General features: G+C 40.1%; 42 protein-coding genes and 2 tRNA genes (1 of these 44 running past the window's edge). 30 read left to right on the top strand and 14 right to left on the bottom strand.

The window, feature by feature from the left end; translation table 11 throughout:
* Positions 1 to 327: 327 nt before the first annotated feature.
* From HMPREF1535_RS17455 to HMPREF1535_RS17445, 3 genes are all read right to left on the bottom strand, one after another.
* The gene (locus HMPREF1535_RS17455; protein ID WP_007657217.1) at positions 328 to 1,224 is read right to left on the bottom strand and encodes a helix-turn-helix domain-containing protein; all 897 of its coding nucleotides are present in this window, start codon (positions 1,222 to 1,224) and stop codon (positions 328 to 330) included.
* Positions 1,225 to 1,289: 65 nt separating this feature from the next.
* Complete coding sequence (locus tag HMPREF1535_RS17450; RefSeq protein ID WP_082207561.1) at positions 1,290 to 1,802, bottom strand: cupin domain-containing protein; 513 nt, start codon at positions 1,800 to 1,802, stop codon at positions 1,290 to 1,292.
* Between the two features lie 145 nt (positions 1,803 to 1,947).
* Positions 1,948 to 2,865 (bottom strand): cation diffusion facilitator family transporter, encoded by a 918-nt coding sequence (locus tag HMPREF1535_RS17445; protein WP_007657222.1) that lies wholly within the window; start codon positions 2,863 to 2,865, stop codon positions 1,948 to 1,950.
* 560 nt (positions 2,866 to 3,425) lie between these two features.
* Here HMPREF1535_RS17445 and HMPREF1535_RS17440 point away from each other — a divergent pair.
* The 11 genes from HMPREF1535_RS17440 to HMPREF1535_RS17390 all read left to right on the top strand — a co-directional run bounded on the left by HMPREF1535_RS17440 (position 3,426) and on the right by HMPREF1535_RS17390 (position 14,993).
* Positions 3,426 to 4,547, top strand: a complete 1,122-nt coding sequence (locus tag HMPREF1535_RS17440; RefSeq protein WP_046146987.1) for an MraY family glycosyltransferase — start codon at positions 3,426 to 3,428, stop codon at positions 4,545 to 4,547.
* 11 nt (positions 4,548 to 4,558) lie between these two features.
* Entirely contained in the window at positions 4,559 to 5,836 is a 1,278-nt protein-coding gene (locus tag HMPREF1535_RS17435) for an oligosaccharide flippase family protein (protein ID WP_046146986.1), read from the top strand.
* On the top strand, positions 5,833 to 7,026 hold the full coding sequence (locus HMPREF1535_RS17430; protein WP_046146985.1) for an EpsG family protein: 1,194 nt from the start codon (positions 5,833 to 5,835) through the stop codon (positions 7,024 to 7,026). The genes HMPREF1535_RS17435 and HMPREF1535_RS17430 overlap by 4 nt, the downstream gene beginning before the upstream one ends.
* A 29-nt stretch (positions 7,027 to 7,055) precedes the next feature.
* Entirely contained in the window at positions 7,056 to 7,898 is an 843-nt protein-coding gene (locus HMPREF1535_RS17425) for a hypothetical protein (RefSeq protein ID WP_082207560.1), read from the top strand.
* 31 nt (positions 7,899 to 7,929) lie between these two features.
* Positions 7,930 to 8,625, top strand: coding sequence for an IspD/TarI family cytidylyltransferase (locus HMPREF1535_RS17420; RefSeq protein ID WP_046146983.1), 696 nt, complete (start codon positions 7,930 to 7,932; stop codon positions 8,623 to 8,625).
* Positions 8,626 to 8,628: 3 nt separating this feature from the next.
* Positions 8,629 to 9,669 (top strand): NAD-dependent epimerase/dehydratase family protein, encoded by a 1,041-nt coding sequence (locus HMPREF1535_RS17415; RefSeq protein WP_046146982.1) that lies wholly within the window; start codon positions 8,629 to 8,631, stop codon positions 9,667 to 9,669.
* Positions 9,666 to 10,331: a ribulose-phosphate 3-epimerase gene (locus tag HMPREF1535_RS17410; protein ID WP_046146981.1), complete on the top strand. Its 666-nt coding sequence runs from the start codon at positions 9,666 to 9,668 to the stop codon at positions 10,329 to 10,331. The genes HMPREF1535_RS17415 and HMPREF1535_RS17410 overlap by 4 nt, the downstream gene beginning before the upstream one ends.
* A 13-nt stretch (positions 10,332 to 10,344) precedes the next feature.
* Positions 10,345 to 11,637 (top strand): CDP-glycerol glycerophosphotransferase family protein, encoded by a 1,293-nt coding sequence (locus tag HMPREF1535_RS17405; RefSeq protein ID WP_046146980.1) that lies wholly within the window; start codon positions 10,345 to 10,347, stop codon positions 11,635 to 11,637.
* A gap of 80 nt (positions 11,638 to 11,717) precedes the next feature.
* On the top strand, positions 11,718 to 12,884 hold the full coding sequence (locus HMPREF1535_RS25165) for a CDP-glycerol glycerophosphotransferase family protein (protein WP_052716742.1): 1,167 nt from the start codon (positions 11,718 to 11,720) through the stop codon (positions 12,882 to 12,884).
* 14 nt (positions 12,885 to 12,898) lie between these two features.
* Positions 12,899 to 13,726, top strand: a complete 828-nt coding sequence (locus tag HMPREF1535_RS17395; RefSeq protein ID WP_046146979.1) for a glycosyltransferase family 2 protein — start codon at positions 12,899 to 12,901, stop codon at positions 13,724 to 13,726.
* 10 nt (positions 13,727 to 13,736) lie between these two features.
* A complete protein-coding gene (locus tag HMPREF1535_RS17390) occupies positions 13,737 to 14,993 on the top strand; it encodes a glycosyltransferase family protein (RefSeq protein WP_046146978.1) in 1,257 nt (418 codons plus the stop codon).
* A gap of 100 nt (positions 14,994 to 15,093) precedes the next feature.
* Here the strand turns inward: HMPREF1535_RS17390 and HMPREF1535_RS17385 are convergent, their stop codons facing one another.
* From HMPREF1535_RS17385 to HMPREF1535_RS17375, 3 genes are all read right to left on the bottom strand, one after another.
* A complete protein-coding gene (locus HMPREF1535_RS17385) occupies positions 15,094 to 15,408 on the bottom strand; it encodes a hypothetical protein (RefSeq protein ID WP_046146977.1) in 315 nt (104 codons plus the stop codon).
* 12 nt (positions 15,409 to 15,420) lie between these two features.
* Positions 15,421 to 15,885, bottom strand: a complete 465-nt coding sequence (locus HMPREF1535_RS17380; RefSeq protein WP_046146976.1) for a glucosaminidase domain-containing protein — start codon at positions 15,883 to 15,885, stop codon at positions 15,421 to 15,423.
* A gap of 105 nt (positions 15,886 to 15,990) precedes the next feature.
* A complete protein-coding gene (locus HMPREF1535_RS17375) occupies positions 15,991 to 16,434 on the bottom strand; it encodes an HU family DNA-binding protein (protein ID WP_010803308.1) in 444 nt (147 codons plus the stop codon).
* A gap of 260 nt (positions 16,435 to 16,694) precedes the next feature.
* Here HMPREF1535_RS17375 and HMPREF1535_RS17370 point away from each other — a divergent pair, with 260 nt between their 5' ends.
* From HMPREF1535_RS17370 to HMPREF1535_RS17315, 11 genes are all read left to right on the top strand, one after another.
* Positions 16,695 to 16,919 (top strand): DUF4248 domain-containing protein, encoded by a 225-nt coding sequence (locus HMPREF1535_RS17370; RefSeq protein WP_046146975.1) that lies wholly within the window; start codon positions 16,695 to 16,697, stop codon positions 16,917 to 16,919.
* A 761-nt stretch (positions 16,920 to 17,680) separates the two neighbouring features.
* Positions 17,681 to 18,205 (top strand): hypothetical protein, encoded by a 525-nt coding sequence (locus HMPREF1535_RS17360; RefSeq protein WP_046146973.1) that lies wholly within the window; start codon positions 17,681 to 17,683, stop codon positions 18,203 to 18,205.
* Between the two features lie 8 nt (positions 18,206 to 18,213).
* A complete protein-coding gene (locus HMPREF1535_RS17355; RefSeq protein WP_046147602.1) occupies positions 18,214 to 19,569 on the top strand; it encodes a replicative DNA helicase in 1,356 nt (451 codons plus the stop codon).
* A complete protein-coding gene (locus HMPREF1535_RS26285; protein ID WP_244275650.1) occupies positions 19,566 to 19,913 on the top strand; it encodes a CHC2 zinc finger domain-containing protein in 348 nt (115 codons plus the stop codon). The genes HMPREF1535_RS17355 and HMPREF1535_RS26285 overlap by 4 nt, the downstream gene beginning before the upstream one ends.
* Positions 19,914 to 20,010: 97 nt before the next feature.
* Positions 20,011 to 21,054: a toprim domain-containing protein gene (locus HMPREF1535_RS17350; protein ID WP_244275648.1), complete on the top strand. Its 1,044-nt coding sequence runs from the start codon at positions 20,011 to 20,013 to the stop codon at positions 21,052 to 21,054.
* A 35-nt stretch (positions 21,055 to 21,089) separates the two neighbouring features.
* Positions 21,090 to 22,553, top strand: a complete 1,464-nt coding sequence (locus HMPREF1535_RS17345; RefSeq protein ID WP_046146972.1) for a capsule assembly Wzi family protein — start codon at positions 21,090 to 21,092, stop codon at positions 22,551 to 22,553.
* Complete coding sequence (locus HMPREF1535_RS17340) at positions 22,541 to 22,948, top strand: lipocalin-like domain-containing protein (RefSeq protein ID WP_052716741.1); 408 nt, start codon at positions 22,541 to 22,543, stop codon at positions 22,946 to 22,948. Before HMPREF1535_RS17345 ends, HMPREF1535_RS17340 begins: the two co-directional genes overlap by 13 nt.
* A gap of 428 nt (positions 22,949 to 23,376) precedes the next feature.
* The gene (locus HMPREF1535_RS17330) at positions 23,377 to 25,773 is read left to right on the top strand and encodes an SLBB domain-containing protein (RefSeq protein WP_046146970.1); all 2,397 of its coding nucleotides are present in this window, start codon (positions 23,377 to 23,379) and stop codon (positions 25,771 to 25,773) included.
* A gap of 28 nt (positions 25,774 to 25,801) precedes the next feature.
* On the top strand, positions 25,802 to 26,911 hold the full coding sequence (locus HMPREF1535_RS17325) for a Wzz/FepE/Etk N-terminal domain-containing protein (protein WP_082207558.1): 1,110 nt from the start codon (positions 25,802 to 25,804) through the stop codon (positions 26,909 to 26,911).
* Positions 26,912 to 26,937: 26 nt separating this feature from the next.
* Positions 26,938 to 29,199 (top strand): Helicase associated domain protein, encoded by a 2,262-nt coding sequence (locus HMPREF1535_RS17320; protein WP_046146969.1) that lies wholly within the window; start codon positions 26,938 to 26,940, stop codon positions 29,197 to 29,199.
* 57 nt (positions 29,200 to 29,256) lie between these two features.
* Positions 29,257 to 29,991, top strand: a complete 735-nt coding sequence (locus HMPREF1535_RS17315; RefSeq protein ID WP_046146968.1) for an AlkZ-related protein — start codon at positions 29,257 to 29,259, stop codon at positions 29,989 to 29,991.
* Between the two features lie 74 nt (positions 29,992 to 30,065).
* On the opposite strand, the gene HMPREF1535_RS17310 is transcribed toward HMPREF1535_RS17315, so the two are convergent.
* On the bottom strand, positions 30,066 to 30,725 hold the full coding sequence (locus HMPREF1535_RS17310) for an energy transducer TonB (RefSeq protein ID WP_082207557.1): 660 nt from the start codon (positions 30,723 to 30,725) through the stop codon (positions 30,066 to 30,068).
* A gap of 226 nt (positions 30,726 to 30,951) precedes the next feature.
* On the opposite strand from HMPREF1535_RS17310, the gene HMPREF1535_RS17305 reads away from it, so the two are divergent.
* Entirely contained in the window at positions 30,952 to 31,470 is a 519-nt protein-coding gene (locus HMPREF1535_RS17305; protein ID WP_046146967.1) for a GNAT family N-acetyltransferase, read from the top strand.
* A 42-nt stretch (positions 31,471 to 31,512) separates the two neighbouring features.
* Here the strand turns inward: HMPREF1535_RS17305 and HMPREF1535_RS17300 are convergent, their stop codons facing one another.
* A complete protein-coding gene (locus tag HMPREF1535_RS17300; protein WP_046146966.1) occupies positions 31,513 to 32,076 on the bottom strand; it encodes a DapH/DapD/GlmU-related protein in 564 nt (187 codons plus the stop codon).
* Positions 32,077 to 32,104: 28 nt separating this feature from the next.
* A complete protein-coding gene (locus tag HMPREF1535_RS17295) occupies positions 32,105 to 33,175 on the bottom strand; it encodes an alpha/beta hydrolase (protein ID WP_046146965.1) in 1,071 nt (356 codons plus the stop codon).
* Between the two features lie 504 nt (positions 33,176 to 33,679).
* Between HMPREF1535_RS17295 and HMPREF1535_RS17290 the strand changes: the two genes are divergently transcribed.
* Genes HMPREF1535_RS17290 through HMPREF1535_RS17280 form a run of 3 tightly spaced genes read left to right on the top strand, consistent with a single transcriptional unit; the run spans position 33,680 to position 39,611 of the window.
* Positions 33,680 to 34,774 carry a Fic family protein gene (locus HMPREF1535_RS17290; protein WP_046146964.1) on the top strand — a complete coding sequence of 365 codons (1,095 nt, stop codon included), beginning with the start codon at positions 33,680 to 33,682 and terminating at the stop codon, positions 34,772 to 34,774.
* A gap of 17 nt (positions 34,775 to 34,791) precedes the next feature.
* Complete coding sequence (locus HMPREF1535_RS17285; protein ID WP_167769559.1) at positions 34,792 to 38,475, top strand: AAA domain-containing protein; 3,684 nt, start codon at positions 34,792 to 34,794, stop codon at positions 38,473 to 38,475.
* On the top strand, positions 38,472 to 39,611 hold the full coding sequence (locus tag HMPREF1535_RS17280) for an AcrVA2 family anti-CRISPR protein (RefSeq protein ID WP_046146962.1): 1,140 nt from the start codon (positions 38,472 to 38,474) through the stop codon (positions 39,609 to 39,611). The genes HMPREF1535_RS17285 and HMPREF1535_RS17280 overlap by 4 nt, the downstream gene beginning before the upstream one ends.
* A 279-nt stretch (positions 39,612 to 39,890) precedes the next feature.
* On the opposite strand, the gene HMPREF1535_RS17270 is transcribed toward HMPREF1535_RS17280, so the two are convergent.
* Both HMPREF1535_RS17270 and HMPREF1535_RS17265 read right to left on the bottom strand, forming a co-directional pair.
* Positions 39,891 to 39,964, bottom strand: a tRNA-Asp gene (locus HMPREF1535_RS17270).
* Between the two features lie 37 nt (positions 39,965 to 40,001).
* Positions 40,002 to 40,075 (bottom strand) — tRNA-Asp (locus tag HMPREF1535_RS17265).
* A gap of 137 nt (positions 40,076 to 40,212) precedes the next feature.
* Between HMPREF1535_RS17265 and HMPREF1535_RS17260 the strand changes: the two genes are divergently transcribed.
* Positions 40,213 to 41,526 carry an aminotransferase class I/II-fold pyridoxal phosphate-dependent enzyme gene (locus HMPREF1535_RS17260; protein ID WP_046146960.1) on the top strand — a complete coding sequence of 438 codons (1,314 nt, stop codon included), beginning with the start codon at positions 40,213 to 40,215 and terminating at the stop codon, positions 41,524 to 41,526.
* A 119-nt stretch (positions 41,527 to 41,645) separates the two neighbouring features.
* Complete coding sequence (locus HMPREF1535_RS17255; protein ID WP_007659374.1) at positions 41,646 to 42,242, top strand: YqgE/AlgH family protein; 597 nt, start codon at positions 41,646 to 41,648, stop codon at positions 42,240 to 42,242.
* A gap of 4 nt (positions 42,243 to 42,246) precedes the next feature.
* Here the strand turns inward: HMPREF1535_RS17255 and HMPREF1535_RS17250 are convergent, their stop codons facing one another.
* Genes HMPREF1535_RS17250 through recR form a run of 3 tightly spaced genes read right to left on the bottom strand, consistent with a single transcriptional unit; the run spans position 42,247 to position 44,591 of the window.
* Entirely contained in the window at positions 42,247 to 42,780 is a 534-nt protein-coding gene (locus HMPREF1535_RS17250) for a GNAT family N-acetyltransferase (RefSeq protein WP_046146959.1), read from the bottom strand.
* 1 nt (position 42,781) lies between these two features.
* The gene (locus HMPREF1535_RS17245) at positions 42,782 to 43,957 is read right to left on the bottom strand and encodes a glycosyltransferase family 2 protein (protein WP_046146958.1); all 1,176 of its coding nucleotides are present in this window, start codon (positions 43,955 to 43,957) and stop codon (positions 42,782 to 42,784) included.
* A 10-nt stretch (positions 43,958 to 43,967) separates the two neighbouring features.
* A complete protein-coding gene (recR, locus tag HMPREF1535_RS17240) occupies positions 43,968 to 44,591 on the bottom strand; it encodes a recombination mediator RecR (RefSeq protein WP_046146957.1) in 624 nt (207 codons plus the stop codon).
* Between the two features lie 365 nt (positions 44,592 to 44,956).
* Here recR and HMPREF1535_RS25475 point away from each other — a divergent pair, with 365 nt between their 5' ends.
* Positions 44,957 to 45,178 carry a DUF6132 family protein gene (locus HMPREF1535_RS25475; RefSeq protein ID WP_082207556.1) on the top strand — a complete coding sequence of 74 codons (222 nt, stop codon included), beginning with the start codon at positions 44,957 to 44,959 and terminating at the stop codon, positions 45,176 to 45,178.
* Between the two features lie 9 nt (positions 45,179 to 45,187).
* On the top strand, positions 45,188 to 45,475 hold the beginning of the coding sequence (locus tag HMPREF1535_RS17235) for a TQO small subunit DoxD (RefSeq protein WP_046146956.1). The gene runs 747 nt beyond the window's last position; the window shows 288 of its 1,035 coding nt (coding positions 1–288); its start codon is at positions 45,188 to 45,190; its stop codon lies beyond the right edge, outside the window.

The raw sequence follows: 45,475 nt of genomic DNA, 5'->3' as shown, positions 1-45,475 counted from the left end.
ACTGGATAATAACCATTCTTTTAATTCTGTCAAAGAACTACTGAAGGTCTTGTAACTGCGGGTTTCAGTTTTGAGACCTTCGCCACTTATCGTAGCAACTACCATGTCCTTGTGGACATCTATTCCACAACCCCGGAGGATGACTTGTTCAAAAGGTACTGTTTTCATTGCATTCGTTTTTTCGAGTGAATGACACTAAAGTAAACAATACCCCCCTATTTACATTCTCTTGGACGAAATTTATTTCATGGATGTTTCATAATAACAAATGGCATGCAAATTAAAATTATTTATTCAATCTGCATGCCATTCATTATTTCTCATACTTTAGTTCTGCGCCCGGTACTCGTTCGGAGAAGTTCCTACGCACTTCTTGAAAAGACGGGTGAAATGCTGCGGATACTTAAATCCCATTTCATAAGCTATTTCGCTGATAGAACGGCTGGTGTCAAGCACCTTTTCCTTCGCCATGTCAATCAACATCAACTGTATATGTTCCTGAGCCGATTTGCCTGTTTCCTTTTTAATCAAGTCGCCCAGGTAATTTGCGGAAAGATGTAACTGGTCTGCACAATATTGCACAGACGGCAACCCAATCTCTTGTGGCTTATCCGACAGGAAATAGTCGTTCAATATCTTCTCAAACTTCGACAATGTATCTTTATTTACATTCTCGCGGGTAATAAACTGACGGTCATAGAAGCGCAAGCAGTAGTTGAGCAACAGTTCGATATTGGAAACAATCAGCATCCGGCTGTGTTTATCGATCCCCCTGGACAGTTCCAGTTCTATATTCTTCAGGCAATCGATTACGATTTGCCGCTCCTGTTCCGACAAGTGGAGAGCCTCATATACTTCATAGGAGAAGAAATTATAATTCTTTATATTGCGTCCGAGTGTCGTCCCCCGAATCAAATCCGGATGAAACAGCAACGCCCACCCTTTCGGCTTTATCACCTCTCCGTCATTCGACACACCGACCACCTGGCCCGGACCCGTGAAAACCATCGTGCCTTCCTGGTAATCATAATAATTACGTCCATATTGCAAGTCGCCGCATTTTACCTCTTTCAGGAAGACTGCATAAAAGCCGTAACTCATCCGGGCACGTTTTATGCCCGCTACTTTCGAGAAGTCGATCACGCTAACCAGCGGGTGCAACGTTTCCTGCCCTATCCGGTCATTATACTGGCAGATATGATCCATTTTTTCTATTTCAGCCATAGTCTTTCCTTTTAAATGTTTCAGTACAAAGTTAATAGATTTTTGTTATATCAGTCAAACTTCGACTATTTTACAGCTTCCGTATATTCCTCATCAGTCACTTCGCCAAGCCATTCCGCACTGTTTTCGCTTACCTTCGGAGTGATTCCGATATGTGTAAAACGGCTGTCGGGTGCAGCACCATGCCAGTGGACAGTATTGGCCGGAATATTTACCACATCGCCCGGTTGCAAGCGTTGGGCCGGTTTGCCTCTTTCCTGGTAATAGCCGACTCCTTCAGTACAAAGCAGGATTTGTCCTACTGCGTGGGAATGCCAGTTGTTGCGGGTGCCGGGGGCGAAAGTTACATTATAAATGTTACAATCATATTCCGGTTGTGTGGAAAGCATCTTCAGCCAGGCATCGCCGCTGAAGTTAGCAGTAATAGGATTGCCCAGTCCCAATACCGGTTCTTTTACTTGAGTTTTATCTTCCATTATTTCTACTGTTTGATTATTTCCGTTATTGTTCTTACTGTTGCACACATTCACTGCAAAGAGTGCCATGCAAATCAGGATAATTACTGAATTATTTTTCATACGCTTCCTTATTTAATGGTATTTTATCATCTTCCTTTCGATGCTGCAAAAATAAGGAAACAGTGACAACCAGACTGTAGACGGATTACAGATATTTATACCCAAATTACGGATTACCATTGGGATAGTAACACACGTCGACAGATTATTCTACCATCCCCTTGTCGATACCAAACTTCTCATCCGTCTGACATTTTCCGGCAGGTTCCACATGCACCAGAATATCATATACATTGTCTATCGAGTTTTCAATACTTTTCTCTACGGCATCGGCAATTTCATGGGCTTGCATAAGTGTCATCTGTGGGTCCACTTCTATGTCGAGGGTAATATTATACAGGTTTCCTATCATCCTCGACCTAACCCGGTGTGGATTACCTGCACCTGGCACTTTCTCTACAGCTTCAAATATCTTATTATATACATTGACATCTTTCACACCATCCATCAGTTCGACATTGGAGTCCATGAAGATACCGATAGATGATTTTATAATGAACAGGCTTATTATCAATCCGGTAACCGAGTCGAGTATCGGCAATTTAAATATAAACGTGAATATCAATCCCAGCAGAACACCGGATGAGATAACCACGTCATTACGCATATTGACAGCATTTGCCGTCAGCATGGAACTATTGATTTTCTTTCCTTGCTTATACTGATATAACGCCAGCAGAAGTTTGCCGGCAATAGAAAAGACAGTAACATATATAGCAATAGCAGACGGTATCTCTTTTGCCTCATCCGAAAAAATACTTTCAACAGACGACAACAGCATCTGCACACCGGCATAAAATATTACAAGCGACAGGATCTTCGTTGCAATACTCTCCGCTTTCTCATAGCCGAACACATACTTTTTAGAAGGTGGCCGGCTCATAATACGCGCCGTAAAAATCATCACAACAGAAATAATTACATCTGTCGCCGAATCGATACCGTCCCCCAATACGGCTAAACTGCCAGCCAATAAACCTACAATAATTTTCGATACGGAAAGTACAGCGTTACCAATCGTGCTTATCCATGAAGTCCTTATCAATATTTTCTCCCGTGACATATCTTTGCCTTATTAAGTAAATAGATTTTACAAACAGGGGATAAATATAAGCATAATATATCTGCCCACACAGCCAAACGATACAACTATTTTCCCTTATTGGTTTCAATTTACCTCAATTTTTCAACATATCCTGTTTCCCAGTTACTTATCAGATATAAAACCTTATGAAAGCCCATTCCAACATTCTTTACTTTTACATAGTTATTGTATTTTTTTATATCATTGTATAAGATAAAAGATTTAAACAAAATCAGCCATAAAATAAATCGAAATATAGAATATAAATAAATAGCTATCAATATATTACAACAAAAACAAATGACTAAAATAATCGATCGTTTATTTTAGTCATCATAATGGGTTTATTTACTTTAATTTAAAAAATATATAAAACTTTGAAAATCAATTTTTATAAAAAGTTTTATATCTTGTGTAACTTGAAGTAATACATCCCTTTACGCTGACTAGAAAAAACGATCGTTTTTTCTAGTCATTTTTCGTTAGCACACACATGTGACTGACGAACTTTGTTATGTCCAATAACTAGTATTAATGTAATGGCTTACCTACTTATTACTTTATCGTTATTCATATCAATAATCCTTTCAAGGCTTATTATTCCGCGTATTCTGGTAGTTGCACACCGAAAAAAACTGTTCGATATACCTGATGAACGAAAAGTCCATAGTGGAGTAATTCCCCGATTGGGTGGTGTTTCATTTGTTCCCACCATCCTGTTTTCGTTAGCCTTTGTCACCGGATTAAGGTATATTGTCGGGCTTGAAATAGCCATTGACAAGCTTAATTTCATAATTCCCGAATTTTACTTCATGGTCTGTGGTCTGATGTTATTGTATTTATCAGGTATAAAAGACGATTTGGTAGAACTACGCTATCGAAGCAAATTCATCATACAGACCATAGTCGCCTGCTTCATTCCTCTGTCAGGCCTGTGGATCAACAACCTGTACGGCCTTTTCGGTATCCACGAACTTACACCCTGGCTAGGCATCCCCTTCACTATCTTCCTAACCGTATTCATTGTCAATGCCATTAATCTGATAGACGGTATTGACGGTCTGGCATCAGGGCTAAGTAGCATATCGTTGCTCGCACTCGGTAGCCTGTACATCTATTACGAACAATGGGTCTATGCCATGTTTGCTTTTTCCACATTGGGGGTGTTACTTCCTTTCTTCTATTATAATGTATTCGGACAGGCCGACCGTTGCAAAAAAATATTCATGGGCGATACCGGTAGTCTGACATTAGGCTACATACTTGCCTTTTTAGCTATCGCTTATACCAACAACAATTCCGAAAGAGCTCCTTATACCGAAGGAGCCATCGTTGTTGCCTTTTCAACATTGATTGTTCCCATATTCGATGTGTTCCGGGTCATATTGGTACGTGCCCGAAATCATAAAGGGTTATTCAATGCAGACAGAAACCATATACATCATAAATTTTTGGATATGGGCTTCAGTCCGCGCAAAGCAATGATCAGCATATTGGCGATGGCATTAGCTTTCAGTGTCATCAATATGACATTAATATCCTATGTAAATAACAATGTTTTGTTTATAATGGATATTGTTGTTTGGGTTGGGTTGAATTTGTGGTTTGATCGGATCAGGGATAAAAATAATTTATCGGGAAAGTTAAAGGATATAATCTGATTTTCATTGGAATGATACGCTTCTTTATAGAGACATTAAAGAATAAGTTACGTAATAACAGGATCATCGCTAAGAACACGGGGTATTTGACTATCATAGAATGTGTACGTATCTTTATGCCTTTCGTAGCCCTTCCTTACATTATAAGGACGGTTGGTATGGAAAAGTATGGAATGGTAGCTTTAGCACAAACTATTATTCAATATTTTAGTGTGGTCATCAATTTTGGTTTGGACATCTCTGCGGTAAAAGATGTTTCAGTCCATCGTAACGACAAGCTAGCATTGAACAGACTTGTTTCTACTGTACTATTTATCAAATTATTGCTGTTTTTGCTCTGTTCGTTTGTGTTACTGATCGGAATGTTGATCGTTCCGTTTATGGAACAGAATAAACCTCTGATTTTTTTTGCATTTCTAACTTGCTTGTCGGAGCTATTATTTCCTGTGTGGTATTACCAAGGGATTGAAAAGATGAAATACATCACCCTTGTCCGCTCCAGTTCCATATTGTTTTATACGATTTCCGTATTCATATTTATACATAGCGAGGGGGATTATCCGCAGGTTGCACTTCTACAGTCCATGGGAAATGTACTGGCGGGGATAATTTCTTTTTATTGTCTGTTGAAACTGGAAGGTATACGTTTAGCAGTGCCTGGCTGTGCGATGATACGGCAGATGTTCTTTGAGAGCGTACCTTTCTGGTTCTCACGCATATCGGTCATCTTCAATACCAACTTAGCAAAGACCGTGAGCGGCATATTTTTCACAATGGAGAGCGTGGCGGCTTTCGAATTGGCGCAAAAGGTTTCCAATGCAGTCCGTATCCCTACCAGTATGCTCAATCAAGCCGTGTACCCCCATATTACTCGCACACAAGATAAACGTTTCGTGGTTCACTTCCTTTGGTTCAATATTCTGTTGGCCTTTGGACTGAGTACTATCATATTTGTGGCATCTCCGCTATTGGTATCTCTACTCACGGGGACCAAGGTTCCGGAAACTATTTCTTTGATGCGCATATTCTGTCTATACACGTTTTGCACAAGTATTACGATATGTCTTGGAACCACGACATTAGTTGCGTTCGGGTATCCTAGACCTTTCAATAATAGTGTTATATATAGCACTTTTGTACTAGTATTCATCTATTCTTTACTCTATTGGATGAATTTGTTTACTATATACAATTTTGCATTAGCATTGGTTTTAACAGATATTTTTGTTCTGTTTTATCGTCTCTATTACTGCCGTTTATACAGAATCTTGACCTTTGGAAAATTATGATATATATCCTTTTATTCACATATTATGTATGCTTGGCACTAGTGTACGATGTTGGTCAGTATCAAAGGCATAGACAGCTACATTTTTTTATTTCGCTAGCCTTAATGATCCTTGTCAGTGGGCTGCGATATAGGATAGGTAGCGATACAGTGGTGTATATGGATGATTTCAAATACTATCCGGATTTATTTCATTTACAATGGAACGATTTTTCAGATGTTCGTTACGATCCTTTTTGGGTACTGCTTAACGTTTGTTGTAAAACCCTTTGTAATGATTTCTTTTTGGTGCAGTGTGTCGTAAGCATGATCCACATAGTCATTTGGGGTAAGTTCGTCAAGAAAGTTTGTCCTACACTTTGTTTTTCTATGGTCTTGTTTTATTATATGTTTGAATATACCAAGCAGAATATGGAAGTGATGCGTGAAGCTGTGGCTTTGGCTTTTTTCTTGCTTGCCATATTAGCCTTGAATGAACGTAAAACATGGAAAGTCGTGCTATATGTTATCACAGCTTTTTTGTTCCACAAATTTTCGCTGGTGGTCTTTGGGCTTTTCTATGGATTTTATCTAGTCTATTCTTTGAAGAAGATATACGTTATACCTATTATTACTTTTTTTATTGTAATGCCTATTATCCAAAGGGATTGGATTTATATGGTTATAGGAAATATACTTTCGTTAGATACGGTTTATACTAAAGAAATTATGTTTTATGCTACTTCAGATACATATACTATGACAGAATATAATTGGAAAGGAATACTCAGTATCTTTTTACTAATGTTCATCTATATATTTATGAACCTAAAGTGTAGACGAGAATATGGTTCTTATGTTCAATTAAATGAAAAGATATTTGAGAGTGCAATTTTTTTCTCTATACTGTTGATAAGTCTGAAATACTCTTTTATGATTGTTTTCAGATTATATGACTATTTTCAAACATTTACCAGCCTTTTGATTATTATCATGTTCATAAAATCAGTTCGCTGTTATTCTCTAAATAAAAGATTCTTATTATATTTTCTCTTTCTTTCGGTACCTTCTTTTTTTACCATTAAGAGATATCAAGCTGAATTTGATCTCAATCCCAATGTAGCTAGCTATCTCAGATATTATCCATATAATTCGGTGCTCAACCCGAAAAAAGATCGTGATAGGGAACTATTTATTTTTAATTATAAATAAAACTCAATATAGTCATTATATAAAAGACAATGAAACAGTCTATTTTCCTCTTTTTATGGTTAACATGCGTCAGTTGTGTTCAGCCTCATTTTACAAATATTTATAGTATAACAGGAACCTATGAAAAACACTCAGCTCAAGGTATGGCTGTGTGGGATAATTATGCCGTATTACTTAATGACCAAGGTCTCTGTCGCATATATAGCTTAGATCGGAAAGAGTTGGCTGGTAGTTATCGACTCGGTAGTTTCCACAAGAATAATCATGCCAACTGCGCCTCCTTTGGTGTGGAATATCCAGAAGGGAACATGACTTTTCCTGCCTTGTATATATCCGAGTGTCGCCGACCTTATCGCTGTTTTGTGGAAAATGTCAACTTGGATAACGCAAAGGTTATACAAACAGTGCAATATCAAGTAGGAGGAGAAGCACAGGTAGTACATGACTGGATCGTTGATCGCGAGGAACGAAAACTTTATGGCGTGTCCCGTTTGCTTGTACCAGACAGTAACAAGGCAAGCGATTCACTTCAGATTATTCGCTTTCCGTTACCCTTATTGAGTGACGGTAATGTTACGCTAACGGCAAAAGATGTAGAAGAACAGTTTCATATTTATCTTCCAAACCTACTTCAAGGTGGAAGCATACGTAAAGGCATACTTTATTTGCCTGTAGGATTGCACACGGGAAATGAACATAGGAAAGATGCCGAACGAGCTATTGTCATGGTAAACTTAAAACGACAACAGGTGACACACATTTTGAATTTGCAAGAAAAACTGATGAATGAACCGGAGGACGTGGATTTCCATGGTAAACATCTTCTGTTATTTTGCGGACAGACAGGTGGCATTTATCGGATCAAACACTAAAATCCAAATAATTAAAAAACATAGAATATATATGAATATTGCAGTTATTTTGTCGGGAGGTATCGGTTCCCGCATGGGTAGTAACATACCTAAACAATACATAATGGTTGCGGGACGTCCCATTATCAGCTATTGTATAGATAAATTCGTGCAAAGTAATGAAATAGATGCTCTTGTAATAGCTTTGGACAAACAATGGATCGATTTCATACAACCCTATGTGGTAATGCTTCAACTTCCTGTTTATTATGCCGAACCAGGCGAAACAAGGCAACATACCATTTACAATGCATTAAAGTTAATCCGTTCCCATGGAGGAGTGGATGATGATGTGGTGATTATCCATGATTCCGTCCGACCATTGGTTAGTTCTCAAGTCATACATGACTGTATTTGTGGTTGCATCGCAAACGATGCTGCTATTGCCACTATATCAGTGAAAGATACAATCTACATGTCAACCGAGGGAAATTGCATTACGGACGTGCCTAAGCGAAGTACTTTGCATGCGGGACAGACCCCTGAAGCATTTAAACTAGGTAAATATCTTAAAATTCATGAGGAAAGAAGCTATGAAGAAATAGCGGCTGTGACAGGAGGTGCCGAGTTTGCTTTCCGTTGTGGCATGAAAGTATTTTTATCCAAAGGGGAAGAGATCAATTTCAAACTGACGACCCCAGAAGATTTAGAACGTTTTGAACAGATAGTGAACAGTAACCAGCTATAAGGTATGATAGAGAATCCCATTATACAGCAGGACATTGATTTTTTTATAGAACATTTCCCCTTTACAGAGCATATAAAAGAAAAAACAATATTAGTCACAGGTGCAACTGGACTAATAGGTTCTGTTTTGATCAAATGTCTGCTACATTTAAATCAAGTAACAAATTCAGGAATAAAGGTCGTAGCAGTGGCTCGTAATAAGCAAAAGGCATACGATTTATTTGGTGATTGTGAAATCCAATGGATCTGGCAAGACATGACAGAACCTTTAGATTTGTCAACTTGGGACATCCATTATATTATCCATTGTGCAAGTCCTACAGCATCCCAATTTTATGTAAACTCTCCTGTAGAAACTATAAATACGGCATTTATAGGAACCCGACAATTATTGGAATATGCCTCTCAGCACCCATCTATGCGAGGAATGGTTTATTTATCCTCTTTGGAATCCTATGGGACGATCAATGACGATTCTGTTCCTGTGACCGAGGATGTAAACGGATACATAAATCCCATTGATGTACGCAGTAGCTATTCTTTGGGCAAACGAATGGTGGAATGTTTGTGTCATGCTTATGCCTCAGAATATCATGTCCCTGTGGTAATGGCTCGTCTGACTCAAGTTTTTGGTGCCGGAGTTTCAAGACAAGACACAAGGGTTTTTGCACAATTTGCCAAAAGCGTCATAAGTGGACAAGATATTGTGATGCATACCAGCGGAGAATCCGCAAAACCATATTGCTATACTATTGATGCGATTATTGCTTTGTTTTATCTGTTGCTAAAAGGAGAACCGGGAAAAGCGTATAACGTAGCTACTCCCAATACGTATATTTCCATTTACGATTTGGCCCATCTATTAGTAAAAAAGTTTAATAAAAATTGTCATGTCGTGATTGAGGCAAGAGATAACATGGGATATGCTCCCGTTACGAAATTGAATCTGTCCACGGAAAAACTGGAAGCACTAGGCTGGAAGCCGTTCTTCAAATTAGAAGAGATGTTCGATCGATTGATTAACTATTATAAATCCATTCAATGAGTCCTAAATTATCTGCATCGCTCATGTGTGCCAATTTGGTAAACCTAGAGCGTGATATTCAACTCCTAGAAGAAAACAAAGTTGACTATTTACATATCGACATAATGGATGCTATATTTGTTCCAAATCTGACATTCGGTCCTGATGTTGTCAATTCAATCCGGAAGATTACAAACCTTCCACTAGACATTCACTTACTCATGGAGCACCCACGTGTCGTTATCCGATCGATGGATATTCGTGAGGGTGATATTGTCAGTATTCATAGTGAATGCAAAGAAAGTATCATGGAGAATGCAGCTTTCATCAAACAAAAAAAAGCCCTGTTCGGTTTGGCATTAAATCCGGATACATCTATTGAAGAGGTCAAGAAATACTTACCTTATGTTGATGTAATCTTATTAATGCTGATTGTTCCTGGCTTTGCTGGTAGTAGCATGATACATGGTATCATGGAAAAGGTAAGAGAAACACGCCAATATCTAGATCAACATAGGCATACAAATATAGAAATATGCGTTGATGGCAGTGTGAGTTGTGAAAGAGCTCGATATATGCGTGATTTAGGAGCTTCCATTTTCGTTGGAGGAACAGCAGGTATTTTCAGAAAAGATATGCCTCTTAGTGAGACGATACCTACTTTCATTGAAAGTATAACTTAATGAGTTAAAACGAATGACTAGGAACTTGAAATACTTATGCAAGTTACTGTTGCATCCTCTTTATTTCTTTGGTGGCATTATGCCTAGAAAAAAATATAAATGGTTGTTCGCAACACATAATGCCACTTTTTCAGACAACAGCAAGTACCTTTTCTTAAAAGTACTGGAGGAGTATCCTGAAATAGAAGCTATCTGGATTGCTAATAGTAAGGACGAATTTCATAATGTACGTTCTAAAGGGTTCAGATGCTATATGTGGTATAGCATTCTTGGATTGTATCACAGTTTTACTGCCGGAGTGTATTTGACAACTAATAGTGTAACAGAAATTAACAGGTATGCGTCAGAAGGTGCCTTTTGGGTATATCTAGGGCATGGTATCGGACTAAAAAAAACGAAATGGTTGCGCCCAGAATCTTATTATTTAGCGCTTACAGGCTATACCTATATGGAACTTACAACTAAGTTCAGAGCGAAAATAGAATGTTATTTACTATTGCATCGTGTACCGGACCTCTGTTTAACCACCTCTTTTGATCAAGCTCAAAAATTTTATATGCCTATGTTTAGGATTCCGATGGAGAAATGTATCTTAACAGATTATCCACGCAATGAAATTTTATTGTGCCCGGAAGAGAAAAGAACTCGCTTCATAGAGCAGTATGAACCGAAAGAAACCCTTCGCTTTATTGAGCAGATCAGACGATTTAAAAAAGTGTATATATATATGCCTACTTGGCGTAATAACGGCAGTGATTTTTTTAAACAAAGCGGAATCAATTTTAAACGTCTTGAAGAGGCTTTACAAACTACTCATAGCTGTTTCATCTTAAAGCTACATCCTTTTACGCAAATGGATTTATCTATTGTTAAGGATTATCCACACATTATTCCTTTTGAAAAACAATGTGATATCAATACGATTCTGCCTTATACTAATTGTTTGATAACGGATTATTCATCAGTTTATTCGGATTATGTATTATTGAACAAAGAAATTATTCTTTTTCCTTTCGATTTGGAATATAGTTATAACCGAAAAGATTATGATAGAAATAATTTAGAGAAAAAGAGATGGTATGGTAATTCTCCTACTGTTGATCTTGATGATTATAATAAATATTATTTAGGAGTAAGGGTTCAAACCTTTGAAGAACTAATAGCTTTGATAATAAATCGTGTAGATTGCCATTTGACCGAAGAAGATCACAGCTTTCTAATGAAGGCATTTTGGGATAGCTACGACAATGGTCCTGATCTAGTAACTGAAATAATAGATCGTAGTAGATTAGGACGAAATGCATAATAAGCAAAATGAAAAATATTGGTATTTTATAGTTCCTACTAATACAATACTTTATCACTAATAACACAAAAAAAGTAATAATGAATTACTATATTAAAATAGTGATAATATACATCATTCGTATATTATTTCACATATTTTCTTTTCTTCCTGTAAAAAAGAACCGAATATTCTTTTCTTCTTTTGAAGGAAAAAATTATGGATGTAGCCCCAAGTATATATTTGAATTTATGTATGAAAATTATGGAGATTCATGTGAGTATGTTTGGTGTATAAATAATGAAAATAAGATACCAGAGAATTATAAAATCATTCTTTGCGATTACTTGTCATTTCGCCATTTGTTTTATTTACTAACATCTAGAGTTATCATAACTAATATGGTCATAGAACCATTTTTTATAAAACATAAGACGCAACTAGTTATTAATACGTGGCATGGAGGAGGTGCTTATAAAAAAGGGCATGAAAATTCTCCTTATATATCAAACGCAAGAAGAATTTACATGGATTGTCTGAGAAAAATGAGGCAAGGACAAACTGATCATGTTATATCTAGTTGCCGAGCTTTTTCAGAGACTCATTTCAAAGTATTAAATGTTCCTATAGACAAATTCCTGTCTATAGGAATGCCTAGAAATGATTTATTTTTTTCCTCAAGACAAAGGATTTTGAAAGATGTAATATGTAAACGATTAGGAATTGATAAACATAAAATAGTAGTCTTATATGCCCCTACTTTTCGTGGACTTTGGAGAAAAGCACAATCAGTTACCTCTATATTAAATCCGACTATCGTATGTAATACAGTAAAAAAAAAGTTTGGTACAGATGCCATATTATTATATAGACATCATATTAATATTGCAGGTGATGATTTACCATTAAAAGGCGTTGTTGATGTTAGCGATTATCAAGATATGCAAGAATTATTGATTCTAGCAGATATCTTTATTACGGATTATTCTTCTGCTGTTTGGGATTTCTCCTTGACAGGTAAACCCGGTTTTCTTTTTACTCCAGACTTGTCTATTTATAAAACGGATACAGATTTTGATACGCCCATAGAACTTTGGCCTTACCCTTATGCCTTAACCATAGAAGATCTGTGCGCTAATATATTGAAATATGATGAAGAAGAATCGTCACAAAAAATAAAAGCACATCATGCTTTACTTGGTAGTTTTGAAAAAGGTATCGCCACATCTGAAATATGTAAGATCATAAAAGATCATATGGATAAATAGAATCTAAAAATTACATGTGTTTATTTTCAATATTAATTTCCTTATATCATAAGGAGAATCCATTATTTTTGCGCCAAAGTTTGAAGAGTATCTTTACGCAAACGCTATCACCTACAGAGGTTGTCTTGGTAGAAGATGGTCCTTTAACCGATGAATTGTATGAAGTTGTAAAAAAAATCAAAAATCAACATCCCGAACTAAAAGTAGTCCCTTTACCAACTAATCAAGGTCTTGGCAAGGCTTTGAATGAAGGGTTAAAACATTGTTCGTATGATCTTGTGGCCCGAATGGATACGGATGACATTGCCAAACCAGATCGTTTCGAGAAGCAGTTGGCGATATTTCGGAAACATCCAGAGGTGGATGTAGTGGGAGCTTGGATTGATGAGTTTGAAGGTGATACGTCAAATGTGCTTTCCGTGCGAAAGGTTCCAGAATGGCATGGAAAAATTATCCAATTCGCCAAAAGAAGATGCCCAGTGAACCATCCGGTTGTGATGTTCCGAAAATCGGCTGTATTAAAGGTTGGCGGATATAAACATTTCCCTTTGTTCGAAGATTATTATCTGTGGATGCGGATGTTGATAAATGGTGCCCGATTCTATAATATTCAAGAAAGTTTGCTCTTTTTCCGCTTCACCCCAGATATGTTTAGACGGAGAGGCGGATTAAAATATGCCGTAACAGAGATGCGTTTACAATACCTTTTCTATCAGATTGGATTTATAAATATTTTCACAATGATGAAGAATATATCCATTCGTCTTGTGGTTCGACTATTGCCTAATAGCTTGCGTTCATCGCTTTACAAACGAACTATAAGAAACAACGGACTGTTATAAAAACAAGATAATGAAAATACTTATTATCAGTAGTTTTTTTTATCCGAACAATCAAATAGCTTCGTTTAGGATCGAAGCTTTCGCTAAATATTTCCAATTGGCCGGACATTCGGTTACGGTAGTTACAGAAGGTAAGGTGAATGAAACTGCATTATGGAGCGGATGTGAGATCCATTATATAACAAATCCTTTAACTACGCTTTCTTTTATGAATTATTACATAAAGAAAGATTCAAGATGGAGTCTGAGCCAGATACTGATCGCTTTATTGGTGCGCATAACATCAGATTCCAGGTTTATATGGCGTTTCAAAGCTTATAAAAAAGTCATTTCATTATATAAGACAAATTCTTTCAATGTGGTTTTAACCTCATTTGGCCCATTAGCACCTCACATGATCGCACTTCGATTGCGAAGAAACGGATACAAATTTTATTGGATTGCTGATATGCGTGACGAAATGTCAAAGAATATTTTAATATCACGTTACCTTACTAAACGCCTTATACCGTATGAATATAAAATCGTGAACTCTTCGGATTTGGTAGTGTCTGTTTCCGAACCTCTACTGAAGAATTTTAAGCGTTTATGCAAATATGGCCATTTCCTGGAAATCAAGAATGGGTATGATTATGAAGAAGTATATGACGTTTGTTTTCAGCCTCAATTTACCATGGCGTTTATTGGGCGTTTTTATTGGGGGATAAATCCCAATAATTGGTTTAAAGCTTTTTCAGAACTTATACACGAAGGGAAGTTACCTACGAATTGTTTGATAAAAATCATTGGTAATAATTCGGAGTTGGATATACCCCAAAATATTGCTTCCAATGTCTTTCAGCTGGATTCCGTAATTCATTCCGAAGCGATACGGATGTCGTTGGATGTGGATACGCTTGTTGTGATTCATCCGACAGGGAGAAAAGGAGTGTATACGGGGAAACTGTTTGATTATCTGGCTACAAACAAACCTATATTGGCTCTTTGTGATCCGGAGGATGTGATCGCTCAGTTGCTGAATGAAACCAAAGCTGGTTTTACAGTAGACAATGCCGATATTGATGGTATAAAGAAAATGATACTTCGCTGTTATTCAATATGGAAAAACAAGGAAGTATTGCCTCGTGACTGGGAAAAGATTAAGCAATATACGCGGAAGAATCAATGCAAGATACTTCTTGAATATCTAGCCAATAATGCAGGAGAGGATTTAAATCAACTTTATACACAAAAAGCCTGTTACCCCTCCCCATATCAGAGAAGATAACAGACTTTACACGATCAAACTTCCGTTTCTTCATTCTTCCATCCCTCGTTTGGGAAATACTTTGTTGAGACGGATCATGATTGGTAGTTTTCTTCGTAACTCATGCAGTAAATAATTTGTACAGCCCCCCGATCAGTCCCACAGCCATCAGGCTGTAACCGGCAATGTCTATGGGTTCGACACGTTGTTTGGTTCCCCAGTCGCCCTGGTGGAGAGCGAGAGTATCGCTCCGATAGCAGTCAGCGTCACTTCCGTCTGCTCCATCAGGAGAGCCAACAGGGTGACCGCCATCAGGAAGAGGACGAGGATAGGGATGGGGACAAGGGCAGTCACCGGCTGCCGGTTTTTGCTTGCGGGGAAAGATGATCCGGACAAGGCTGGTGAGAAAGGCAAAGATTGTTTCAAGATACTTCATGTTAATTGAAAATTATAAATTGATAATTAATCTTTCGATCGTCCGGCAAATCGACACCAACATCCTTTGATAAGCAGCACGGTTGTCACCGTTCACTTCGCTGATGTATTTACTGTATGCGATCTCTTTGGCATAGGCCGAAGGATGGGCACTGAGCGAGGCAGCCACCGGATAACCAGTGTGGATCAGACGGGCGAAGTCCATAAAACTGTCTTCCGCCGATTCGTAGGTGCGGAACCAGAGGGAAACATGGCCACCGTTTTCAGAAAGATCAGTCTTTTTGCCTTTCCAGAAAGCATTGGGACGTCCGTAAGCGGTGATACCGAAGAAGTTGTTATACTCCTTTGCCAGGGTGCTTTCCCCCCACCCTGTTTCGATGGCGGATTGGGCAAGGATAACGACCGGATTGATTCCGAAACATTCCCCCGCCTTTTGAGCGGGGAAAAGATATTGTTTGATAAATTCCTGTTTTAACATAGTGAATAATTGTTTAATTTGCCGATGTGCCAATGTGTCAATCGAAATACCAACTGTTGCTATCAGAATTGGCATATTGCCTTATTGGCACATTGGCAAATTATTTCACTCGATTTCCGGACGGTCCGAACCACCTCCTGTAGGCGGAGTGACCGTTTCGATATCCATCTTTTCATATTTGGCATTCTTGCGGATCTCATTGAGCATGGTGCCCGGTGAGAAGACGATACGAGCCTTGTTGAAGAGGGAGACATTGAAGTCCTTTTCGTTCTCAATACCCTTGCTGCCGGCAACCATACGGAAGTTACCCAGGCGGCCCATCTGGATCACATCACCTTCTTCCAGGCGTTCTTCCATGACGGAAAGGAGACCTTCGATGACAAGCATCACATCACCGATAAAAGCGGTGCTTCGAACAGCGATCAGATCACAGAGCTTGTTGAAATCGAGTTTCTTCAATGAACGGACCTGTGCATAAAATAATTTGGAACCTTCGGCAGCGTCTTTGCGCATGTCGGGACGTTTTACTAAGTGAAAACTTAAAGCCATGGGGAATAATTTTTTAATTTGACAATGTGCCAATATGCCAATGGAAATACTCCGAAAGCTATTGACGGTTAACTGGTTGGTTATCGATAACATGACAAAGATAAGGTGCTGGAAAAATGGCTGTGACATGAAATGTCATCACCGGAGTCGAAGGGTTAAATAAGTCCCGACAAATACACAAATAGCGCATATAAACATTGAATTTCATTTCTTTATATGGATTTAATTTCTTATCTTAGAGGTAATTAATACATAAGGAAATGGACGAAGAAAAATTTAAAATCCGTAGTTACGGATGGACGGAATTGGCACTCTGTTACAACCCGGATTTGCATCCGAACTCAGCATCACGTTTGTTACATCGCTGGGTGGTAAGAAACGAAAAACTGGTCAAAACATTAAAAACTGCCGGGTTCTGCGATCGACAACGAAAACTGACACCGAAACAGGTCGGAGTGATTGTCGATTTTTTAGGAGAACCTTGAAAATTGAAAAGTCCCTTATTTCGGAGATGAAAGATATATGTTTTGAAGATGAAATAAGGGACTTTTGAATGCAAAAGATATATCTTTTTGGAGAAAAGGAGATCGGTTTAGTTTGCATAGGAATGTTGTTTTGCAGCATAATACCAAATGATTATGCGTAAACCGATTAACAATAATAAAAAAAAAGGATGATAAACATGTTCCTGAAGAATATGTAGTTTTTATGATTGCACTCTTTGCCGGACTGAAACAGAACGGTCTGTTGGGAGGTTATTCATACAAGAAAGTTGCTGAATTTATAAATCCGTTTTTCAAATTTAAGTACGTATCGAGTACCGTTCGCAAAAACATGATACTATTCGACAAGTACTCTGATTATTACACTGAAATACAAGAGTTTATAACAAAAATAAAAAAAGAAGTCAAATCAACCGATAAAAATTAAATTTATTAACTCGCTGTGAAACAACATTCTAAGAAACGCAGAACGAGTTAAATTGATACTACAATCCGGAGATATTCATATTTACCTTTGTAGAGAGATTAAACGAAATCAGTTCTTTATTTTATGTAATCTGAAAAAATGCCGGAGGCTTATATATCTTTATAAAGAAGTTCTTTCTATATTTATATAGTCTTGCAGACCTTCGGACAAAACGATTTCAGCACATGGCTTATAGCATTCATTTTCAGACAACTAAGAATAACCAATTAATTTCATTTTCTCTTTCAGTAATTTTTCACTTTTAAATTGTATTGTTATGAGAAAGAAAAAGATTGAAAATGAACCGCTTGCAAAGGAATTATCTATCACGGAACTCCTCGGACAAACATTCATCAAGACACCCCGCTCTATATTCAAACGGATGCAGAGTGATGACATTATCGACCGCCAGATGGCTCATTTACATCTGCTGTTGTTTGGCATTTGTTACCATACGGATGGGTATTGTATCGTAAATAAAAGAGCCTATACCTGCCGCAGAGGAGAATTTATCGGGAAACAATCTACCCTAGCCAAATGGATGGATGTAAGTGGTAGCACATTGAGCCGCCTATTGAAGAGAATGAAATATCTTAAACTGATATCCATTCAACGTATTATCGGTGGAAGCCGTATATATTTGACCGGTTACGATGAATTTACTTTTGTACCTACCGAACCGGAAACCGGAGGAAATAAAAAGACCGATGTCTCAAAAAGTTCAGCCGCGGCCCAAATGGCGGAAGCCGAAAGAAACATGGGCGGACGAAGCATGCAGAATCCTACAAATCAACCTAATTAATGACGCTTATGGAAACTATAGAATCTGTACGCCAGGTGGAAGAGGCTGTGATCTGTGCACTTTTGTCTTCCGAATCTGCCATATGGCAGGTTGCTCCGGTTCTGAAGCCGGAAATGTTCAGCGACCCGCTTTTCGCATTTGTCTACAAAGCCATCTGTTCCCTGAACAGCCGGGGCGAAAAAGCGGATCTGGTAACCACCGATATCGAGATGCGCTGCCTGGATGAAAAACGCTGGAAAGAAATGAACGGGATTGCCATCGTCAACACTGCCATGACGCAGATACGCCATATCGGCAACCTGATGCAATATACCGAAGAAGTGAAACGGCAGTATATGCTTCGCCTGCTGGGTGCTTTGTTCACGACTTTGCAAGCAAAGGCAAACCGTTTCGATTCCTCCTACACGGCTCTTATCGAAAAGGCGGAATCGTCATTGATGGAACTGCGGGAAACCTGTATTGTCGGCAAACAAGTCAGCCGGATCGGAAAAACAGCCAACGAAGTATTGAATATGCACCGTGAACGTCTGGAAAACGGAATGGATACGATGTGCATCAAAACAGGACTGGAAGAGTTCGACTATGTGACCGGAGGACTTTACAACGGCGAACTCACCGTTGGGGCCGGACGTCCCGGCGACGGCAAGACAGCCATAGCCATGCAGATTGCCATGAATGTAGCCCTGTCGGGAAAACATGTCTGTTTCTTCAGCATGGAAATGACCGGTTTACAAACGATGAACCGCCTGTTTGCCGGATTCGGAGGAGTAGATGCCAACCGTTTGCGTATCACAGGTGCTAACCCGGAGGATTTGTTGAAGATGGAAAAAATGGCGGGTGAGTTCCAGGACCTTCCGTTATATTTTGACTATACTCCGGCAAACACGCTGGAAAATATCCGTGCCCAGGTGATGTTACAGAAGCGCAAAAAGCAATGCGACCTGGCGATTGTGGATTATCTACAGGTGATGAAAATGGAAAAACAGGGGTGGGAAAATGCGAATCAGACGGTCGGATACAATATACAGGGATTCAAGCAAATGGCACAGGATGCCAATATCCCGGTTCTTGTCCTTTCGCAAATGAACCGTAACAGTATGAACTCCGGTGATAAGGCTCATATCCCGAATTTGCACGATTTACGTGATTCGGGCGTGATCGAACAGGTGGCGGACTGTGTTTATTTCGTTTATATCCCCGAACGTTACGGGATTACCCAGGATGAAGTCACCGGGGAGAGCCTGAAACAGGTCGGAAAACTATACATAAGAAAAACGCGTAACGGATCGACCGGGATTGCCCGTTACCGCTATAATGAGAGTTATACCCGCATCACGAACTATAATATCCGGAAAAGATCATGACAAAGATAGAAATAGAACAACTGAAAGCTTCATACCCTATCGAAAATGTGATCGGAGAGACGGTAAAACTGGAACGAAAAGGGACCAACTATGTAGGACTTTGCCCGTTCCACGAGGATCATCATCCGTCGCTGGTGGTGAATCCTCAAAAACAGACTTTTAAATGTTTTGCCTGCGGAGAACATGGAGATGTGATCGAATTTATAGAGAAGACGGAACATTGTAATTTCATGGAGGCGGTGGGGAAATTGAAAATTGAAAATCGAGAATTGAAAATTAATAAGAAAAACGCGAACCCTGTCGACAGAGATAACGACGCGAAGCAATTTTCAATTTTCAATTAAAAAAAACTTACAGTTCTTTTCTTCCCTTCTCCCCTACGCTTGCGGTTATACGGAGTTAACGCCTGCTTATCTTGATTTTGAGGTCGGACAATCTCCTGTGAATGTTCCGAAAGAATGGTATGCGATGCGCAACCGGGTGATCTTTCCGATCCGCAACGAAGCCGGTGAGTTGATAGCTTTTGCCGCCCGCAGGCTAACGGACAATAATCCGGAAGAACCGAAATATATCAATACATCCACTGCCAACGGATATAAAAAGAGTGAAAACCTCTATGCCCTTCACCGGGCGAAAGAGGCAATCGCCGGGAAAGGCTTTGTGTTTGTGGTGGAAGGATATAAAGATGCGATCGCGATGCATGTCGCCGGATTTTCCAATACAGTAGCATTATGCGGAACGGCCCTGACAGCCGGACAGATTGCATTGCTGAAAAAGTACACGAACCGGATCTGTCTGTTACTGGATGGCGACAAGCCGGGACGGGAGGCAGCCCGCAAAATATCTTTATCGCTCAATCCGTATTCGATGGAGGTGCAGACGATCTTTTTACCGGAAGGGGAAGATCCGGATTCTTTATTCCGACGGTCGGGCAAAGAGGCTTTTGTTTCCCTGATCGATAAGTTTCTGTCGAAACCCCATTTATCGGAAGAAATGCTGCTGACGGCTTGCCTGTTGTTTCCGGAGACTCTTTATATGTTTAAAGGTTCTTCTTGTCTTTTTACGGAATTAGTGAAAAGTATCCTGCAAACGGATGATTTGCTTTTTGAAAATAAGGAGAACCGGATGATACTGGAGCATTTGGAAACAGGGAATCCGGAACCGGGGTTAACGCCTGCGTTAAAAAGCATCGCAAATGAATTGCATGCCGAATACGATCAGTTGGTTTACAATGAAAAGGAACTATTCGGGGCGCTTTATCCGGAGGCATCCAATATCCTGAATATCTATCTGACCCGGTTATTATTTCTGTATTTGGAAAACCGTATCCTACAGGAAATACAAAAAAGCGTACACCGGTTATTGGAAACCGATCCTAAAAAGAAAGAAATACGTCTCGATATCCTTGTCAATATAGCCAAACGGCGGGAACAGTTGCGGCACGTTTCGGAAAATCTGGACAGACCGGGGGCAGTTTGGGGATGATGGGGACTGATTCAAATCGTTCTAATCAATAACAAATGAAATTAATATCAAACTTACTTCTTTGGGGAGGCATTCTACTGCTTCCCCTTAACTCTTATGCTCAGTTTACGAAAGGGCTGAGTTATCAGGCGGAAACCGGTGTCAGCTTTAGCGGAGGGGAACATACTCCTTTCTGGCTGACGGCAAACAAGCAGGGATTGTCTTCTATTGAAAAGAATAACGGTTATCTGCGTGCCGGGATCTTTCGGGAACTGGAAAACGATAAACGCTTCTCGTATGCTTTCGGGGCGGACCTGGCTGTCGCTTATAATTTTACATCGACTTTTGTGGTGCAACAATTGTATGCGGATCTGAAATATCGTTGCCTGGGGGTGAGTATCGGAAGCAAGGAGCGGCATAGCGAGTTTAATAATCCGTTATTGAGTAGCGGTGGACTGACATTCTCCGGAAATGCCCGTCCGATTCCGCAGGTTCGTATAGGTATTCCAGAATATACGTTTGTTCCGGGTACAAAAGACTGGTTAGCTTTCAAAGGACATATCGCTTATGGTATGTTTACGGATGATGGCTGGCAAAAGGACTTTGTGGCTCCGGGAGGTAAACATACGGAACATGTGCTTTATCATTCCAAGGATTTGTATGTGAAGATCGGTAACCGGGAGAAGTTTCCGTTGATCTTTGAAGGGGGATTGGAAATGGCTGCACAGTTTGGGGGAAATGCTTTTGTTGGGGACAAGAAGATCGATATGCCGAACGGGATAAAGGATTTCTTTAAAGTGTTTATTCCGAGCGGCGGAGATAGTAGCACACCAACAGGAGAACAGACAAATGTCTATGGAAACCATTTAGGCAGCTGGAACTTTTCACTAACCTGGTATGCTTCAAAAGATTGGACAATCCGTCCTTATTACGAACATTATTTTGAAGATCATTCGCAGATGTTTGGTGAATATGGCTGGAAAGATTGCCTGGCAGGAATAGAAATAACATTTCCAAAAAATCCCGTCGTTAGCAGTTTCGTTTACGAATATATTTCAACAAAAGATCAGACTAGTCCCGTTTATTGGGATCATACACCGGAAATACCGGAACAGATAAGCGGAGCAGATAATTATTATAACCACTATATCTATAGTGGATGGCAACATTGGGGAATGGGAATCGGAAATCCGCTGGTCATGTCTCCTATCTATAATGCAGATGGTGATATAAGTTTTAAAAGTTCGCGTATGCAAGGACATCATTTCGGGATCATGGGTACTCCTTGTACCGACCTGCAATACCGAATCCTTTTATCGTTTACCCGTAACTGGGGAACTTATAGCTTACCTTTTTATGAGATCAAAAAGAATGGAAATGCTTTGGTCGAATTAACTTATACGCCCCATCAGTTAAAAGGCTGGGATTTTACAGGATCACTAGGTGTTGACAGAGGCGGGATGTTGGGTAAAAGTGCCGGTGGAATGCTAACAATCAGAAAAACGGGATGGATACGGTGAATACAATAAATACGATGAAAAGATACATAATAGCGGTGTTGCTGGTTCTGATAGTCAGTGCCTGCGGAAAGATGCCGATTAACGGAGACCTGGATGGTCGCTGGCAGATCATGAAAATAGCATATGCGTCGGGAGAGGAAGAGACGCCGGAACGGGCATACTACAGTGTTGCTTTGCATACGATCAATCTGATGAAGGTTGATGTAACCAGTCAGACCGGCAATATGGAATATACCGGAGATTCATTGTTTGTAGTCATGCCGATCAGTAAAGTTGAAGATTTATTGCCATTTGGCATGAACGGAACGGAGCAACGCTTCGGTGTCAAAGAATTAACATCGAAACATCTGGTCCTGCAATCGGATTATGCCCGATTGGAGTTCAGGAAGTTTTGATTCAGAAATTATCAGATATGAGCTATCTAATTATCGACCAGTTGTAACTGCCTCCCCTCTTGAGAGGGGGCAGGGGGTGTGTCATATTCCAACCTATACAACCTCCATAATCAGAGCTACTTAACTATTGTAGGTTCATTTGCCGTTTGCTTCAGCTGACGGTTTACAAGTTGTTTCTCTCTTTTGGCTTCAGCCACATGTCTCTTAGATAGAAACCTGTAAGAAATGGGACTAAAGTCCGGAGAAATAGATAATTTATTAATCCGTCAGCTGAAGCAGACGGCAAATAAACCTGTAACAAGGCTTGTTTTATTGACTGGCTTTAACACACCCCCTACCCCCTCTCAAGAGGGGAGCCAGTTACAACCAGTCACTAAACCGATAGTTCATCTTTCTAAAACCGAAATAACAACAAAACAAATAACAATATGAATATCGTAATCAGAAATGTATTATTGGGAGGATTACTGTGCCTGTCGGTTCCGCTTGCGGCACAGGTACCCCAGGATTTGATTGACAAGGCGAAAGCCGCGGGTATGACGGATGAACAGATCCGTCAGGAGATGAATAAACGGATGGGACAGTCCGGAGCGGAACAGACTACACGTACGGCATCGGATGCTGTGGTAACAGACCGCACGGTCACGGTTCCGGATGGAAAGGGAATACCTCCTCTGGATGCTCAGCGGGAAGCCAATCGTCCGGCGGGAGATTTAAGCGGAACCGTGTTTGGTCGTGAAATATTCTCGAATAAGAATCTGTCCTTTGAGCCGGATCTGAATGTACCGACTCCCAAAGGATATGTTTTATCTGCCGGCGACGAATTGCTGATCAATGTCTGGGGAGATTCAGAATTGAATCTGAAACTGAAAGTTTCTCCCGAAGGAACCATTCTTATTCCTAACCTGGGTCCGGTATCAGTCAGCGGACTGACTATTGAAACAGCTGAAAGCCGTATCCGACAGGAACTGGGGCGGATCATGTCTACTTTGTCGGGAGATACAGACGGGGCTAATACATTTGTATCCGTCAGCCTGAGCCAGATACGCAGCATCAAAGTCAATATTGTAGGTGAAGTCGTTGCTCCGGGAACCTATACACTTCCATCGTTTGCAACTTTGTTTAATGCGTTGTATGCAGCAGGAGGTGTAAATGAGATTGGTTCACTTCGCGGAATAAAGGTTTACCGTAACAGTAAGGAAGTGGCTAAATTGGATGTATATGATTATCTGCTGAACGGCAAATACAATATGAATATCCGTCTGGAAGAAAATGATATGGTGATCGTTGCTCCTTACGACCAACTGGCAGTTGTAAGAGGTAAGGTAAAACGTAACCGTATCTTTGAAATGAAAAAGGGTGAAACACTCTCACAACTGTTGAACATGGCCGGCGGTTTTACCGGGGATGCCTACAAGAAAGATGTCCGTGTCAAACGAAAAGCCGGTAGCCGTTATCAGATAGCTACTGTTACGGAAGATAAATATCCGACTTTTGCGATGATGGATGGAGATTCTTTGTTGGTGGATTCTGTAATTCCTTTTTACGAAAACCGTCTGACAGTGACAGGGGCAGTCTGGCGTCCGGGAGAATATGAGTTGAACGGTGCGGTACATACAGTCCGTCAGTTAATTGATCAGGCAGCCGGTTTGAAAGGAGATGAGTTTACCGGCCGTGCCCAGATCACCCGTTTGAATCCGGATTTTACAACAACAGTAATAGCTGTTGATATCCGTGGAATCCTCAGTGGCACATCTCCGGATATAGAACTCAAACCGGAAGACCAATTGAACATTCCATCCCTGTTTGACCTTCGCGAACCTTATACGATCAAAGTAAGCGGAGCGGTGAATTACATAGACACTGTCCTTCCTTACCGGAATAACCTGACCGTTGAAGATGCCATTATGATGGCTGGCGGATTAAAGGAATCGGCAGCAACGGTGAATGTGGAAGTAGCTCGAAGGATTAAGGATACAAAGACTTACGAGAACACTAACCGTACGGCCGAAGTATTCAATTTCGCATTGAACGATAATTTAGGCTTGATCTCTACGGATGGAAAGAAAAGCGATAGGGTCTTTACATTGGAACCGTTTGATGAAGTGTATGTGCGTTTCTCACCGGGTTATCAGGAACAACAGGTGGTAAAGGTAAATGGTGAAATCACTTTCTCCGGTGATTACGTACTGGCAGAAAAGAACTCCCGTCTAAGTGATATCATCGCCAAAGCCGGAGGAATAACTCCTGATGCCTATGTAAAAGGGGCAAGCCTGAAACGCCTGCTGACAGAGGATGAGATGCGCCGCCTAGAAACTCTGCTGCAACTGAGTGCAAATAAGCAAAGCCGTGATTCGGTTGCCTTATCACTGGAAAACATTAAAGACTACTCTGTGGGTATCGATTTGGAAAAAGCCTTGGCGAATCCGGGAAGTGCCCACGATGTGGTGCTACGCGACGGGGATGAACTTTATATTCCGCAATACCAGAGCACAGTGAAGATAAGTGGAGCTGTAACTTATCCGAACAGTGTGACGTATACAAATGGAATGTCTGTAAAAAGTTGTTTGTCGCAAGCCGGTGGTTATAACGATATTGCCCGTAAATATCCGATCGTAATTTATATGAATGGTAAAGTGGCAACGACCAGGAAGCGTTTTATCTTCTTCAAGCACTATCCGAAAGTAGAACCCGGCAGTGAAATCGTTGTTCCCGCCAAAACGCAGCAAGATCGCAAAACAAGTTTGGCAGAAATTTTGAGCATCACCAGTTCGACCACATCGATGGCTGCAATGATAACCTCTATCATCAACACACTGAAATAATTATCAATTTTCAATTAACAAGGTGGATATGATTCAAATGAACGCTCCTGGTATGGATACGAACGAGCAGGAGATAGATTTAATAGAGTTGGCTAAACGGCTATGGGGGGAGCGTAAGTTCTTGTTCAAATGCTGTGGAATTGCGATAGTTGTAGGATTGGTGGTTGCTTTCAGTATACCAAAAGAATACAGTACAACAGTAATGCTAGCACCAGAAACTTCAGACCCGTCCAAAAAGATGGGAAATCTGGGTGGTTTGGCTGCCATGGCAGGTATAAACCTGGGGGCTTCGGTAGGTTCGGACGCCATTTCTCCGGATTTGTATCCGGATGTGGTGCAAAGTATTCCTTTTCTGTTGGAGTTGTTTCCGGTACAAGTTGAGAGTGAAAAAGGTGATTACTCATCGACATTGTACAAATATATGGATGAAGATCAGAAAAGTGCGTGGTGGAGTTATGTGATAAAGGCCCCGTTCAAACTGTTGGGTGTAGTGAAAGATTTGTTTTCAAATGGAGAAGAAAAGAACATAATGGGGTTATCCCCTTTTCATTTAACAGAGGAACAGTCTGATGTAATAGAGGATTTACAGGAACGCATCTCCGCTTCTGTGGATAAAAAGACATCGGTAATCACTGTCTCCGTTCAGATGCAGGACCCGTTGATCTCGGCGAATATCACTCAAATTGTATTGGAAAAACTTCAGGGATACATAACTAATTACCGTACCCAGAAGGTAAAACAGGACCTTGAATTCACAGAGAAAGTATTCAGCGAAGCCCGTGAGTCCTACTACAAAGCACAACGTGCTTATGCTGCCTTTGAAGATGCCAACAAGAATATCATCTCAGCCAGCTACCGTACGGAGCAGGAACGTTTAAAGAATGAAATGACATTGACCTTCAATGTTTACAATACATTGGCCCAGAAACTGGAACAGGATAAACTCCGTGTACAGGAACAGACACCAGTATATACAATAATACAACCCGCCACTGTCCCTTTAAAAGCAGCCTCCCCCAAGAAATCGCTGATCCTGATTGGCTTTGTATTCCTTGCTATATTTGGCGGAATCGGTTATCTGTTTATCAAAGACCTTTTTAACCCCAAAGAGGAAACTGAGGTTTTAGAGGTAGAATAATTTCTATAACTGACATATTTTCTCAAATGTCACTCTGCGATCTTTATCATTCTTATCATTATTTTGTCACTGAAGAATCCGGTTGTCTGCTGGTAGGCTTCAGGGAAGATTTCGTTACTTTCATTGTGAAAGAGGTATGGAATAAGGAACCTGTCGGCTTGCCGGAAATGGACAAGTTGTATACTGAAATGCAGCGTATCGGAGAAATGTGCAGCTGCAACCAGTTCCGGATTCTGGCTCATGGTGGTTATCTGCCGGAGGCACTTTCCTTTGAACTGCATGGACTGACAGTTTCGGATGAAAGCTATCTGAGAAGTCTGGAGACGGGAAAGCATATTGAACTCTTTTCACATAATGAAGCGGCTTATCGGGCAATTGAAGAAGGATTCAAAACAAACAGGATCGGAGCCGTTGTACAGGCGACCGGAACAGGAAAATCCTACCTGATTGCCCGCTATATCGTCAATCATTCGGAAGATGATATAGTGGTTATCGCTCCCAACGTTACGATTATCGCTGAGATCAAAAAAGCTATCGGCAGGACAATGCCGCATGTCACTTACCGGACTTTCCAGGCATTAGTCCTGAATCGCGGTACGGTGGATGAACTCAAAGCGGATCATATCATTATTGACGAGTTCCATCATTTCGGAGCAGAGGTATGGGGTAAAGCCGTACAGGAAGTAATTGATAACAATCCGGAGGCCCGTGTACTGGGAATGTCGGCAACCCCAATACGTCCCGAAGAGATGCTCGATACGGTAGAGGTCTATTTCAAGGGGAACCTGTTCCATGAACTGTCTTTGTCTATGGCTTGGTATTATAAGATACTACCTGTACCTATTCTGGTGCAGAGCGTATTCGATCTGAATAACCAGCTGGATAAGGTACAGCGTATGCTGAACAGGAGCAACTGTACTTTAGAAAGGCGCAAGCATATTCAAGACAAGATAGACTTTGCCCGTCTCGACTTTCGCGGCTCGTTGAGTGCTTCGGAACTGATCCGACGTTATCTTCCGAAAGAGGTAAAGAAAATGCTTGTTTTCTGTAAAGACAAGGAAGATCTTCAGCATATGATTCCCGAAGTATCGAACTGGCTCGGACAGGCTGGCTTTGAAACGGAAACATTTGAGATCCATAACGGGCTGAGTAACCGGGAGAATGAAAAGACATTGTGTCGTTTCCGTAGAGAAACGGGAAAACTGCATGTACTTTTCTCCATAAATATGTTGATTGAAGGATTGCATGTGGAAGGAGTAGATGCCGCCATGTTCCTGCGTCGGACGGAGTCGTATGTGGTAGCTTTACAACAGTTGGGCCGTTGCTTGAAAGCCGGTTCGGACCGTCATCCGGTAGTACTTGATTTTGTCAATAACCTTTCGGGCCGTTCTGTTTATGAAGCTATGTCAAGGGAATTGGTTTATCATCCGGCGATCCGTGCCCCAAAGAGCTTTAAAGGCTTTATGGAGTTTGAAGTCACGGGATTCCTGTCTGATATCCGTGCCCGTGTGGATGATATGCTGGCGGAGTTGGATGCGTGGCCTGTGATGTATGAACGTTTGATTGAATATAAGGAGCGTGAAGGACGTTGGCCGCAGGCAGCCGAAGGGAAGCTGGGAAACTGGTGCAACACCCAGCGGATTGCCCGGAAGAAAGGGACGTTGTCGGAAGATTATATCTTGCAGTTGGACCGGATCGGTTTCGAATGGGAGGTACAGGATAGTCGTTGGATGAACTGCTTTGAAGAACTGAAAGCATTTATGGCTGTAGAACACCGTTGTCCCAAACGCGGTGAAAACAAACTGAATACCTGGTGCAACACCCAACGGCAGGCACGAAAGAAAGGTCTCCTTTCCAATGAAAGAATCCGGTTGCTCGATTCGATCGGCTTCTGGTGGGAACAGGATCTGGATTCGCTCTGGGCGGAGAACTGGCAGCAGGTACTTGCCTACTACAAAAAACATAAACGCTGGCCCAAAAGCAATGAAGGCAAAGCCGGCAGCTGGTGTAACACCCAGCGCAAGAACCGGAAACAAGGTTTACTTTCGGCAGAACGCATCGCCCGGATGGATGCCGAAGGTTTTATCTGGACTATCGATGATGTTTGGATGGAAAACTATGAAAAACTACAGCAATTCTTCTCAGAAAACAACCGCTGGCCAACCGCCCGTGAGAACAAACTCGGCAGTTGGTGTTTCGTACAACGCAGAGCCTTAAAAAAAGGTGAACTCCCTCCTACCCGTAAAGAGCTTCTGGATAAGATTGCATTCCCTTGGAGTCTGAAATAATTTATCTTTAATCATATAATAACATATGGTTTAAGCGTAATTTCATATATTTGCGACATGATAAAGATAAATCGCTGTGAAGATTTGGAGAAGCTCGTTGCAAAGATGGGATTTTTACCCTTCTTTGCGAATGGCATTGAGGATTTTTCCATTGAAGAATTTACCCCGCAGGAATTATGGTTTTCCGATGAAGAAGAGGGTCCGTGGGAATGGAAAGGGCCTGTTATCCGAAATTTCAATTGTGCTTATGGGAAACTCTTTCAGAAGAAAGCAGGGTTTGTCAGCATGGAATGGTTTCCGGAACTTGTAAACTACAGGCGTGCTATGTACAATCTGAAAGCGGAACCTTTACAAAGTATGGGTAACGTTATTTATAAGACAGTCACAGAGCATGAGTCCCTCCTATCCAAAGAGATAAAAGCGTTGTGCGGTTACAAGAAGCAGCCGGTCAAAAGAAGTGTCAATCCGTTCGACTCATGGGAGACTAGCGAAACCCAGGCCTTACTTAAAAAGACAAAACCCAAAGGAGATGGATTTGAAACAGTCATAACCCGGCTGCAAATGGGAACATGGCTCGTTGTGGCTGATTTCGAATACCGATATGACAAGAAGGGAGAGCCTTACGGATGGGGGATCGCCAGATATACAACACCGGAAGTACTGTTCGGCAAAGAAAAAGTACAGGCTTCCGGCAACCGGTCACCGGAAGAGTCAAAACAACGCTTAATAGATTACCTCACACAATTATTGCCGCAAGCAACACCGGAGCAAATTCTGAAAATACTAGGATAAGTTTGTTAAATGTCATAAAAGTGCTCCATCCCCCTTGACTGGAGGTATGGAGCAACTGTTTTACTTCCGAATGGCTAATATACTTCTTGTCCTCTGACCATTACAATACCCGTCTTGGTTCCTGACGTATGCGTGCCGACACAGCTTAGCGCGTCTTTGCTTTTCATAGTTAGCTCCATATTTCCTGTTTTCACGCCGACAACTGAAACCGTAGGTTCTGTCGGCAAGGTTCCGTCGGGCAATGCAAATTTTACAGTTATTGCATAATCGGTATCGATTCCGTCTCCATCCTGCGCCTGCTGTTTGCGCACCGGCAGTTTCTTAACGACCTCAATCACCGCCTTATCCAGGTCGGGATGGAGTTTTTTCGTTATTCTGCAATTCGTCAACCGGCTTGCTTGGGTCACCGTGAAATCGACCGTGACGTCTCCCTGCACTTTTGCTTCAATCGCTTCAGGCGGATAGGCTATGTTATCGGAAAGAAATGTGACCAAAGTCTTAATACCTTCCGGGAAACCTGGAATGGGACGGGGCGGAGCATCGGATGTCATCTGAGAAATGACTACTTTTTCATCGCCCTCGTCCGAAGTGCCCGTAACCATAGTTACCGTCTTATTGTCGCTGCTTTGTGACCTGACTGGAGTTGTAGCACCACAGGCCAGCATAACAATGAAAAACATTAATACGGTCGGTTTACTCGTTGCCGACCTCCAATTTTGCTTTCTGTCAATCATAAGAATATTTTTTTATGTGATACATTGCAAATTAAAGGAAAAGAACAGCTTATTTAAGTTAAACACTGGCCAATGGGTAATATTAGCAGGTGAAGAAGACGGTTGGATGAGGCGAACGGGCTTGCGTTGAGAGTTTTGTACCTTCCTGATATTTACTAACTTTGAAGAGATAACAAATATAAAAACAGGAGCTTACAGAGTAAATCGCTTCAAAAGCAATAAGTCAATGATAATAAATAACAACGAAATTGTAATAAAATCTATCCAGGAAGAAGATATTCCATTATTTGATAAATGGCTAGATAAAGAATATATAAAAAAATGGTTTGGAGAAAAAGAGGATTGGCTAAACGAAATAAATGAGAGGAATGGGCAATACAGTTTTTTAAAACACTTTATTGTTTACTATAACGACCGGAAAATAGGATATTGTCTTTATGCTGATTGCTTTTTTCTAAAGTATCTGGAAGAAGAAGGACACGATTTTCAGGAGATGTATGGAGATGTGGCAGAACAAAATCACACTTATGAAATCGGATATCTGATTGGTGAAGAAGAGTTCTTAAATCGGGGTATCGGAAAAAGAATCATTCAGATACTGGAAGATAGAATTATTAAAATCGGCGGAAAAGAAATAGCCGCAGACCCGGCGGAAGAAAATATTATTTCAATAAAGGCATTACTAAGTAATGGTTTTAAGAAAAAAAACGACGGAGACTACAGGAAGATCTGCAAAATGCAGTAAAGATGATTTCCACAGTAAATTACCGTGGAAATCGTTCTATCCTTACTCTATATTACGGATATATTTGGCAGGAACGCCGCCCACAACCGTATTTGCCGCCACATCTTTCGTAACCACCGCACCGGCAGCTATGATGGCGTTATCACCGACCGTCACTCCTTGAAGAATAGTCGAATTGGCGCCTACCCATACATTCCGCCCCAATACAATAGGGGCAGGATGCATCGAAGCTCGTTTTTCCGGATTGAAATCGTGATTGAGCGTGGCGAATACTACATTATGTCCGATCAGGCATCCATCTCCTAATGTTATGCCTCCATGATCCTGAAAATGGCAACAGGCGTTGATAAAAACATTCTTACCTATGGTCATGTTCTTGCCGAAGTCCGTGTAAAACGGAGGAAAAACACGGAAAGAGGGCTCTACCGGCTTGCCGAACAGTTTGGCAAACAATACCCGAAGCTCGTCCTGAGTATGATAAGAACCGTTCAGTTCAAAAGTGATACGCCGCGCTTCATCACTCATTTCATCCATGAAACGACAGATTTCAGGTGTATCAAGTGGCTTGCCCTCTTTTACATGTTCCAAAAAATTATCGAGTGTCATTTGCTTCTATTTTGTAAGAGTTATTTTATTATTTGAGATATTCACGAAAGAACTGTTCGAGTTTGTCGAACGGAATGATATTCATTCGGTCGTACAAATCCGTATGGTTTGCATCGGGGATAATCAATAGTTCCTTGTTATCACCTTTCAACTTCTTGAACGCATCCTCGCTGAAATAACGTGAATGTGCCTTCTCTCCGTGAATCATCAATACCGCACTACGGATTTCATCGCTGTATGATAGTATCGGCATATTGATAAATGAGAGTGATGAAGTCTTATTCCAGCCACCATTCGAGTTAAGCGAACGCTTATGGTAACCACGCTGAGTTTTATAATAACTGTGATAATCCTTCAGAAATTGGGGAGCGTCGGAAGGTAACGGGTCCACGACTCCTCCGGCAAGAGTATACGTACCGTTTCTGTAATCTTCCGTGCGTTGTGCATTAAGCTGTTTGCGAAGTTCATAACGTGCGTCGGCATCCATCGCATCGAAATAGCCATTGGCATTTACGCGGCTCATGTCGTACATCGTTGAAGTGACGGTCGCTTTAATACGTGTGTCGATAGCAGTCGCATTGAGCGCCATACCGCCCCATCCGCAAATACCGAGAATACCGATACGTTCCGCATCCACATCGTCGCGGGTGGAAAGATAGTCAACCGCCGCACTAAAATCCTCCGTATTGATATCCGGGGAAGCGACGTAACGGGGTTCACCACTACTCTCGCCGGTATAAGACGGATCGAAAGCGATGGTAAGGAAACCACGTTCCGCTAAAGTCTGCGCATATAAACCCGATGACTGTTCTTTCACCGCCCCGAACGGGCCGCTCACAGCGATAGCCGGTAACTTACCTCCGGCATTTTTCGGAATATACAGATCGGCAGCAAGAGTAATGCCGTACCGGTTGTGGAAAATCACTTTCGTGTGATTCACTTTATCACTCTGCGGGAACACCTTGTCCCACTCTTCTGTTAAATTCAAATTCTTTTCCATACTATCGTTATTTAAATGATTGTCTGCCGCAAATAGATTTGCCGTGATGCAAAGACATACAGCCATTGCCATACACTTGTTTTTCAATATTTCCTTCATCTGGTTTATTATTTATGTTCATAAGGCAAAGGTAAAGGCTTATATCGCATTGTCTTGTAGACAAATTACAGATATTATAACCTTAATTACTGAATGTGGGTGTATAAAATATAACTTGATATGAAACACCTAAAGATGGGCATAACCACATAAAAAAATCCCACAAAACGAATGTTTTGCAGGATTTATCTATGCTTATATAAGATGAGCGGTCTGGACGAGTGTCGAACGAAAACAACAATCTACTGTTAACCAATACTTTACGATAGCATAAAATCAAGTCCAACGCCTAATCCAACGTGCAAACTTTACTAATTTTAAGTACTTTACAATAATTTCAAAAAGTTTGGATATCACTATGATATCTAATGCAGAGGTATATAAAATATTGATAATGCCAACTCTTTTATTGGTTTTCTTTGCAAAGTATGCGAAGAAAATTTGTAATGCGGAGAAAAAGGAGTATATTTGTCGCAATAATTGCGTAGAATAAAACTGTACTTTATGTATATATATCAGACTAAGGATTGGCCGAATTTTACATGGAACAATGGCAAACTGCTTACATTGTTAGCTAATGTAAGACATTTGCAAGGTCGTTTATTGGGACAAATGGGAAGTTTAGGGTTTAAATTAAAAGAAGAAGCCGTGCTTTCCACGTTGACTTTGGATGTTCTGAAATCAACTGAAATAGAAGGAGAAATCCTGAATAAAGACCAGGTGCGTTCGTCTATTGCTCGTAAATTAGGCTTAGAGGTATCCGGTCTTGTCGATTCGCCCAGAAATGTGGATGGTGTTGTAGAAATGATGCTTGATGCCACGCAAAATTATGCTAAGCCGATAACCACAGAAAGGCTATTGGGTTGGCATGCCGCACTTTTCCCAACCGGTTTTAGTGGTATGTATAAAATAGAGGTCGGCAAGTATCGGAGTGGTGATATGCAAGTCGTTTCCGGAGCAATGGGCAAAGAGAAAGTTCATTATGAAGCTCCTAAACCGGATCAGGTGGAAGCCGAAATGAATTTATTCTTGAAATGGTTTAATGATACATCATCAGATATAGACCCTGTACTGAAAGCTGCAATCGCACACTTCTGGTTTGTTACTATTCACCCATTCGATGATGGGAATGGTCGTATTGCGCGTGCTATAACAGACCTTCAACTTGCTCGAAGCGATGGAAGTTCACAGCGTTTCTACAGCATGTCAAACCAGATACTTGTTGAGCGAAAGAGATACTATGAAGTTTTGGAAAAGTCTCAACATGGAACAAGCGATATAACAGAATGGTTGGTTTGGTTTTTAGCTTGCCTTGAAAATACCTTGCTCAATAGTACTGATGCGTTAGACTCCGTTCTGAAAAAAGCTCGTTTCTGGGAAAAACACAGCCAAACTCCACTGAATGATCGCCAGCGGTTGATGCTTAACAAATTATTAGATGGGTTTGATGGAAAACTGACATCTTCCAAATGGGCAAAGATAGCTAAATGCTCACAAGATACAGCCATACGGGATATACAAGACCTCATAAACAAGGATATTTTGCAGAAAGAGGCGCAGGGAGGAAGAAGCACGAATTATGAATTGGTTGTAGAATGAACACTATTTATAGTATTATGGAACACTACAAACGAGTTACTAAATATTGGAGAGATTCTCTTGTAGATAAACAGTTTTCACAAGGAAAATATAAGTTTTCGAATTTAGCAAAATCTTTTTTGCTAAATGATAAAAATAATTTCTTCAGAGTAAATAATAAAAATGTACTTTGCAATTTATTCTCCGGTGAAGATAGCACTGTTGAAACTTTTTATATTCCATTCTCCCATAAGAAAATCACCAGCCACAATAAACATGAGAAAGATTATCGCCCCGAAATACTTTTTCCTATAATATTTAAAGTACAAGTTTCTGAAAACGGTTTTATCTACCCTATTGAAAAACCAATAATTCCAAGAGACTTATTACTCCCTTTGGACAAAGAGGATTTTTTCATTGGTAATATGGATGACTATGATTTGTTTGTAACCCAAAATGACATTCCTAAGTTTGAATTCTCGGAAACTTCTGAATGGGAAAAATATTATTCAGAAAATATCGAATCTCAATATCAGAAAGGGTTAATTGAATACTTGCTGAGAGAATCGATTATAGACAATGAGCGTGCACAAGAAGATTGTAAGAAATTAATCAAGTCTTTAAACAGAAATAAAACGGTTAAAAAGAAATTCCTCTGTGCTCAAGGTAAATATAATGAAGATTGGAGTAAAACAATCGAGGACAAATTAACAGATGACGGAATTTTTTATAAACACATTGAATCATATATCACAAAATGGAATGATTATTTTGAATATATAGATAAACTCTTAGATAAAGTTATTGTATCCGGAGATATTTTCAGCGGCTATGAAAAGACCAATTCCGCCTATTTTACCAATGGTGAGTTAAATATTTCTTCTAAAATCACGGCTGTATACGAAGATATCTATACGCGTGATAAAAATCCTGATTTAAGTCTTTTCCAAAATTACGCAACAATTGAAGAAGAAAAAGAAATACCTGTTGCTGATTCAAATCTTTTTTTCTCCAAAAGATTAGGGCATAATAACAACGTATATCCGTTAGCCGATGCTCAGAGAACTGCTGTTTCTGCTTTATTAAGCGGAAAACAGGGGGAAATATTACCGGTCAACGGTCCTCCCGGAACAGGAAAAACAACAATGTTGCTTTCAGTGGTTGCCTGTTTATGGGTAGAAAACGCAGTAAAAGAGGTAGAACCTCCGGTAATCATAGCTAATTCTACAAACAATCAAGCTGTTACAAATATAATAGATGCTTTTGCCAAAGATTTTTCTAAAGGAATAGGAGATTTTGCAGGCAGGTGGATTGATGATGTAAAGAGCTTTGGAAGTTATTTTGTGTCAAGTATGCGGTCGGCTGAAGCTCGGGAAAAGGGTTACATTACAGAGGACGCTGTTAAAGACATGGAAACGGAAGATTTTTACATCAAAGCAAAAGAATCGTTTCTTAGTAGATCCGGGAAAACTTTTATAAATAAGGATATTACAGTTGAAGAGTCGGTTCGGGAATTGCATCAATTGCTGATTGATAAAAAATCGTTACTTGCAGATATTGAAAAAACTTACCGTAATTATCACGAGTTAGGAAATCTAATCAGCGAAACTTTAAAGATTGACTATAAAAATAGAGAGGCCATAATAGAATTTGGTAGAACGCTCACTGAACATAAAAAAGACGTAGAAATAATCGAAGATAAATGGGAAAGGTATTTAGCATCAGAAAGTATGTTACTAACAGCACTTTCATTTCTGCCGTTTATCAGAAAGAAGCGTAACCTTAAAGCAAAAGTTTTTGCTAAAGAGAATAATTTCTCTCTATATATTGATATAAATGATATGGATGCTGAAAGATTTATCTCGAGTATAAAATATAAAAAAGAAGTTCTTCTTTCTGATATCCAAAAATACGATGCATTCATAATGGCATTGAATAATTGTACTGCTACACTTGATAAATTGGAAAATGGTATAGACCCCAATTCAGCGTTTATAGAAATTGACAAAAAAGCAGACACTAAAATAAGGTTTGAAATGTTTCTGATAGCTACCCATTATTGGGAAGGACAATGGTTAATCGAAATGGAAAAACTGATTGAGAAGGGACATTTAAGTAATACTCACTGGAAGTATAAAAATATATGCGAAAATAACTGGCGCAGGAGAATGAAAATTACTCCATGTGCTGTAATGACTTCTTATATGCTGCCCAATTACTTTTCTTTTTCGAGAAAAATCCATGACAATTTGAACAAGTCAGATTATTTGTATGACTTTATCGATTTGTTGATAGTAGATGAAGCAGGACAAGTGTCTCCCGAAGTGGCAGGAGCAGGATTTTCTTTAGCTAAAAAAGCATTGGTGATTGGAGATACCAAACAAATACCTCCGATAAGCAAACTTACCAAAAGTATCGATATCGGAAATCTTCACAAGGCAAATTTGATTTCAAAAAATCAAGGAATTGAGAAGATAGACGAAAACTATAAAGAATTACAGGATAAAGGAATTGCCTCAGATGGGGGCAGTGTAATGAAAATTGCGCAAAACAGAGCGAAATATTATCCTGAAAAGAAATTAGAGAGAGGATTATATTTATATGAGCATAGGAGATGCTACAACAATATCATAGCATATTGTAATGAATTGTGCTACAAAGGAGTTCTAAAACCGATGCGTGGGGAAGCTTTAGAGGATTCTTTACTACCTTCTATGGGATATTTAAACATTGAGGGTAAATGTCAGAATATCTTAGGTAGCAAACAAAATGAATTGGAAGCTAAAGTTATAGCCGGATGGATTATTACTAATTATAAAAAGTTGAGAAAAGCATACAATGGCGAAGAGATTAAGGATATTGTGGCAGTAGTAACTCCATTCAGACAACAATCTATAAAAATAGCGGGATATTTAAAGGAGCCCAAAGACAAGAGTTTAAAAGATGAACTTTCTCAAATAACTGTAGGCACAGTTCATTCGCTGCAAGGTGCGGAAAGAAAAGTAGTATTATTTTCTCCAACCTATTCAAGACACAACAAAGGAAGTTTCATTGATAATGACAAAAGTATGCTGAATGTTGCCGTATCACGTGCAAAAGATAGTTTTTTAGTATTTGGAGATATGTCATTATTTAACAGGCAATCCATATCCCCGACAGGCTTATTATCTAAATATCTGTTTGAAAATGAAAAAAATGAACTTTCCTATGAGCATCAATACTCAAAGATATTTCTAAGAGAGGACTTAGTATCTAAAGAGAATCCTCCAAAAATTCTAATGAACTACAAAGAGCATGATGCGTTTCTGAAAAATATCTTCAATGAAGCTACCAACAGGATAGTTATCATTTCTCCATGGATTATTTATTCTACGATTGAGAAAAACGGATATGATAAATTACTGTCCGGTAAGAATGCAAAAATTACCATATATACGGATGAAAAATTCAATACTTGTACTCAAAATAAACCTGATAAGAAAAAGGAAGAGGAGTTTGAATTAACCTTGAAAAAATTAAAGGATTTGGGTGTTGAAGTAATTGTTAAAAATAATATCCACAGCAAAATAGTTGTAAAAGATAATGATACGATGTGCATCGGCTCTTTTAATTGGTTTAGTGCTCAGAGGGGAGGCAAATACTGCAATACGGAACATTCTATTGTTTATCAGGGGGAAAATATCAAAGAGGAAATTGACAATGTTATAAATCAATTGAAATGAAAGAGACTGAATTAAAATACTTTTTTCCTTACAGAATTGAAAAACAATATCATTTTAAAGATAAACTACGAAACAGGGATGCTTTCTTTGATGAGATGGAAGGCAAAAATGAATATTTCTATAAAGATGAAGGCAATTACGGATATAGAAGGAATCGCGACCATTTATCTTTACTGGACCGTAGCATAAATGATTATATAATTTCTGATTTATATATAAACTGGGAAAGGTGGTATAGGAATGGACGTAACATTTTCGCATTCTCTAAAGAGTTATTGGAAATGTTAAGTTTTACAGATGTCGATGATGTAAGTTATAAATCATTTAGTCTTCCATATGATAACTTTTATCTGTCTTTACGGCCGTTAGGATTAACCATAACAAAAGATTCGGATAAAATAATTGAAGGGGTATATATCCTGGTAGATAGAATGGCAATGGAAAAAATGGTGGATAATAACGGGAACGAGTTCTGGAATGATTATGCAATAAGCTTTCATTTTGTTGGTGACTTTGAGGATTTTATCATAAAATACCACGATAAAGTTTGGAATGAATCGGGGAGCGGAGGACAAAGCTTCTGGAATTTCGCTTTTTATTTTAGTGAAAAGGAAAATATAATTACTATATCTGATGCTGTAAAGGATTGGCAAAGTGTGGAGGAATATTCTTTGTTTCCTGAAAATAAAGAAGAAATTACAGACGAACACTTAGATTTATACACCTATTATCAGGAATTGGTTAACGGCACATACAAGATTATTGTGAACTGCTTACTTTATTTGTCTATGTATAAACAGGATAAAGACATTCAAGCCCATTATGTAGATGACTTACCTCATAATTTAAATAAAAAGCTGGTATTTTCAAAAAGCAAAAAAGAAACAGAAAAGATTGAAAAAAAAATTGCAGAAACAGGATTTTCTAAAATACACTATGTAGGAAACTCTTTCAAGAAGCGTTCTCAAGTAAGCGATAATTCGAGTTTGATTTTGTCTTCACATTGGCGTAGAGGGCATTGGAGAAATCAACGATTTGGTGAAAAGCTGATTTATGAAAAACTGATTTGGATCAAACCTGTTATAGTAAACAAATCTTTAGGAACCCCACAGAAAGGGCACATATATGAAATATAATATGCTTAGCCACTGATTATCAGAGCATAAAATATTAGGAACGATATAAATGAAATGGCAAGAAAATTAATCACATCACCCACTAAGGGTAAGCCCCCGATAAAGTACCTGTATAAATTAACTTCGGGAGCAAATTTAGTGAAATTTCTTCAGGTTGGGGATATTTTTCTGTATTTCACAATGGTGGGAAAGGAATGGGGCAAATGCGGATTTGCAATACAAGTGCAACACTGTAAAAAAATAAAATCCTGTTAATCAATAGACTAACAGGATTTTAAGCGGTCCGGACGGGACTCGAACCCGCGACCCCATGCGTGACAGGCATGTATTCTAACCAACTGAACTACCGAACCAAATAAAATAAAAAGACAAAACATTATTCAAAAGAGGCGGTCCGGACGGGACTCGAACCCGCGACCCCATGCGTGACAGGCATGTATTCTAACCAACTGAACTACCGAACCAATGTTTTTGTATTGCATCTCTCTCGATTGCGGTGCAAAGGTAGATAATATTTTTAATTATACAACAGTTTCACACAAATATTTCACATTGGATTGATTATTTTTTTACTTTTGTCCTCTATATAAATATAACAAACATGAAGAATACTCCAGTAGATTATCAGACTGCCAGACGAATAATAGATGGCTACGGATTACCGGATTTCGGGAAAGCAACGATTCGTGAAGTTGTTGCCATATCCACACAATTGGAACAGGAAACAAATACCGAGTTCATACACATGGAAATGGGTGTTCCCGGATTAAAAGCGGCACAAGTGGGCGTAGACGCAGAAGTAAAAGCATTACAAAACGGCATCGCTTCCATTTACCCGAACATCAACGGTACGCCGGAAGTAAAAGCAGAAGCCTCCAGATTCATCAAGGCATTCATTAATATAGATATTGCTCCGGAATGTTGTGTTCCGGTAACCGGCTCCATGCAGGGAACATTCGCCTCTTTCCTCACCAGCGGACAATGCACGGAAGGAAAAGACACCATCCTGTTCATCGACCCGGGATTTCCTGTCCAGAAACAACAAATCGTTGTGATGGGCTATAAATACGAATCATTCGATGTATACGAATACCGTGGAGAAAAACTGCGCGCAATCCTGGAAGAACATCTTTCCAAAGGTAATATCGCAGCTATGATCTACTCCAATCCCAACAACCCGGCCTGGTTCTGCCTGACAGACGACGAATTGAAGATCATCGGCGAAATGGCAAACAAATACGATACGATCGTGATCGAAGACCTCGCCTATTTCGCAATGGACTTCCGCAAAGAACTTGGCAAACCGTTTGAAGCACCTTACCAGGCAAGCGTTGCCCATTACACAGATAATTACATCTTACAGATATCCGGTTCCAAAGCATTCAGCTATGCCGGACAGCGTATCGGCGTGACGGCTATCTCCAATAAACTTTACCATCGTGCCTATCCGGGACTGACCAAGCGTTATGGCGGTGGCACTTTCGGTACAGTATATATTCACCGTGTTTTATACGCCCTGTCATCAGGAACCAGCCACTCGGCACAGATTGCATTGGCTGCCATGTTCAAAGCGGCATCCGACGGACAGTTCGATTTTATCACTGAAGTGAAAGAATATGGACGCCGTGCTGAAAAGCTAAAGAAGATCTTTACAGACTATGGCTTTACGATCGTTTACGACCATGACCTGGACGAGCCTATTGCCGACGGTTTCTATTTCACGATCGCCTATCCCGGAATGACCGGCGGACAGCTGATGGAAGAACTGATCTATTACGGCGTAAGTGCTATCTCATTAAGCACGACAGGAAGTAATCAGGAAGGACTTCGCGCCTGCACTTCGTTTATCAAACCGCATCAATATGATCTGCTTGAAGAGCGTTTAAAGCTATTCAAAGAAAATCATACCTTATAATTAACACAAACCCGGCATTTATTTTACACTTATTAACCCAAATGCCGGGTTTTTCGTTTGCTTCTTAACATCAAAAGCCATATATTGTCCCTGTCTAACAACAGTAAGCAATCTTCACTATGGCTACATATAATAACATATTCAAAATTACGCATAATAATCTCCTTCCTGCACAAGGAAGCATACTCATATCAGAACCTTTCCTGCAAGATGCTTATTTCCAGCGTTCTGTTGTTCTACTGGTAGAACACAATACGCAAGGATCGATGGGGTTTGTATTAAATAAGAAAACGGATCTGATTGTAAACACTTTTTTCCCGGAACTGGAAGAGTATCCGGAAATACCAATCTATCTGGGTGGCCCGGTAAGTGCCAACCGGTTGTTCTTTATCCATTCATTGGGAGATCTGATCGTACCCGACTCTGTAAAGATCAAAGACCGCCTGTATTTCGACGGTGATTTCGAAGCATTGAAGCGTTATATGCAGAATGGCCATTCGATTGAAGGAAAAGTAAAGTTTTTCCTTGGTTATTCGGGATGGACGGAAGGACAGCTGGGAAACGAGATCAATAAAAACTCGTGGGTAGTCAGTCACGCAGCTAAAGAAAATGTATTACTTGCCGATGGAGAAAGTTTTTGGAAGAACTCACTTGAACAGTTAGGCAGTAACTACGAGGCATGGACTAAATATCCGAAAGATCCTTATCTGAATTAAATTTTCACACAATCTGTTTATTTACTTTTTGCATCATCAGTACATCAGAATATCCGTTTTCTGTGATGATCCAATCTGTCATGATACCTGTAACGGTAAATCCGCAGCGGGTAAAAAGAGCTTTGCTGGCCTCGTTATCGACGGGTATATGCACATATAACTGATGCAGTTTCAGAAAAGAGAACGTATAATCCACCAGTACATTCATTGCTTCGGTAGCCAACCCGTTTCCTTGATAAACAGGTTCCAGTAAAATACCGATACCGGCACGCCGATGATGCGGTTCGAAATCGTACAGGTCGACAGTACCGACAGCCGCCCCCGTTGAACGGAGCTCGATCATCAGGCGTAACTGCTTCAGGTCGAAGATATCACGATGCGACTCACGAATATACTCTTTCAGTATATAACGCGAATAGGGAGACATTGTATTTCCAAGACTCCAAAGCTCCGGATTATTCTCCCAGCGATACAAAAGTTCCAGATCTTCCGGCTCCAGGGCACGGAGACGGATCGTTTCATTTTCCAGTTGTGCCATATTATTTTCCCGGTGATATTAGTTGTCCACTTTTTTTACAATAAATATGATAAGTAACTTTCTTGTCGACCAGCGTATCCATAAACAGAAGCATCTGTTCAAAACGGGCATCCGGATAACAAAAAGCATAATCCGTAAACTCCTTCATCTGATTACGGCGGCAGATAGCATCCATTACACGTTCCTCATCCAGATCCCAAAGATTTACATGTTCCAGTTCCGGCATCTGTTTTACACAGGCAGCCTTAATCGCTTCAAAATTGTCCTCACGGCAAAGAACCAGTAAGCGCTTATGCTTGCTTTTCGACTTTGGCTTTACTCCCAACAAACGCGATAAAGCAGCCAATGAAGCACGCAACCCGATAGCCAGCCGGATAAAAAATCCCATCAGCCAGCCGGAATGAGGATAATATTTATTGAAAAAGATCAACATGGCACCGTAGAATGCCTTTACATATTTCATATCGCCATGCTTGGTACTTTCTCCTTTATAATGGAGAATACGCTCGGGGATATAATAGTTTTTATAGCCCCCCAACACCATCCGGTACGACAGGTCGATGTCCTCGCCATACATAAAGAAATCTTCATCCAGGAGTCCGGTCTTATCCAGCGCTTCATGGCGCAGCAACATAAATGCACCGGCCAGCACATCCACTTTATGTTGTTTCTCCTTATCCAGATACGCCAGGCTATATCTTGAAAAAACACGGGATTTCGGAAACAACTTCGACAAACCGAAGATCTTACAGAACGAAACCCAGGGAGAAGGAAAACTCCGTTTACTTTCAGGCAGGAATACCCCATGCCCATCCAGCATCTTTACACCTATCCCACCTGCATTCGGATGTTCATCCATGAAGAAACACAGGGTTCGAAGACTCTCCTCACCTATCACTGTATCCGGATTAAGCAACAAAACATACTCTCCGTTGCATGGACGGATCGCCTGATTATTGGCCTTAGCAAATCCCGGATTATCCTTATTCTCTATAAACGTCACTTCCGGAAACCGGGGACGGAGATAATCGACAGAACCATCCGTCGAATTATTGTCCACAACAAAAACCTCAGCATCGAGTCCGGCAACAGCAGCCTGAACCGAATAAAGACATTGTTCCAGGAAATACTTTACATTATAGTTTACGATAATAACGGAAATCTTGGTTTCGTACATAAGAATCAGATTATATTTTTATTGAGTCATTAAAACTGGTACGGTTCACAATAGAACGTCCCAATGTTATTTCGTCCGCATACTCAATCTCATCACCAATAGAAACACCACGGGCAATGACGGTTATCTTCACATTATAAGGGGATAGCTTGCGATAGATAAAGAAATTGGTCGTGTCCCCTTCCATCGTAGTACTAAGTGCAAGGACAATTTCCTTTACTTCTTCGTTAGCGACCCGTTGCACCAGACTGTCTATCTGCAAATCGCCCGGTCCAATACCGTCTATCGGCGAAATAATCCCTCCAAGAACATGATAAACACCACGAAACTGCCCGGTATTTTCGATCGCCATTACTTCCTTGATATTTTCAACCACACAAACGGTCGACTGATCCCGTTTAGGATCAGCACAGATAGAACACATCTCATCGTCACAGATATTATGACAAACTTTGCAATACTTCACTTCTTTCCGCAAGGCCAGCAAAGCGGATGCAAAATTTTCCGTATAACCTTCATCCCGGCGTAACATATATAAAGCCAGTCGCAAAGCCGTCTTCCTCCCCACTCCGGGAAGCGAAGCCAACTCATTTACTGCATTTTCCAATAAAGCGGATGGATATTTTTGAGTCATTGATTACCTTTCTTTGACCACAAAGATAGATAATTTCAATCATATCAAATCCGATCGGCCGTTTTTTACTGAAAATCGACTTCCCGGATAGTAAAGATCCATTCTATCTTATAATGTTTATAAAGTAGACAAACAGGGAATAAAGTCCACTATACGATTTTGTATAAAAATGCGAAGGAGAAAAAAAACTTCACAATAAATCGGTTTTGAAACTGCTGTTGATAGACTTTTTCGTGAAAGTTTGTTACGCCTATATATATTTTCCAGTAGAAACTTGTTTTATTAGAAAATACAATCTACGTTTGTATTATAATCCTTGCAAGGGAAAAAATATTAATAACTCAACAACACTAGGAGATTTTACAATGACAAGAAAATACATCAAAAGACACTGGCTCACATTACTGGGGATAGCAATAGGCGCACTTGGAGGATTTCTTTATTGGAAATTTATCGGTTGTACAACAGGGACATGCCCTATAACTTCTTCACCAATCAACAGTTCGATTTGGGGAAGCATCATCGGGGGATTACTTTTCAGCTCTTTCCAAAAAGAAAATAAAGTTTCAACAAATAAAGATAAATAACTTATAGATATGGAAATAGAAGAAAAACAGAATATGCAGCAATCATATTCTTTATTCGGAATGTTTACATTTGCACTGCGCCTGGTTGTTGGCTGGACTTATTTTTCCGCTTTCTGGCGAAGGTTGATACTGGAAAATAAATTGATTCCCGACACAGCCGGTTACATTGGAGAAAAATTCAATCATTTTCTCCCCAACTCATTCGGTATAAAGCCTCTCATCGAATATCTCGTATCCAATCCGGAACAGCTCTGGTGGTCGATGGTTATATTTACAATCATTGAAGGAATTGTCGGA

This window comes from Parabacteroides goldsteinii DSM 19448 = WAL 12034 (genome assembly GCF_000969835.1).
Classification (GTDB): domain Bacteria; phylum Bacteroidota; class Bacteroidia; order Bacteroidales; family Tannerellaceae; genus Parabacteroides; species Parabacteroides goldsteinii.
Note: the sequence above shows the minus strand (reverse complement) of the source record. Positions and strands in the feature narration are given on the sequence as shown.

Coding starts and splice junctions, on each gene's coding strand:
- HMPREF1535_RS17455 (WP_007657217.1), bottom strand. CDS start 1,224: ATGGCTGAAATAGAAAAAATGGATCATATCTGCCAGTATAATGACCGG.
- HMPREF1535_RS17450 (WP_082207561.1), bottom strand. CDS start 1,802: ATGAAAAATAATTCAGTAATTATCCTGATTTGCATGGCACTCTTTGCA.
- HMPREF1535_RS17445 (WP_007657222.1), bottom strand. CDS start 2,865: ATGTCACGGGAGAAAATATTGATAAGGACTTCATGGATAAGCACGATT.
- HMPREF1535_RS17440 (WP_046146987.1), top strand. CDS start 3,426: ATGGCTTACCTACTTATTACTTTATCGTTATTCATATCAATAATCCTT.
- HMPREF1535_RS17435 (WP_046146986.1), top strand. CDS start 4,559: ATGATACGCTTCTTTATAGAGACATTAAAGAATAAGTTACGTAATAAC.
- HMPREF1535_RS17430 (WP_046146985.1), top strand. CDS start 5,833: ATGATATATATCCTTTTATTCACATATTATGTATGCTTGGCACTAGTG.
- HMPREF1535_RS17425 (WP_082207560.1), top strand. CDS start 7,056: ATGAAACAGTCTATTTTCCTCTTTTTATGGTTAACATGCGTCAGTTGT.
- HMPREF1535_RS17420 (WP_046146983.1), top strand. CDS start 7,930: ATGAATATTGCAGTTATTTTGTCGGGAGGTATCGGTTCCCGCATGGGT.
- HMPREF1535_RS17415 (WP_046146982.1), top strand. CDS start 8,629: ATGATAGAGAATCCCATTATACAGCAGGACATTGATTTTTTTATAGAA.
- HMPREF1535_RS17410 (WP_046146981.1), top strand. CDS start 9,666: ATGAGTCCTAAATTATCTGCATCGCTCATGTGTGCCAATTTGGTAAAC.
- HMPREF1535_RS17405 (WP_046146980.1), top strand. CDS start 10,345: ATGACTAGGAACTTGAAATACTTATGCAAGTTACTGTTGCATCCTCTT.
- HMPREF1535_RS25165 (WP_052716742.1), top strand. CDS start 11,718: ATGAATTACTATATTAAAATAGTGATAATATACATCATTCGTATATTA.
- HMPREF1535_RS17395 (WP_046146979.1), top strand. CDS start 12,899: ATGTGTTTATTTTCAATATTAATTTCCTTATATCATAAGGAGAATCCA.
- HMPREF1535_RS17390 (WP_046146978.1), top strand. CDS start 13,737: ATGAAAATACTTATTATCAGTAGTTTTTTTTATCCGAACAATCAAATA.
- HMPREF1535_RS17385 (WP_046146977.1), bottom strand. CDS start 15,408: ATGAAGTATCTTGAAACAATCTTTGCCTTTCTCACCAGCCTTGTCCGG.
- HMPREF1535_RS17380 (WP_046146976.1), bottom strand. CDS start 15,885: ATGTTAAAACAGGAATTTATCAAACAATATCTTTTCCCCGCTCAAAAG.
- HMPREF1535_RS17375 (WP_010803308.1), bottom strand. CDS start 16,434: ATGGCTTTAAGTTTTCACTTAGTAAAACGTCCCGACATGCGCAAAGAC.
- HMPREF1535_RS17370 (WP_046146975.1), top strand. CDS start 16,695: ATGGACGAAGAAAAATTTAAAATCCGTAGTTACGGATGGACGGAATTG.
- HMPREF1535_RS17360 (WP_046146973.1), top strand. CDS start 17,681: ATGAGAAAGAAAAAGATTGAAAATGAACCGCTTGCAAAGGAATTATCT.
- HMPREF1535_RS17355 (WP_046147602.1), top strand. CDS start 18,214: ATGGAAACTATAGAATCTGTACGCCAGGTGGAAGAGGCTGTGATCTGT.
- HMPREF1535_RS26285 (WP_244275650.1), top strand. CDS start 19,566: ATGACAAAGATAGAAATAGAACAACTGAAAGCTTCATACCCTATCGAA.
- HMPREF1535_RS17345 (WP_046146972.1), top strand. CDS start 21,090: ATGAAATTAATATCAAACTTACTTCTTTGGGGAGGCATTCTACTGCTT.
- HMPREF1535_RS17340 (WP_052716741.1), top strand. CDS start 22,541: ATGGATACGGTGAATACAATAAATACGATGAAAAGATACATAATAGCG.
- HMPREF1535_RS17330 (WP_046146970.1), top strand. CDS start 23,377: ATGAATATCGTAATCAGAAATGTATTATTGGGAGGATTACTGTGCCTG.
- HMPREF1535_RS17325 (WP_082207558.1), top strand. CDS start 25,802: ATGATTCAAATGAACGCTCCTGGTATGGATACGAACGAGCAGGAGATA.
- HMPREF1535_RS17320 (WP_046146969.1), top strand. CDS start 26,938: ATGTCACTCTGCGATCTTTATCATTCTTATCATTATTTTGTCACTGAA.
- HMPREF1535_RS17315 (WP_046146968.1), top strand. CDS start 29,257: ATGATAAAGATAAATCGCTGTGAAGATTTGGAGAAGCTCGTTGCAAAG.
- HMPREF1535_RS17310 (WP_082207557.1), bottom strand. CDS start 30,725: ATGATTGACAGAAAGCAAAATTGGAGGTCGGCAACGAGTAAACCGACC.
- HMPREF1535_RS17305 (WP_046146967.1), top strand. CDS start 30,952: ATGATAATAAATAACAACGAAATTGTAATAAAATCTATCCAGGAAGAA.
- HMPREF1535_RS17300 (WP_046146966.1), bottom strand. CDS start 32,076: ATGACACTCGATAATTTTTTGGAACATGTAAAAGAGGGCAAGCCACTT.
- HMPREF1535_RS17295 (WP_046146965.1), bottom strand. CDS start 33,175: ATGAAGGAAATATTGAAAAACAAGTGTATGGCAATGGCTGTATGTCTT.
- HMPREF1535_RS17290 (WP_046146964.1), top strand. CDS start 33,680: ATGTATATATATCAGACTAAGGATTGGCCGAATTTTACATGGAACAAT.
- HMPREF1535_RS17285 (WP_167769559.1), top strand. CDS start 34,792: ATGGAACACTACAAACGAGTTACTAAATATTGGAGAGATTCTCTTGTA.
- HMPREF1535_RS17280 (WP_046146962.1), top strand. CDS start 38,472: ATGAAAGAGACTGAATTAAAATACTTTTTTCCTTACAGAATTGAAAAA.
- HMPREF1535_RS17260 (WP_046146960.1), top strand. CDS start 40,213: ATGAAGAATACTCCAGTAGATTATCAGACTGCCAGACGAATAATAGAT.
- HMPREF1535_RS17255 (WP_007659374.1), top strand. CDS start 41,646: ATGGCTACATATAATAACATATTCAAAATTACGCATAATAATCTCCTT.
- HMPREF1535_RS17250 (WP_046146959.1), bottom strand. CDS start 42,780: ATGGCACAACTGGAAAATGAAACGATCCGTCTCCGTGCCCTGGAGCCG.
- HMPREF1535_RS17245 (WP_046146958.1), bottom strand. CDS start 43,957: ATGTACGAAACCAAGATTTCCGTTATTATCGTAAACTATAATGTAAAG.
- recR (WP_046146957.1), bottom strand. CDS start 44,591: ATGACTCAAAAATATCCATCCGCTTTATTGGAAAATGCAGTAAATGAG.
- HMPREF1535_RS25475 (WP_082207556.1), top strand. CDS start 44,957: ATGACAAGAAAATACATCAAAAGACACTGGCTCACATTACTGGGGATA.